The organism is Rhodoferax sp. EU05-FHT12H12 (assembly GCF_058791215.1).
This window is the reverse complement of sequence record NZ_JBYTDI010000003.1, coordinates 1-57,671: the sequence shown is the minus strand read 5'-3', so window position 1 is coordinate 57,671 and position 57,671 is coordinate 1. Positions and strand designations below refer to the sequence as shown.

At 58.4% G+C, this 57,671-nt stretch carries 51 protein-coding genes and 2 tRNA genes (1 of these 53 running past the window's edge); 16 read left to right on the top strand and 37 right to left on the bottom strand.

Translation table 11 applies throughout. The features are described 5' to 3' along the window. Nucleotides 1-13 carry the start of a creatininase family protein gene (locus AC3WS7_RS09720; protein ID WP_492656221.1) on the bottom strand. Its footprint begins 818 nt before the window's first position, so 13 of the gene's 831 nt are visible here — the first part of the coding sequence; it begins with the start codon at nucleotides 11-13; the stop codon falls past the left edge of the window. Between the two features lie 19 nt (nucleotides 14-32). Then, nucleotides 33-2,051, bottom strand: coding sequence for an ATP-binding protein (locus AC3WS7_RS09715; protein WP_296471905.1), 2,019 nt, complete (start codon nucleotides 2,049-2,051; stop codon nucleotides 33-35). Between the two features lie 115 nt (nucleotides 2,052-2,166). Between AC3WS7_RS09715 and AC3WS7_RS09710 the strand changes: the two genes are divergently transcribed. The 5 genes from AC3WS7_RS09710 (at nucleotide 2,167) to priA (ending at nucleotide 8,904) form a co-directional block, all read left to right on the top strand. Continuing rightward, nucleotides 2,167-2,496, top strand: coding sequence for a DUF167 domain-containing protein (locus AC3WS7_RS09710; protein ID WP_296471903.1), 330 nt, complete (start codon nucleotides 2,167-2,169; stop codon nucleotides 2,494-2,496). A 43-nt stretch (nucleotides 2,497-2,539) separates the two neighbouring features. Beyond that, the gene (locus AC3WS7_RS09705; protein WP_492656220.1) at nucleotides 2,540-4,783 is read left to right on the top strand and encodes a protein-disulfide reductase DsbD family protein; all 2,244 of its coding nucleotides are present in this window, start codon (nucleotides 2,540-2,542) and stop codon (nucleotides 4,781-4,783) included. A gap of 9 nt (nucleotides 4,784-4,792) precedes the next feature. Beyond that, nucleotides 4,793-5,203, top strand: a complete 411-nt coding sequence (locus tag AC3WS7_RS09700; RefSeq protein ID WP_492656219.1) for a CoA-binding protein — start codon at nucleotides 4,793-4,795, stop codon at nucleotides 5,201-5,203. Nucleotides 5,204-5,273: 70 nt separating this feature from the next. Then, complete coding sequence (hemE, locus tag AC3WS7_RS09695) at nucleotides 5,274-6,392, top strand: uroporphyrinogen decarboxylase (RefSeq protein ID WP_492656533.1); 1,119 nt, start codon at nucleotides 5,274-5,276, stop codon at nucleotides 6,390-6,392. A gap of 373 nt (nucleotides 6,393-6,765) precedes the next feature. Next, nucleotides 6,766-8,904 (top strand): replication restart helicase PriA, encoded by a 2,139-nt coding sequence (gene priA / locus AC3WS7_RS09690; RefSeq protein WP_492656218.1) that lies wholly within the window; start codon nucleotides 6,766-6,768, stop codon nucleotides 8,902-8,904. A 233-nt stretch (nucleotides 8,905-9,137) separates the two neighbouring features. Here priA and AC3WS7_RS09685 read toward each other — a convergent pair whose 3' ends face one another. The 4 genes from AC3WS7_RS09685 to AC3WS7_RS09670 all read right to left on the bottom strand — a co-directional run bounded on the left by AC3WS7_RS09685 (nucleotide 9,138) and on the right by AC3WS7_RS09670 (nucleotide 12,898). Next, a complete protein-coding gene (locus tag AC3WS7_RS09685) occupies nucleotides 9,138-9,491 on the bottom strand; it encodes a hypothetical protein (protein WP_492656217.1) in 354 nt (117 codons plus the stop codon). A 120-nt stretch (nucleotides 9,492-9,611) separates the two neighbouring features. Then, the gene (locus AC3WS7_RS09680; protein WP_492656216.1) at nucleotides 9,612-10,583 is read right to left on the bottom strand and encodes an AEC family transporter; all 972 of its coding nucleotides are present in this window, start codon (nucleotides 10,581-10,583) and stop codon (nucleotides 9,612-9,614) included. A gap of 22 nt (nucleotides 10,584-10,605) precedes the next feature. Next, on the bottom strand, nucleotides 10,606-11,313 hold the full coding sequence (locus tag AC3WS7_RS09675) for a response regulator (RefSeq protein WP_492656215.1): 708 nt from the start codon (nucleotides 11,311-11,313) through the stop codon (nucleotides 10,606-10,608). Further along, nucleotides 11,303-12,898 (bottom strand): ATP-binding protein, encoded by a 1,596-nt coding sequence (locus AC3WS7_RS09670; RefSeq protein ID WP_492656214.1) that lies wholly within the window; start codon nucleotides 12,896-12,898, stop codon nucleotides 11,303-11,305. The genes AC3WS7_RS09675 and AC3WS7_RS09670 overlap by 11 nt, the downstream gene beginning before the upstream one ends. 135 nt (nucleotides 12,899-13,033) lie before the next feature. Here AC3WS7_RS09670 and AC3WS7_RS09665 point away from each other — a divergent pair, with 135 nt between their 5' ends. The 7 genes from AC3WS7_RS09665 (at nucleotide 13,034) to AC3WS7_RS09635 (ending at nucleotide 21,223) form a co-directional block, all read left to right on the top strand. Then, entirely contained in the window at nucleotides 13,034-13,522 is a 489-nt protein-coding gene (locus AC3WS7_RS09665; RefSeq protein WP_492656213.1) for a type IV pilin protein, read from the top strand. Beyond that, nucleotides 13,489-14,121 carry a GspH/FimT family pseudopilin gene (locus AC3WS7_RS09660; RefSeq protein WP_492656212.1) on the top strand — a complete coding sequence of 211 codons (633 nt, stop codon included), beginning with the start codon at nucleotides 13,489-13,491 and terminating at the stop codon, nucleotides 14,119-14,121. Before AC3WS7_RS09665 ends, AC3WS7_RS09660 begins: the two co-directional genes overlap by 34 nt. Beyond that, nucleotides 14,118-14,558 (top strand): type IV pilus modification protein PilV, encoded by a 441-nt coding sequence (pilV, locus tag AC3WS7_RS09655; protein ID WP_492656211.1) that lies wholly within the window; start codon nucleotides 14,118-14,120, stop codon nucleotides 14,556-14,558. Before AC3WS7_RS09660 ends, pilV begins: the two co-directional genes overlap by 4 nt. Then, nucleotides 14,555-15,865, top strand: a complete 1,311-nt coding sequence (locus AC3WS7_RS09650; RefSeq protein ID WP_492656210.1) for a PilW family protein — start codon at nucleotides 14,555-14,557, stop codon at nucleotides 15,863-15,865. Before pilV ends, AC3WS7_RS09650 begins: the two co-directional genes overlap by 4 nt. Beyond that, nucleotides 15,862-16,485, top strand: a complete 624-nt coding sequence (locus AC3WS7_RS09645; RefSeq protein WP_492656209.1) for a hypothetical protein — start codon at nucleotides 15,862-15,864, stop codon at nucleotides 16,483-16,485. Before AC3WS7_RS09650 ends, AC3WS7_RS09645 begins: the two co-directional genes overlap by 4 nt. 32 nt (nucleotides 16,486-16,517) lie before the next feature. Then, complete coding sequence (locus AC3WS7_RS09640) at nucleotides 16,518-20,636, top strand: pilus assembly protein (protein WP_492656208.1); 4,119 nt, start codon at nucleotides 16,518-16,520, stop codon at nucleotides 20,634-20,636. A gap of 161 nt (nucleotides 20,637-20,797) precedes the next feature. After that, the gene (locus tag AC3WS7_RS09635) at nucleotides 20,798-21,223 is read left to right on the top strand and encodes a hypothetical protein (protein WP_492656207.1); all 426 of its coding nucleotides are present in this window, start codon (nucleotides 20,798-20,800) and stop codon (nucleotides 21,221-21,223) included. A 17-nt stretch (nucleotides 21,224-21,240) separates the two neighbouring features. Here the strand turns inward: AC3WS7_RS09635 and AC3WS7_RS09630 are convergent, their stop codons facing one another. Then, on the bottom strand, nucleotides 21,241-22,056 hold the full coding sequence (locus tag AC3WS7_RS09630) for a dioxygenase family protein (protein ID WP_492656206.1): 816 nt from the start codon (nucleotides 22,054-22,056) through the stop codon (nucleotides 21,241-21,243). Nucleotides 22,057-22,200: 144 nt separating this feature from the next. Here AC3WS7_RS09630 and AC3WS7_RS09625 point away from each other — a divergent pair, with 144 nt between their 5' ends. Both AC3WS7_RS09625 and AC3WS7_RS09620 read left to right on the top strand, forming a co-directional pair. Further along, on the top strand, nucleotides 22,201-24,312 hold the full coding sequence (locus AC3WS7_RS09625; protein ID WP_492656205.1) for an ATP-dependent helicase: 2,112 nt from the start codon (nucleotides 22,201-22,203) through the stop codon (nucleotides 24,310-24,312). A 95-nt stretch (nucleotides 24,313-24,407) separates the two neighbouring features. Continuing rightward, nucleotides 24,408-25,328, top strand: a complete 921-nt coding sequence (locus AC3WS7_RS09620) for a phospholipase A (RefSeq protein ID WP_492656204.1) — start codon at nucleotides 24,408-24,410, stop codon at nucleotides 25,326-25,328. 27 nt (nucleotides 25,329-25,355) lie between these two features. Here AC3WS7_RS09620 and AC3WS7_RS09615 read toward each other — a convergent pair whose 3' ends face one another. After that, nucleotides 25,356-25,928: a hypothetical protein gene (locus AC3WS7_RS09615; protein WP_296471887.1), complete on the bottom strand. Its 573-nt coding sequence runs from the start codon at nucleotides 25,926-25,928 to the stop codon at nucleotides 25,356-25,358. A gap of 567 nt (nucleotides 25,929-26,495) precedes the next feature. Between AC3WS7_RS09615 and AC3WS7_RS09610 the strand changes: the two genes are divergently transcribed. Continuing rightward, entirely contained in the window at nucleotides 26,496-27,068 is a 573-nt protein-coding gene (locus AC3WS7_RS09610) for a group I intron-associated PD-(D/E)XK endonuclease (RefSeq protein ID WP_492656203.1), read from the top strand. Nucleotides 27,069-27,197: 129 nt separating this feature from the next. Here the strand turns inward: AC3WS7_RS09610 and AC3WS7_RS09605 are convergent, their stop codons facing one another. The 8 genes from AC3WS7_RS09605 to AC3WS7_RS09570 form a co-directional block, all read right to left on the bottom strand. After that, a complete protein-coding gene (locus tag AC3WS7_RS09605) occupies nucleotides 27,198-28,610 on the bottom strand; it encodes a hypothetical protein (RefSeq protein ID WP_492656202.1) in 1,413 nt (470 codons plus the stop codon). Between the two features lie 177 nt (nucleotides 28,611-28,787). Further along, nucleotides 28,788-29,975, bottom strand: coding sequence for a site-specific integrase (locus tag AC3WS7_RS09600; protein ID WP_492656201.1), 1,188 nt, complete (start codon nucleotides 29,973-29,975; stop codon nucleotides 28,788-28,790). A 13-nt stretch (nucleotides 29,976-29,988) separates the two neighbouring features. After that, nucleotides 29,989-30,333, bottom strand: coding sequence for a hypothetical protein (locus AC3WS7_RS09595; RefSeq protein WP_492656200.1), 345 nt, complete (start codon nucleotides 30,331-30,333; stop codon nucleotides 29,989-29,991). A gap of 467 nt (nucleotides 30,334-30,800) precedes the next feature. Continuing rightward, nucleotides 30,801-32,144: a virulence-associated E family protein gene (locus AC3WS7_RS09590; protein WP_492656199.1), complete on the bottom strand. Its 1,344-nt coding sequence runs from the start codon at nucleotides 32,142-32,144 to the stop codon at nucleotides 30,801-30,803. A 307-nt stretch (nucleotides 32,145-32,451) separates the two neighbouring features. Further along, nucleotides 32,452-32,733, bottom strand: coding sequence for a hypothetical protein (locus AC3WS7_RS09585; RefSeq protein WP_492656198.1), 282 nt, complete (start codon nucleotides 32,731-32,733; stop codon nucleotides 32,452-32,454). A 67-nt stretch (nucleotides 32,734-32,800) separates the two neighbouring features. Continuing rightward, entirely contained in the window at nucleotides 32,801-33,259 is a 459-nt protein-coding gene (locus AC3WS7_RS09580) for a hypothetical protein (RefSeq protein ID WP_492656197.1), read from the bottom strand. Between the two features lie 140 nt (nucleotides 33,260-33,399). Further along, the gene (locus tag AC3WS7_RS09575; protein WP_492656196.1) at nucleotides 33,400-33,807 is read right to left on the bottom strand and encodes a hypothetical protein; all 408 of its coding nucleotides are present in this window, start codon (nucleotides 33,805-33,807) and stop codon (nucleotides 33,400-33,402) included. 514 nt (nucleotides 33,808-34,321) lie between these two features. Continuing rightward, on the bottom strand, nucleotides 34,322-35,014 hold the full coding sequence (locus tag AC3WS7_RS09570; RefSeq protein WP_492656195.1) for a hypothetical protein: 693 nt from the start codon (nucleotides 35,012-35,014) through the stop codon (nucleotides 34,322-34,324). A gap of 129 nt (nucleotides 35,015-35,143) precedes the next feature. Here AC3WS7_RS09570 and AC3WS7_RS09565 point away from each other — a divergent pair, with 129 nt between their 5' ends. Then, nucleotides 35,144-35,425 carry a helix-turn-helix transcriptional regulator gene (locus tag AC3WS7_RS09565; protein ID WP_492656194.1) on the top strand — a complete coding sequence of 94 codons (282 nt, stop codon included), beginning with the start codon at nucleotides 35,144-35,146 and terminating at the stop codon, nucleotides 35,423-35,425. Between the two features lie 5 nt (nucleotides 35,426-35,430). Here the strand turns inward: AC3WS7_RS09565 and AC3WS7_RS09560 are convergent, their stop codons facing one another. From AC3WS7_RS09560 to AC3WS7_RS09460, 21 genes are all read right to left on the bottom strand, one after another. Continuing rightward, nucleotides 35,431-36,030, bottom strand: a complete 600-nt coding sequence (locus AC3WS7_RS09560; RefSeq protein WP_492656193.1) for a hypothetical protein — start codon at nucleotides 36,028-36,030, stop codon at nucleotides 35,431-35,433. 37 nt (nucleotides 36,031-36,067) lie between these two features. Beyond that, complete coding sequence (locus tag AC3WS7_RS09555) at nucleotides 36,068-36,358, bottom strand: DUF5710 domain-containing protein (RefSeq protein ID WP_492656192.1); 291 nt, start codon at nucleotides 36,356-36,358, stop codon at nucleotides 36,068-36,070. Between the two features lie 506 nt (nucleotides 36,359-36,864). After that, complete coding sequence (locus AC3WS7_RS09550) at nucleotides 36,865-37,455, bottom strand: hypothetical protein (RefSeq protein ID WP_492656191.1); 591 nt, start codon at nucleotides 37,453-37,455, stop codon at nucleotides 36,865-36,867. 145 nt (nucleotides 37,456-37,600) lie between these two features. Beyond that, nucleotides 37,601-37,987: a hypothetical protein gene (locus AC3WS7_RS09545; RefSeq protein WP_492656190.1), complete on the bottom strand. Its 387-nt coding sequence runs from the start codon at nucleotides 37,985-37,987 to the stop codon at nucleotides 37,601-37,603. Between the two features lie 338 nt (nucleotides 37,988-38,325). After that, nucleotides 38,326-39,630, bottom strand: a complete 1,305-nt coding sequence (locus AC3WS7_RS09540) for a hypothetical protein (protein WP_492656189.1) — start codon at nucleotides 39,628-39,630, stop codon at nucleotides 38,326-38,328. A gap of 125 nt (nucleotides 39,631-39,755) precedes the next feature. Then, nucleotides 39,756-39,831, bottom strand: a tRNA-Phe gene (locus AC3WS7_RS09535). Between the two features lie 24 nt (nucleotides 39,832-39,855). Further along, nucleotides 39,856-40,527: a response regulator gene (locus tag AC3WS7_RS09530; RefSeq protein WP_296471885.1), complete on the bottom strand. Its 672-nt coding sequence runs from the start codon at nucleotides 40,525-40,527 to the stop codon at nucleotides 39,856-39,858. A 35-nt stretch (nucleotides 40,528-40,562) separates the two neighbouring features. After that, nucleotides 40,563-42,836, bottom strand: a complete 2,274-nt coding sequence (locus AC3WS7_RS09525; RefSeq protein WP_492656188.1) for a sensor histidine kinase — start codon at nucleotides 42,834-42,836, stop codon at nucleotides 40,563-40,565. Further along, nucleotides 42,833-43,471, bottom strand: a complete 639-nt coding sequence (locus tag AC3WS7_RS09520; protein WP_492656187.1) for a DUF4390 domain-containing protein — start codon at nucleotides 43,469-43,471, stop codon at nucleotides 42,833-42,835. Before AC3WS7_RS09520 ends, AC3WS7_RS09525 begins: the two co-directional genes overlap by 4 nt. Next, entirely contained in the window at nucleotides 43,422-44,747 is a 1,326-nt protein-coding gene (rsmB, locus tag AC3WS7_RS09515) for a 16S rRNA (cytosine(967)-C(5))-methyltransferase RsmB (RefSeq protein WP_492656186.1), read from the bottom strand. The genes AC3WS7_RS09520 and rsmB overlap by 50 nt, the downstream gene beginning before the upstream one ends. 3 nt (nucleotides 44,748-44,750) lie before the next feature. After that, the gene (locus AC3WS7_RS09510) at nucleotides 44,751-45,287 is read right to left on the bottom strand and encodes a hypothetical protein (RefSeq protein WP_492656185.1); all 537 of its coding nucleotides are present in this window, start codon (nucleotides 45,285-45,287) and stop codon (nucleotides 44,751-44,753) included. A 76-nt stretch (nucleotides 45,288-45,363) separates the two neighbouring features. After that, on the bottom strand, nucleotides 45,364-49,590 hold the full coding sequence (gene rpoC, locus AC3WS7_RS09505) for a DNA-directed RNA polymerase subunit beta' (protein WP_296471873.1): 4,227 nt from the start codon (nucleotides 49,588-49,590) through the stop codon (nucleotides 45,364-45,366). A 19-nt stretch (nucleotides 49,591-49,609) separates the two neighbouring features. Then, a complete protein-coding gene (rpoB, locus tag AC3WS7_RS09500; RefSeq protein WP_296471871.1) occupies nucleotides 49,610-53,722 on the bottom strand; it encodes a DNA-directed RNA polymerase subunit beta in 4,113 nt (1,370 codons plus the stop codon). Nucleotides 53,723-53,997: 275 nt separating this feature from the next. Then, nucleotides 53,998-54,372 (bottom strand): 50S ribosomal protein L7/L12, encoded by a 375-nt coding sequence (gene rplL / locus AC3WS7_RS09495; RefSeq protein ID WP_296471869.1) that lies wholly within the window; start codon nucleotides 54,370-54,372, stop codon nucleotides 53,998-54,000. 42 nt (nucleotides 54,373-54,414) lie between these two features. After that, a complete protein-coding gene (gene rplJ, locus AC3WS7_RS09490) occupies nucleotides 54,415-54,942 on the bottom strand; it encodes a 50S ribosomal protein L10 (protein WP_296471867.1) in 528 nt (175 codons plus the stop codon). Between the two features lie 231 nt (nucleotides 54,943-55,173). Next, on the bottom strand, nucleotides 55,174-55,869 hold the full coding sequence (gene rplA / locus AC3WS7_RS09485; RefSeq protein ID WP_296471866.1) for a 50S ribosomal protein L1: 696 nt from the start codon (nucleotides 55,867-55,869) through the stop codon (nucleotides 55,174-55,176). Continuing rightward, complete coding sequence (gene rplK, locus AC3WS7_RS09480) at nucleotides 55,870-56,301, bottom strand: 50S ribosomal protein L11 (protein ID WP_057674553.1); 432 nt, start codon at nucleotides 56,299-56,301, stop codon at nucleotides 55,870-55,872. It abuts the gene before it with no gap. Between the two features lie 138 nt (nucleotides 56,302-56,439). Beyond that, nucleotides 56,440-57,030: a transcription termination/antitermination protein NusG gene (gene nusG, locus AC3WS7_RS09475; protein ID WP_296471864.1), complete on the bottom strand. Its 591-nt coding sequence runs from the start codon at nucleotides 57,028-57,030 to the stop codon at nucleotides 56,440-56,442. Beyond that, nucleotides 57,030-57,413, bottom strand: a complete 384-nt coding sequence (gene secE / locus AC3WS7_RS09470; protein ID WP_296471862.1) for a preprotein translocase subunit SecE — start codon at nucleotides 57,411-57,413, stop codon at nucleotides 57,030-57,032. The genes nusG and secE overlap by 1 nt, the downstream gene beginning before the upstream one ends. 97 nt (nucleotides 57,414-57,510) lie before the next feature. Then, nucleotides 57,511-57,586: transfer RNA gene (locus AC3WS7_RS09465), tRNA-Trp, on the bottom strand. Between the two features lie 8 nt (nucleotides 57,587-57,594). Next, the coding region (locus AC3WS7_RS09460) for an EF-Tu C-terminal domain-related protein (RefSeq protein ID WP_198556962.1) at nucleotides 57,595-57,671 on the bottom strand (77 nt) is incomplete at its 5' end.

Here is a 57,671-nt window from a genome sequence, read left to right as displayed (position 1 = left end):
AGGGGTTTTGCATGCGCCTATCTTAGGCCACGCTAATGCGCCAGGGTTTCGGGCTCGGACTGGTCAAACGCGACCGCCGGAGCGCTGCGTGGCAGCACCATGCTGAAGGTGGCGCCCTGGCCGGGGTTGCTGGCCACATGCACGGTGCCCCCCAGCGACTTGGTCACCAGGTTGTAGACGATGTTGAGGCCCAGGCCGCTGCCGCCCTGGCCCAGCTTGGTGGTGAAGAAGGGGTCGAACACACGCGGCAAGTGCGCGGGGGGAATGCCCGCCCCGTTGTCACGCACCAGCAGGCGCACGGTGCCCTCATTCGTCAGGGCAGCGCTGACCTGCACCGTTCCACGCTCCATCCCCTCGAAGGCGTGCAGCAGGGCGTTGTTGATCAGGTTGGTGAGCACCTGGCCCAATGGGCCGGGGTAGCTGTCCATGACGATGCCGTCGGCAATGTCGCACTCCACCAGGTGGCTGGACTTGCGGATGGTGGGCCCCAGGGTGAGCAGAATTTCGCTGACCGTGGCCTGCAGGTCGAAGGTGCGGCGGTTCAGGCTGGTCTGGTCCACCGCCACCTGCTTGAAACTGGACACCAGCTCGGCGGCGTGTTGCAGGCCGCGCATCAGAATGCTGGCCCCCTGCCGGGTGTTGCCCACAAACTCCTCCAGGCGGCTGCGCGTGAGGCCCTGGGCCATGCTGTTGCCAAAAGCGTTGGCGTGGTCCTGCAGGGTGCTGGCCACGGTCAGGCTGTTGCCGATGGGGGTGTTGAGTTCGTGCGCGATGCCGGCCACCAGCGAACCCAGGGCCGACATTTTTTCGGCCCGCACCAGCTCGCCTTGCGCCGCGGTGAGCTGGGCGAGCGTGCTGGACAGCTCCTGCGTGCGCTCCTGCACCCGGTGCTCCAGCGTGGCGTTGAGCTGCAGGATGTTTTCCTCGTAGCGGTGTTTGGCGGTGATGTCGTCAAAGGCCATGATGAGCACCCGCTCACCGCCCAGCACCACCATGCGGCCCGACAACTCGCACAGCATCTCGGCCCGCGTCACGCCGTGCAGCATCCAGGCGCGGTAGCCCGTCAGCTCGCCGCGCTCGCGCAGGATGCGGTTGCCCTCCTCGCGCTGGGCCGCGTCTTTCCAGATGCCGGTGCGCGCACCGTTGGAACCGATGGCCACGTCGCGCTCCAGGCCGAACACCCGCACCCAGGCGCTGTTCACGTCCATGGTCTGGGTGTCATGGCCCTCCACGCGCGATACCGACATGGACACCGGCGAGGCATCAAAAATGGCCTTGAACTTGGTCTGGCTCACGCGCAGCGCCTCCTCCGTGCGCTCACGCTCGGCCAGCTCCAGCTGCAGGGCCAGGGTCTTTTGCTCACGCTCAGTCATGAGCGCCGCCAGGTCGGTACGCATGGTGTCCAGCGCATGGGCCAGCTCACCCATTTCGTCCTTGCGCTGGGACGACAGGGGCAGCGCCAGTTCGCCGCGCGCCAACCGCAGGGCGTCGCCGCGCAGTTCCAGCAGGGGTTTGAGCACACGGCGGTTGAACAGCGGCCAGATCACCAGAAAGGCCAGTGCCATCTGCAGCACCAGGGCCAGCGCAAAACGCAGCAGGTCCTGGCGCATCTCTCGCTCGATGCGCTGGGCCGTCATCTCCACCGTGAGCCGGCCGACACGGGTGCCGTTGTAGATGATGTCGCGCTGGTCGCTCAGCGTGGTGCCGGGCGGCAGGGCCTCGTTGTGTTTGCGCACAAATACGTCCTGGAACTCGTCGGTCACGGTCACGCTCACCACATCGGGGTTGCGCATCACCGCGTCCACCAGCTCGCTGGCCACACCGCGGTCCAGGTTCCACACCGCCACCGCCATGCCGCGCGAGAGCACCTCGGCATACTGCCGCATGGGCGCCTCTACACGCAGGGCCACCTCGGTCTTGAGCTTGGCGGTGACCTGAAAATAGGCCAAAAACAACGCCGGCAACAGAATGCCCAGCGCCACCCCCAGCATCAGCGTCTGGCGCAAGGACAGGACGGGGAAACGCGCTGCAAAACCGGCTGACTGGGGCAAAACTGCTCACTCCCTGAAGGTGATGGCGATGGGGCTCTGGCGCAAAGTATCCATGCGCACCTTGGCCGTGGTCAAGCAAAAAGCATGCAGGGTACACGCCCTCTATGATGCGCGCATGTCTTCCCCGCGCCCCCGTAACGCCACCGGCGATTCCTTTTTTGCCTGGGATGGCGACACCCTGATCGTCAATATTCTGGGCAAACCCGCCGCCAGCAAAGATGCCATTGGCAAGCCCAAGGGCCCCCAACTCAAGGTGAGCGTGACCGCAGCACCGCAAAACGGAAAAGCCACGGACCATATGGTGCGCTTTCTGGCCCCCTTGTTTGGCGTTGCCGTGGCCGACATCACCGTGGTGTTTGGCCAGGAGAATGTGAACAAGCAACTGCGCATCCGCGCGCCCAAGAAACTCCCCGCCGTCTTCACCGCCACGGCCCCACCTCCGTGACGCCCCCCGGAACTATTCGACTCGCCGCGGCTCCCACCCTGCAATGAACTTGTTGTCCCTCCGATTCCTGCGCCCAGCCCTTTGGCGCGCCCAGATTGCTCTTGTTTTTATAGCTGCTTGCGCAGCATCCACGGGCGCTAGAGCCCAATTTGATACAAAAACCGGCGCTACCACTGCGGTCGTACAGACCGAACAGGTACGCGCCGAACTGCTGGCCTACGCGCCCCAAGGCGTGGCGCCGGGTGCCCAGGTGTGGCTGGGGCTGCAGTTGCAGCACCAACCGCAGTGGCACACCTACTGGAAGAACCCCGGCGACTCCGGACTGCCCACCACACTGGCCTGGACGCTGCCCGCCGGCGTGACGGCGGGCGAGATCGCCTGGCCCACGCCCCACAAGATTGCCATTGGCAGCCTGGCCAACCTGGGCTTTGAGGGAACGGTGCTGCTGCCGGTGCCGCTGACCATTGCGCCCGACTTCCGCCCCGGCGGGCTGTCGCAGGATCTGGAGCTGCGCCTCTCGGCCAGCTGGCTGGTGTGCCGCCAGGAATGCATCCCGCAAGACGGCGTGTTTGCGCTGCACCTGCCGCTGCGCGGCTCCACCGCGCTGCACCGGGCCAGTTTTGAGGCCGCCTGGGCCGCCGCACCCAAGCCATTTGCCGGCGCGGCGCAAGCCACCGTGTCCGACACCGGCATGGCGCTGCGTGTCAGCGGCCTGCCCGCCAGCTGGCGCGGCAAGGCGGTCAATGCCTTCCCCGAAACCCACGAGTTGCTGCACACCCCCGCCCTGCCAGGCGACGGCGATGGGGTGACGTCCGGCACGGCCACCCAAGCTGGCACCCAGGGCTGGCAAGACGGCGTGTGGAGCGCCCAGGTGCCGCACTCGGCCCAGCGCACCACCGGCCCCACCACCGTGGCCTGGGTGCTGGTGCAGGGCGACGAGCGCCTGCGTGCCGAGGCTGCGGTGCAAGGCAGCTGGCCCGCCACGGCAGCCCGCGCCGAGGTGCCCGCCGCGCTGCAAGCCGCGCTGGCCGCCAATGCCCAACAAGCCCAGCCCCCCGCTGCTGCCGTGCCGGGCAGCCTGCTGTGGGTGCTGGCCACGGCCTTGCTGGGCGGTCTGATCCTCAACCTCATGCCCTGCGTGTTCCCGGTGCTGGCCATCAAAGTGCTGGGATTTGCCGCGCAGAGTGGCCAGTCCCGCGCTGCCCAACGCGCCCAAGGCTTGGCGTACACCGCGGGGGTGGTGGTGTCGTTTCTGGCGCTGGGCGGCCTGCTGCTGGCGCTGCGCGCCGGGGGCGAGCAGTTGGGCTGGGGGTTTCAGTTGCAAACCCCCGGTGTGGTGGTGGCGCTGGCGCTGCTGTTCACCCTCATTGCGCTAAACCTGGCGGGCTGGCTCCATATAGGTAGCGTGCTGCCGCAGCGCCTGGCCACGCTGCAGCTGCGCCACCCGGTGGCCGAGGCCTTTTTGTCCGGCGTGCTGGCGGTGGCGGTGGCTTCGCCTTGCACCGCACCGTTCATGGGTGCGTCGCTGGGTTACGCCATCACCCTGCCGGGCGCGCAGGCGCTGGCCATTTTTGCAGCGCTGGGCCTGGGCTTGGCCCTGCCCTACCTGCTGGCCAGCTGGGTACCCGCCGTGGCCCGTTGGTTGCCCAAGCCCGGCGCCTGGATGGACACGCTGCGCCACTTCCTGGCCTTCCCCATGGCGGCCACGGTGGTCTGGCTGGTGTGGGTGCTGGGGCATTTGAGCGGGGTGGACGGTGCGGGCAGCCTGCTGCTGCTGATCCTGGGCGTGTGCATGCTGGTCTGGTCGCTGAATCTGAAAGGTCGCGCCCGCGCCTTGCTTGCTAGCATTTCGATAGCTGCTTGCGCACTATTCGCCTGGGCCAGTGGCCCCTACCTCTTGGGTTTTGCAGATGCCAAGGTAGAAGCCAGCGCCTCCACGACCAGCGCCGACAGCTGGCGCCCCTGGGCCCCAAACAGCGTGCAGGCCGCACTGGCGCAAGGCCAGCCGGTGTTTGTGGACTTCACCGCGGCCTGGTGCATCACGTGCCAGGTGAACAAGAAAACCACGCTCAACAACACCGACGTGCAAGCCGACTTTGCCGCCAAGCGGGTCACGCTGCTGCGCGCCGACTGGACACGGCGCGACCCCGCCATCACCCAGGCCCTGCAGGCCCTGGGCCGCAGCGGTGTGCCGGTGTATGTGCTCTACGCCCCCGGCAAAACGCCGGTGGTGCTGTCTGAAATATTGACGCCCGGCGAGCTGCGCCGCGCGATTGCCACTTTGTAGGACGCCGCCATGACCGAAGCCCAGACCATTGCCCAACTGGTCCGCAAACCCCTGACCGTGGCCGTGGTGGGCCTCTCGCCCAAGCCGCACCGCGACAGTTTCAAGGTGGCGCAGTACCTGCAACGCCAGGGCTGGCGCGTCGTGCCCATCAACCCCAATGCCACCGAGATCCTGGGAGAAAAGGTCTACCGCAACCTGACCGAGGCCGCCGCGCACACAACGATCGACCTGGTGGATGTGTTCCGCAACAGCGAGGACGTGCCGCCCGTGGTGGACGAGGCGATTGCCATTGGCGCACCGGCCCTCTGGCTGCAACTGGGCATACGCCACGACGCCGCACTGGCCCACGCCCGGGCCGCAGGCCTGTTGTGTGTGCAGGACAAGTGCCTGCTGGTGGAGCACGCCCGCCTGTCGCCTTGACTTGAGGCAAGACAAAGGCCGGGTGGGGCCAAACTGCGACAATCGGTCCATGACCGACACCAACGCCTCCCTGTCTTTTGACGCCCTGCACAACCCCACATTTCTTCAGGCCTGCATGCGCCAGGCCACACCACACACCCCCGTGTGGCTGATGCGCCAAGCCGGGCGCTACCTGCCTGAGTACGTGGCTACGCGGGCGACCGCGGGCAGCTTCATGGGCCTGGCCACCAACACCCAGTACGCCACCGAAGTCACCCTGCAACCGCTGGAGCGTTACCCGCTGGACGCGGCGATCTTGTTCAGCGACATCCTCACCGTGCCCGACGCCATGGGCCTGGGCCTGAGTTTTGCCCAGGGCGAAGGCCCGCGCTTTGCCAGCCCCATCAAGACCGAAGCCGATGTGGCCAAGCTGGAAGTGCCCGACATGGCCAAGCTGCAGTACGTGTTTGACGCGGTCAGCAGCATCCGCAAAGCACTGACGCAAGATGGCAAAGGCCGCGTGCCGCTGATTGGTTTTAGCGGCAGCCCCTGGACGCTGGCCTGCTACATGGTGGAGGGCAAGGGCTCGGACGACTACCGCCTGGTCAAAACCATGCTCTACAGCCGCCCAGACTTGATGCACACCATGCTGGCCATCAATGCAGACTCGGTGGCGGCCTACCTGAACGCACAAATCGACGCGGGTGCCCAGGCGGTGATGATTTTTGACAGCTGGGGCGGCGTGCTGGCCGATGGCGCGTTCCAGAGCTTCAGCCTGGCCTACACCGCCCGCGTGCTCAAGCAACTCAAGCGCCATGGCAGCGACGGCAAGGTGGTGCCGCGCATTGTGTTCACCAAGGGCGGTGGCCTGTGGCTCAAGGACATGCAAGCACTGGACTGCGAGGTGCTCGGCCTGGACTGGACCGTGAACCTGGCCCAGGCGCGCGCACTGGTGGGCGGCACCGAGAACGGTCCGGGCAAAGCCCTGCAAGGCAATATCGACCCCAACGTCCTGTTTGCGCCACCCGCTGCTATCCAAACCGAAGTGGCCAAGGTGCTGGACAGTTTTGGCACGCCCTACCAAGGTGCAGGCACCGGCCCCTCGCACATCTTTAACCTGGGCCACGGCATCAGCCAGTACACACCGCCCGAGCATGTGGCGGCGCTGGTGGAGGCGGTGCACAACCACTCCAAACGCCTGCGCGGCTAATTCCATTACCACGATTCATGCACCAAACCCAAGTTCCGCAAACTTACTTATGCACAAAAATGGGCGGGCTAGGGTTATCCCTTCCCCTGCTTGGGGGATGGCCGCTACAAAAGAAATAGCGCCCGCAAGTGCTTGATTCATAAGGAATTTAAAGTTTGCTTTTTTTCTGGGCATTGCAAGCAAACCCTTGATTTACAAGGCTTCGGCAGGGGCGAAGCACAGATATCAACAAAGTTATCCACAGAAAACGTGAACGAACTGTAAAGCGCTTTGAAATCAAGTACTTAGACATTGTTTCGCCAGTTCACATCAATAAATTAGTCCAAGTGCCGAACTATCGCTACCCCACCTTTGCCGGACGGGTGACCACCCCATGAGCTGCTGGTTGCCCGTGCTGGTGAACACACCTGCGCATGCCGCACTGGGGCCGGTGCTGACCTACCAAAGTGAGCAACCGCTACCGGCCGGCACGCTGGTGCGTGTGCCCCTGGGGAGCCGCGAGACCCTGGGCGTGGTGTGGGACAGCGGCGGCGGCGAGGCCACCGGCGAGTTCGATCCGGGCAAGGTGCGGGCGATTGCCGGGGCGCTGGAGGGCGTTGCACCGCTCTCGGCCCAATGGCAACAATTGCTTACATTCACTGCCAGCTATTACCAGCGCTCGGCGGGCGAAGTGGCGCTGGCCGCCCTGCCGCCCCAACTGCGCGAACTGAGCCCCGAACAGATGGCACGCCGCCTCAAGCGCAAAAAACCGGCCGAAGGTGCCAGCGGCGCCGTGCTGGCCGTGCCAGCCCTGACGCACGAGCAAGCCACGGTGGTGGGCCAGATTGCCACACACCCGGGGCCGTTTTTGCTGTTTGGCGCCACCGGCAGCGGCAAGACCGAGGTCTATTTGCACTGCGTGCACAAGCTGCTGGCGGCCGACCCGGACGCCCAGGCGCTGATCATGGTGCCCGAAATCAACCTCACGCCGCAGCTCGAAGAACGCTTCAAGGCCCGGTTTGCGCCGCTGTATGGCGAACATGCGGTGGTGAGCCTGCACAGCGGCATGACCAACCCCCAGCGCCTGAAAAGCTGGCTGACCGCCCACGGTGGCGCGGCGCGCATCGTGCTGGGCACGCGCATGGCGGTGTTTGCCAGCCTGCCCAAACTGCGCCTGATCGTGGTGGACGAGGAGCACGACCCCAGCTACAAAAGCAGTGAGGGCGCGCGCTACTCGGCACGCGACCTGGCGGTGTACCGCGGCAAGCTCGAAGGCGCCAAGGTCATCCTCGGCTCGGCCACGCCCTCGCTGGAGAGCTGGCACCACAGCCGCCCGGCTGAGGACGGAGGACGCTACTTGCGCCTGCACATGCCCAGCCGCGTGGGCGAAGCCAGCAAGCTGCCGCTGGTGCGTCGGGTGGACATGAACCACCAGCCGCGCAAGGCGGTGTTTTCGCTGCCACTGGTCGACGCCATCAAGGAACGCGTGGCGCGCGGCGAGCAGTGCATGGTGTTTTTGAACCGGCGCGGCTACGCCCCGGTGCTGGCCTGCGACGACTGCGGCTGGAAAAGCGAATGCCCGCACTGCAGCGCCTTCCGGGTGTTCCACAAGATTGACCGCACGCTGCGCTGCCACCACTGCGGCTTTACCGAGCGCGTGCCACGCGCCTGCCCGGACTGCGGCAATGTGGACATCGCGCCCCTGGGCCGCGGCACCGAGCAGCTGGAAGAACACCTGGCCGAACTGCTGGTGGACGTGCGCCGCGCGGGCTCGGTGACGCCACAAAACCCGAAGGGCGAGCACCTGCGCATTGCCCGCATCGATGCCGACTCGACCCGCCTCAAGGGCGCGCTGGAAGAACAACTGGCCGCTGTGCACGCGGGCGATGTGGACATCCTGGTGGGCACACAGATGATTGCCAAGGGCCACGACTTTCGCCGCATCACGCTGGTGGCCGCCGTCAACCCCGACAACGCGCTGTTCAGCAGCGACTTCCGTGCGCCCGAGCGCCTGTTCAGCCTCTTGATGCAGGCCGCGGGCCGCGCCGGGCGTGATGCGTCCTTAGGCGCACAAAGCGAGGTGTGGATTCAGACCTTCCAGCCCACGCACCCGCTGTACGCCGCACTCAAGCGCCACGACTACCCGGCCTTTGCCGAGCAGCAGCTCAAGGAACGCGAGCAGGCCGCCATGCCGCCCTTCAGCGCCCAGGCTTTGGTGCGCGCGGACGCCAAAACACAGGAAGCCGCACAGGCCTTTCTGAACGCCGCACGCACATTTGCGCAAACCGAGATGTTGGCGTGGGACGGCTGGGCTCCGGTGCTGGACCAGCTCACGCTGTACCCCGCCGTACCCATGACCATCCAGCGCGTAGCCAATGTGGAGCGCGCCCAGATGCTGATTGAGAGCCCCTCGCGCGCGGCGCTGCAGCAGTTTTTGAATGGCTGGCAAAACGTGCTGCACGCCACCCGCAGCCAGCCCGAATGCAAGGGCCTGATCCGCTGGGCAATTGATGTGGATCCGCTGGCGATTTAGAGTCTTTTAGGGCTCTGGCCCGCTTACTACTTGCGCAAGAAGCTATTGTATTGATAGCAAACTTAACTCGCCCTGGGCCTGTCGAGAGGGATGAAAATGCCGCGTTGCAAGCCAAGGGGTGGGCAGGGACGGTGAACCGGGTATCCGTCCCTGCGTTACGACTTTGGCTGAGTGCCGAGTACGCACCTACGTCACGCGCTCACACCCGTGGCCAAAAACCCAGCCCCAAAAACTCAGGATTTGTCGGACGAAGCCCCGTAAGGCAGCGCCTGGTCGTTGCGCACTTCGTGGGCCTGCACATCCACCACATCGGCAGCCGGGGCCTTGTGTGCGAAGCCTCCTGCCGCAGTCGTGCCAGCAGCGCCAAAACCACCACGCCTGAACTGCTGGCGGGCTTGGTTGAAGTGCTGGAAGGTGGTCACAAACGCGGGCTTGCGGCCGGTGAGCAAGGCTTTGAGCAGCACAAACGCCAGACTCAGCAAGGCCACGCACAGCAGGCTCAAGGCAAAGATGAGGGCCGCCGCCAATAGCACCAGCTTGAGGGCGAGGCGGCTAATGGAGGAAATGAGATGGGTAAGAACGTCCATCGCCCTATTGTGCAGCGCCGGGCAAAGCCACCACCAAACCTGGGGGCAGTGCCATTTTTAAGCCAAACAAGGCTCTAGCGCCCGTGGAATATGCGCAAAAAGCTATCAAAACAATAGCAATCAAATACCAACCATCAGGGCCACAGCCCCGGAGAAGGTAAAAAACGCGGCCGCGGTGGACACCAGAATGATGCGGGCAATGCGCCCGTTGTCCGCGCCAAAGCGCTCGGCCAGCAGCGACACATTGCTGGCGCTGGGCAGCGCGGACAGCAGCACCAGCACGGTCAAGGCAAACTTGTCGATCGGCACGCCCAGGCTCACGGCCGACACGCCGACCAGCAGCACCAGCAGCGGGTGCAAAAACAGCTTGATCAACGCCACGGGCACGTACTCCTGCCAATGCACTTCGTGGGTTTTGTCGTCCTTGGCCAGCATTTGGGAGCGGGCCAGCACCGCGCCAATCGTGAACAGCGCCACCGGCGAGGCCGCATCGGCGAGTAGGCCCACGGTGGTCACCACCGGTTTGGGAAGCTCCAGTTGCAGGGCCGACACCAGGGCCCCCAACAAAATGGACCAGGGCATGGGATTCGCGGCCACGCCCTTGAGCGCGTTTTTGGCGGCCTGGGTGGCCGACACCCCATCGGTACCGCCCAGGCGCGAGAGGGCAATACACAGGGAGGATGTGATCACCATGTCCACCAGGATGGTGACGATGGCCGGGCCCGCGGCCTGTGTGCCCATCAGCGCCACGAGCAGGGGCACGCCCATGAAGCCGGTGTTGGGAAAAGCGCCCACCAGGGCGCCAAAAGCGGCGTCGTTCCAGCCGATGCGGCCGTGCAGCGTGACGGCCACCACAAACCCCACCATGATGAGGGCACACAGCAGGTAGGTGAGCGCCACATGCACGTCCAGCAACTGGGCGATGGGGGTGCTGGCGCCAAAGCGGTACAGCATGCAGGGCAGCGCAAAAAACAGCACAAAGCCGTTGAGCCCGGGAATGGCCGCCAGCGGCAGCATGCCCCGGCGGGCGGCGAGGTAGCCGCAGAGCACCAGGGCGAAGAAGGGGAAAGTAACGGTCAGGATTTGCAGCATGTTCAGAGGTCGGTCTGCGGCCTCAATCGGGCGCAAAGGGGTCTTCCAACGCAAAGCCCACACCATATACGGAGCGGAACCATTCGTGTCGGGCGTCGACCAAGGCAAACTTGCGGCGCAAGTTCTTCACGTGGCTGTCCACCGCGCGTTCATTGGCGTCCAGTTCACCGGCGTACGCCAGTTCCAGCAGTTGGGTGCGGGAGTAGACCCGGCCAGGACTGGAGTGCAAGGTTTTCAGGATATCGAATTCCTTGCCGGTCAATTGCAGGGGCTTGCCGTAGAGGCTGGCCCGACGACGATTGCTATCCAGTAGCAACGGGGCGGCCACCGCCGCCGTACCCTCGGGGGCGGCCGCAGTGCGCCGCAGGACGGCACGCACGCGGGACACCACTTCGCGCGGTGAGAAGGGTTTGCAGATGTAGTCGTCGGCGCCGCAGTCCAGCCCGAGCAGGCGATCCACCTCCTCTACCCGGGCCGTCAGCATGATGGTGGGCAAGGGGGTGAAGCGCCGTATCGCCTGGAGCACAGCAAACCCGTCGCAGCCGGGCAGCATGACGTCCAACAACAGCAGATCGGGCGGGTGCTGGGCAATGTGGTTGATGGCAGCCAGGCCGTCGCTCAGGCGCTCGGCCGCGTAGCCGTTGAAGCGCAGGTAGTCCAACACAACAGAGGCGATGTCCTCCTCGTCCTCTACCACCAGCACGGTCTGTTGCGGGCTGTTAGCGGGCATGGCCAGCCTCCCGGGTGCCGTGCTGCAAGGGCAGCACCAGTTCGATGCACAAGCCCCCCAGCGTGGAAACGCTGGCCGCGATGCTGCCACCATGGGCCTGAACGAGGGTCTGGCAAATGGCCAGCCCCAGACCAGAGCCGCCGGTGCTACGGCCGCGCGAGGTGTCGCCGCGGTAGAGGCGCTCAAACAGGTGGGGCATGTCCGCCGACGCCGGTGCGGGCGCGGAGTCCTCCAGCCGGATGCGGAGCTGCCCCAGCGGCAGCAGACTGGCACTGATTTGCACCACGCCGGGCTGGCGGGTGTACTGCAAGGCGTTTTCCAGAAGGTTGATGAATACCTGCTGCAATTGCGCGGTGTCGGCGACCATGCTCACCATGGGTTGCTTCGCCAGCACAGGCAGCTCGCCCGTCTCGACCCGCATGCCGGCGCGCTGGAAACGCTCGGTCATAAACCCCAGCGCCTCCAGCAGCACGTCCAGCGGGTTGACCCCAGCCACCCGTCGCGTCGGGACATCCCGCTGCCCCATGCTGGCGCGCAGGTCTTCCACCAGCTGCCCCAGGCGCACCACTTGCCGGTGCAACCGCTCGGCCGTGGCGGGCGTGTACGCGCGCACACCGTCCTGGGTGGCCTCAATCTCTGCCCGCATGGCTGCCAGCGGCGTGCGCAGCTCATGCGCAACATCGGCCAGCCAGCGGCGGTGCTGGGCCTGCGTTTCGTGCAATTGCCGGGTCATGCCATTGAAGGTTTCGCACAGGTGCGACAGTTCGTCATGGCCCCGCACCGGCACCACCGTTTCCAGCGCCCCGTGCGCCACCGCATCGGCCCCCTGGATGAGCTCCCGGATCGGACGGAGCCAACGACCTGACAGCCACCAGGACAAGGACAGCGCCAACACCCCCCCCACGCACCCGGTGGTCACGATGAAGAACGACTGTCCTGCCAGAAACGCGCGCCCGGCGTCCGTCGCCATGCTGTGCATGGGGGCAATGGCCAGGTAGCCGATGCGCTGCTTCTGGAAATACAGCGGCCGCCGAGCAGCCGCTGCAATGGCCTGTACGTTGCCAGCAATGCGCGAATTTCCATCCGTCGCCAGAAGTGCTGTGCGCTGGTACACCGAGTCCGGTGGCCCCATGCCGCCCGGCCGGGGCGGAGGCAGGGGGCGCGACGAAAACATATCCTGCGCCCCCCCCATCGGGCCCGGTCCACGGTCGGGCGGCCCTCCCCCGCCGCCATCGGGTGGTGGTGGGGGAGGGCCGCCCTGGAAATCAGGCTCCGCCCCAGGTGGTCCGATGAACTGGAGCCGGAACCAAGCCCCCTCGTCACCGTCCAAAAATTGCCAGCTACTGCCACGCTCCGCATAGGCCCGCTCCAGCTTCAGCGCAAACCAATCCATGCGCGAGAGCTCGACTTCAGCCACGTAGTCACCCAGGCTGCGCTGCAGCCCCCAACGGGACAGCCCAATGAACAGGACCAGCAAGCTCAGGGTAAGCACGACCAAGGCGAGAAATACCTTGCGTTGGAAGGTCAGGTACCGCGCCCATGCTTCCGGCAGCCTGAAAAAACGAAAGATCCTAGATTGAGCCATGTCCTGCAATGGTAATGCGCCCGGCAGGCAGGGCGACCAACGGCGGGACCCCAGAGATGGCCGGCAAGCCCCCTCCCAAATGCATCCCAAGTTGGCAGGCAAATTTGCTCCCTAACGTCGTTTGGAGAGCTCCCTGTGTCCCTACCCATCTTTGCGCACGCACGCAAAAAGCCCCCCCCTGCCAGCGTTTCGCGCGGTTTCACCCTGATTGAATTGATGATCACGGTCGCCGTGATCGGCATTCTGGCGGCCGTCGCGCTCCCGTCCTACCGCGACTACGTACTGCGCGGACACCTGGTCACCATGACCAACGAGCTGCAAGGCCTGCGCGCCAAGATGGAGCAGCACTACCAGGACAACCGAACCTACGCGACCACCAGCACGGCCACCGCTCCTTGCACGGCCACCGCGGTCAGCTACACCAAGCCCACCCCGTTCACGGTGGCATGCAGCAGCACGGACAGCTTCGCCACCACCTTCACGGCCACGGCCACCGGCTCCGGCGTGGTCAGCGGCTTTTCCTACACCCTAACGCAGAGCGACAGCAAAACCAGCACGCTGTCCAGTGCCTGGGGCGGCAGCACGGCGGCATGCTGGGTCATGCGCAAGGGGGACACATGCTAAGAGTTTGGCAGCAAGGATTCAGCTTGATTGAACTGATGGTGACGCTGACCATCTTGTCCCTGTTGCTGCTGATTGCGGCCCCCATGTTCAGCACCTGGATTGCCAACGCCCGCGTACGCAGTGTGGCCGAAGACATAGCCAATGGCCTGCGCATGGCCCAGTCCGAAGCCATGCGGCGCAACCGCCCCACGGTGTTTGTGGTGACCAACAGCACACCGGCCAAAAGCGCGACACCCGCGACCGGCGGGCGCAACTGGTATGTGCAGGCGCTCCCCCTGGCCAGTGGTGCCACCAGTGAAACAGCCACGACGTCCGACTATGTACAAGGCGGCAACTACGCCAGCCAAAGCGATGTCAGCGTCACCAGCACTTCCACGGTGCTGTGTTTTGGCTCCATGGGCAGCGTGGTGGCCATTGCCGCGTCCGATGCGGTCAACGTCCTGGGCGTTGCATGCACCGCCGGAACCAAGACCTACACCATCTCCCGCACGGGGGCAGACCGTGCACTCAAGGTGTATGTGGGCGTGGGCGGCCAGGTACGGATGTGCGACCCAGCCAGAACACTGGGCACCAGCACACCCGATGGGTGCCCGGCATGACCGCCTGCCACCGCCCACTCACCCATCGTCCGGGCGCACGCACCGCGGTGCACCGGCAATCCGGCGCCACCCTGATCGAAGCCCTAGTGTCCCTGCTGATTTTCTCCCTCGGTGTGCTGGGCATGCTGGCCATGCAGGCCAAGGCCATCAGCTATTCCGTTGATGCAGAAGACCGCTCCCGGGCCGCGATGTTTGCCAACGAAATCATTGCAGCCATGTGGGCGGAAGGAACGGCCTCACCGTCCACCGAAACGGTATGGAAGGCGCGCTTGGCCAACGCCACAGTCGCAGGGCTGCCCAATGCGTTGGGAAGCCTGCAAACCACCACCGACTCGATAACCGGTATCAAGACCACCCAGGTCACGATTACCTGGCATGCACCGTCCAAGTCATCGGGCGTAAGCAACACCTACTTCACCCAGGTGGTGATTCCATGAGGCGCACATCATTGCGCAGGCACGCGCGGGGCGTCACCTTGATTGAGTTGATGGTGGCGCTGTTGATAGGGATGATTCTGACCTTGGCCATGTTTGTCGTCATGAGCAGCGCTGAAGGTCGCAAGCGCACCATCACCTCCACCAGCGATGCCAACCAGGCAGGCAACTACGTAGCCTACCTTTTGGACCAATGGGTACGCAACGCAGGCAACGGCTTTACCAAGTCTGCTGCCTACTCCTTTGGGTGCCCACTCAAGGCCTACTACGGCAACACACAAATCCTGCCCTCCGGCAGTGCCCTACCCAGCCCATTTGCCAGCGTGAACGCTGGCACGGTGGGGAAGTTCCGCCTCGCGCCACTCCTGATCCTCCCCAATCAGACCACCCCCAGCGTCAGCGGACGCAGCTCGGACGTGCTAGTGGTCATGGGAGGCGCTGCGGGGACGGGCGGAGTTCCCGTCATGTTCTCGGGGTTTCCATCTGCCGCACAGCTGACGCTGGGCAACACCACGGCCTTCAGCGCCAATGATGTGCTGCTCATCGCCCAGGCGGAGCCAAGCACCACACCCAACTATGACTCGACCGGCACCACCATCACGTCGGTCAATACCGCCGATTGCACCATCGAGCAAGCGGATTCCGGCTTTGTGACTGGCGCTACTCCCATGACCCTGAGCGGCAACTACCACAACACCAACAACGGCTTGTCCGCGCTGTCCGACAACAGCGCAGCCATGGTGCTGGGCAACGTCACCAGCGGGCGCCCACCGCAGTTCCAGGTCATCGGCGTGGGCGACAACAACACCCTGTTCAGCTACGACCTGCTCAATACGGCGGGCGACACCACCCGGGCAGCGGTCGCGCGTGCAGACGGGGTATTCGAGCTGCATGCTCTCTACGGAATCGACAAGAATTGCGACGGCACGATCAGCGTCACCGAATGGGTGAGCCCCACCGACACCACCTACAGCGTGGCAGCACTGATGGCCGGTTCCATGCAGGAGACCGTGAGCCGGCCGGTGGATGCCACTGCACGGCTGACCTCCTGTGCCACGCTGACCACGGCCAATGACTACCTGCAAAAAATCCTGGCCGTGCGGATTGGCCTGATATTACGCACCAGCTTATCGGAGCGGGAGGTGGTCACGACCAACGTGATCACCTTGTTCTCCGACCTGGGAAGCGCACTGACCTACACCCGCCCCCTAAAAACAGACACGGAAGACCCCATCCGGTTGGAGCGCCACTACCGCTACCGTGCCCTGGAGCTCACCATCCCCCTGCGCAACCCCCTGATGCTGCCATGACGCTTGCAAGCCGCCCCCGTTGCCAACAGGCGTCCCTCTCGTGCCGCAAACAGTCAGGCTTCATCATGGTCATCACGCTGGTGTGCCTGGTATTGATGCTGATCGCAGCGGTAGCTCTCACCCGCTCGTCGACCAATACACTGCTGCAGGCCGGCAACTTTGCCTTCAAACGCGACCTGCTGAACCAGGCCGAACGCGGACTGTCCAAGGCGGTTTACGAACTGAACAGCGGGGCCTTGCTGGCATCCGAAGTCAACCGCCGAACGGATCAACTCACCGCCAATTACAGCGCCACCCAGCTGGCATCCAACGCGCAAGGTATTCCCAAGGTATTGATCAATGACAGTGCCTACACCGCATCAGGCATGTCACTTACCGACTTCACGGACAGCACGGCAGGCATCACCATCCGGACCGTGATTGACAGGCAGTGCAGCAGCTCAGGTGCGTTCAGCACCACCCATTGCGTGTCGATTGCAGAAGAGTCCAACGCAGCCCAGAGTGGCACCGCTCGGCTCAAGCGGATCAAGGCGGACGCCCGCCCCACTTATCGCATCACGGTGCGCATCACCGGCCCGCGCAACACCCAAGCCTTTCAACAAATGATCATCGCGCTGTAGCGCCTGCCCGATTACCTGCACCAGGACGTTCTATGCCCCGTTTGCTCCCCCTCCATGCCATCTGCCGCCACTGGATCCACGTTTTTTGGTCTGCCGTGGCCTTGGCATTGGGCTTGAGTAGTCCATTGCCTGCACAGGCGATTGATTTGGCGGACTACCCGTTGTTCTCCACCGTCAAGGTGCCAGGCAACCTGGCGCTGGCGTTGTCGGTCGAGTGGCCCACCGCCACCACCGCGGCCTACCTCAGTACGACCACCTACGCAACGGCATCCACCTACATCGGCTACTTCAACCCTGAGAAGTGCTACCAGTACGTCTACAACAGCAGCACACCTGCCAACAGCTACTTCAAACCCGTCAGCGCCGCCAGTAGCCATGCATGTAGCGGCCTGTGGAGCGGGAACTACCTCAACTACGTGTCCATGCAAACCCTGGATGAGTTCCGCTGGATCATGACCGGCGGGTACCGCAGTACCGACACCAACACGGCAACCAGCACCAGCAGTACCAATATCGACACCATCCTGACGAAAACATGGTCGGCAACTGGTCGTGCCACGGCATCCAATGTCCCCAACAAGACCACCGCCCTCGTAGCAGGAGCGACACCGTTTGCATGGGCTTCGGCCACCACCCGCATCTGGGCCCTGGGCTCACGCATGTGGATCACCGGCACGGGCACCACGATTGACTCCGCCTCGTCGGCCACGGCCTACGTGGCACAAAGTGGCACGGCCGGCGCCTCCAGCATCTACGAGGTGTACATCAACGTGGCGGCCTGCGTGTCCGCCACGCTGAAAGAAGACAACTGCGTGCTGTATGGAAACACCTACAAGCCCGAAGGCCTGATGCAGCAATACGCCATGCAACTGCGCTACTCCGCCTTCGGCTATCTGCGCCATGACGGCGATACCAGCCAGCAACGCGATGGTGGCGTGATGCGTGCGCGCATGAACTACATCGGCCCCTACAAGCCTGTGCCAGGATCCTCCGATGTGGTGAACGATGGCTTCCCGGAGTGGAGTGCGACCACCGGCATCATGACCACCAACCCCGCTGCGTCTGATACAACGGACACCAACAACACCTTCAGCCTGTCCATCACCAACAGCGGCGCGATGAACTACCTCAACAAGTTCGGCTACAGCGCCCAAAACTACAAGTCCAAAGACCCGGTGAGTGAGCTTTACAACACCGTCTTGCGCTACTTCAAGGGCTTGAGCAACGTCAGCAGCTACACCACGGGTTCCACTGCGGCGTATGCCGACGGTTTCCCGGTCATTACCAAGTGGCGCAAGGCAGACAGCTCCACCATGGGGGCCGACCCTATCGTGTACTCCTGCCAAAAGAACTTCATCCTGGGTATCGGTGACGTGAACACCCACCGCGATGCCAACCTGTATGGAAGCACCTTGCGCGCAGGCTCTACCCTGGAGTCCACCTTGCCCAGCGAAATCAGCTCGGACACCTCGGTCAACGTAGCCACAGCCACCGACATGGTGGGCACCCTGGAGGGGAAATCCGGATTGGGCAGCCTCTACGGAGACACGGGAGGCGCAAGCTGCGCAGGGACCGGCTCGCAGTGCAACACCTACTACATCGCAGGTCTGGCGTATGACGCCCATACGGGGGACATCCGGTCCACGCTAACGGACACCAGTTTGACAACAGACAACAACATGTCCGGCAAACAGACCATCAATACCTACTGGTTGGACGTCATGGAGAACCAAGCCTACAAACACAAGAACCAGTACTGGCTGGCCTCCAAGTACGGGGGCTTCACGGTTCCCAACGGCTTCTCGCCTTACGCCAGCAGCAACAGCAGCAGCACGCTGCCGACCACCAGTTGGTACACCAACACGGACACCTCGTCCGGCCTCACGACCTCGTCCGGCCTCACGTACTCCACAGACTCCAGCTCAGGTGTGGACAACCGCCCAGACAACTACTACTTTGGCAATAACCCGCTGGCCATGAAAACCGGGTTGACGGCCGCGTTCAACAAGATCTCCAGCGAATTGAACGCCGCCAACAGCACGGCATACGCCATGGCCTCACCCAATGTGATCTCCGGGGACGCTGCCTACTCCGCGACCTACGACCCGAGCAACTGGACCTCCAGCCTGGTGGGCGCAGCCGTTACTTACGACGTCTACGGCAACGCCACGGCCAGTGCCAAATGGAACGCTAGGGACAAGCTGGAAGCACTCGGCACTCCGGCCAGCACCCGCAAGATCGTGACCTTCTGCGACAACGCCAGCAGCCCGGCAGGCATTGCGTTCACCGCCACGGCCTTGGCTGCCTGCCCGACCACGGGTCGGCTCAATTACGCCTCGTTTGCCAGCATCACCAGCGCGACGTCCTCCTCCAGCACGGCCGCGGCGGACTACCTGAATTACCTGCGTGGCAGTCGTACCAATGAGTTGAGCACCACCACCACATCCAGCACCCGCATCTACCGCCGGCGCGACTATTTGCTCGGCGACATCGTGAGCTCCAAAGCCACGGCCGTAGGAGCCCCCATTGCGGCCTACCACGATCTGTACAACGCTGGCTACAGCACCTTCAAACGCACCTACGCCAATCGCCGCACCGTGGTCTATGCAGGAGCCAATGACGGCATGCTGCATGCTTTTGACGGCACCTTGCCCGGCACGGTGTCCACGATCAGCGGTGACGTCACCACCACAACCACCTCCGACTGCAGCTTCTGCGGGCAGGAGTTATTTGCCTACATTCCCAGCTTTGTCTACGGCAGCTCCTCCACCGCGGCCACATCGGGGTTGGCGTCCTTCGGCAGCCCGACACGATCGCACTACTACCAGGTCGATGCCACCCCGCTGGAGTTTGATGTGGACATCAACAAGGTTTGTACGACAGGAACCAGCAGCACCTTGGCCGAGTGCGACAAAGTAAGCACCACACCGGATTGGCGCACTCTGCTGATCGGTGGACTGGGCAAAGGCGGAAAAGGGTTTTATGCCCTGGATGTGACCAACCCCGGCACGCTGACAAGCACCAGCACATCTGCCGCCTCGGTCACCACCGTAACCAAAACCGTGACGGAGGGGGACTGGACTAGCGAGTCAGCCCTGGCGGCCAAAGTGTTGTGGGAATTCCCCAAGACGGGCGACACCACCACCATTGCCCGCATTGGTTACAGCTACGGCGCGCCCACCGTCATCAAAACCAAAAAATATGGCTGGGTCGTAATTTTTACCTCCGGCTACAACAACAGCGATGGCAAAGGCTACTTCTTCCTCGTCAACCCGCGCACAGGCGCGCTACTAGAAACTGTCGCCACCACCACCGGCACCACGGCTGCTCCCCTCAACCTGGCCCATGCGGATGCCTACATCCCCAACCATACCGACTTCACGGCCGACGCTGTCTATGGCGGCGACCTGCAGGGCAATCTGTGGCGCCTGGATCTGAGCACCACCACCAGCGCCTACCCAAGTCCCACCGCGCTGGCATCGCTTTACAAGACGGCAGGCACCCCTCAGCCGGTGACCACCCGCCCGTTGATAGAGGTAGACCCCACCACCTCCAAACGCTATGTTTTGGTGGGAACAGGACGTCTACTAGCCGACAGCGACATCTCCAGCACCGCGATCCAGAGCATTCACTCCATCTACGACGGCACTAGTGGATTCGGAGGCTTTCAGGCGGCAACAACCTACTCGCCGGTACTTACACGGAGTACGTTGGTGAACAACACGGACCTGCTCACGGGTATTGGCAGCAATCCATCCACCTCTGCCGGCTGGTACTTTGACCTCTCGCTCTCCAGCAGCAGCCCCTATTTGGCAGAGCGCGTCAACGTTAACCCGGTCGCCTACAGCGGCGTAGCCCTGTTCGGCGTCAATTTACCCAACGGATCGATTTGCAGCCCCTCCGGGACGGGCTACATCCTCGGCTTCAATATCGGCACCGGCAAAAGTGTTTTGCAGGACAGCACCGGGACTTTCATTGCCAAGTCCACCACGATGGCCGGGGTGATCACCGACCTGGCTATCCAAAACGTCAATGGCAAGGTGCGCATCATTGCCGGAGACAGTGGCGGCAACACCGTCACCACGCCCTCCTCGCTAGTAACAACCAGTGGCGTGAAACGCATGAACTGGCGGGAGGTACCCACGCAGTGAGCCGCCAAGGCATGCTTGGCCGTGGCAGGCCCCGGTCTCTTCTGCTCGCTTTGGGGTTCTCCATCGCAGCCCATGGCATGGGTTGGCTTGCATGGAGTAGGCTCCACCCTAGCAGTAGCATGAATGAGTGGGCGGCCACTAACCAACAGAGGCCACCCGTTGTGAGCGTTTACCTGCGCGCCACCAAAACCGCATGGCTACCCGGGACGGGCGAAGCGATGCATGCACTCCGAAGGGCACCTCGAGACCAGATCGGTGCGGTACGGAGCGCCGACATAGCCCCAAACACCACCGTGTTTGTGCCCTCCAGCGAGCTGGATGCGCCTGTAGTTCCCATGTCGGCGCCAGACACCAGTCGTCTGGACGGATTGAGCTTCTCCGGGCAAAGTATCCAACTCAGGCTTTTCATTGACACTGGTGGTCGCGTGCTGGATGTCCAAACACTCCAGAGTGCTCCCGAAGACGCGCGGGCCATTGCTCAGATCAAGGCGATGCTACAAGACACCACCTATATTCCTGGGCGCCTACGCGGCGACAAAGTACCTGCACAGCTGGATTTGGAGCTACTACTCTCCAGCATTGAATAGCTGCACAGTCGACAGCGCTACACCGAAATGCCGACATTGAGCGTCGCCACATAGCCACTACCGACATCCCCCGTCATAGCAGCCAACTGACTGGCGTATCCATCGCTGAAAACATTGTCGGTTGCAAACGACATCGCGGCCAAATTCGAGACGCTGGCGCTGTAACCCGAAGTGGCATACACCGCATTGCACGTGGCAATAGGGAATGCGATCTGCGATGTCTTGATGCCGTCACCGGCAGGCGTAGATGTCGCCAACGTCTCGCTGGCGTACACCTCAAAATGCATGTGCGGCATGCGTCCTGAATAACACCCCGGAAAAACGGTCTGAAAGGTGACGCTGCCACTGCTGTCGGTTACCTGCACACCACGCAAATAGTTTTCGCCAGTAACCCCTGCGGAATACATGGAGTACAACCCATCCTGATCGCAATGCCACAGATAAATGGCATAACCCGCCAGCGGTGCACAGCTTGCCTGGGTATTCACCAAAGTTAAGGTTACGTGCAAGGAGATGCCTGCTGCAACCGTGCTGGATCCGATAGTGCTGGTGATGTCGCTGCGCACGATGCCCGACAGCAGCAACGCGTTTACCAGAGTTCCATTCAAGGAGTTTGTTCCATCTCCAGGGTAGGGCCCATTGGTTTCCGACGGTATGACAGCGCAAGCGCTGCCGGATGTACTACTCTCGCCGCCGCATGCAGTCAAGGCCAGCGGCGCCACAACGCCCGTACCCAGCCAGCGCAAAGCCTGCCGACGACTTGCCATGTTTTCAGCCAGCACTCTCATATCTTGAAAAAGTTGCCCATCTAAGGAATGTGCTTCAAGCGCCATAAATCACTTTCTGTGAAACATAGCCTCCAATATGACAACCAATCCAGGAGAAATTAGGCAGGCCCGTGTAAATACACAGCAAAAAATCGGCAGTGGTGCAACCCACTATCATGAGCAGCTTTTGCATACAGAACACGCGTACCAATGGCCGCTAACATGAACCCCGCCCAACAAGAAGCGGTCAATTACCTGCACGGCCCCTGCCTGGTGCTGGCCGGGGCGGGTTCGGGCAAAACGCGGGTGATCACGCACAAGATCGGGCGCCTGATCCAGATGGGCCTGCCGGCCAACCGCATTGCCGCCATCACCTTCACCAACAAGGCTGCCGCCGAAATGCGCGAGCGCGCCAAGCAGCTGATTGGCCGCCCCGCCAAAGACGTGCTGGTGTGTACCTTCCACGCCTTGGGCGTGCGCATGCTGCGCGAAGACGGCGCGGTGCTGGGGCTCAAGCCCCAGTTCAGCATTCTGGACAGCGACGATGTGACCAGCATCCTGAAAGATGCGGGTGGCACGGTGGATGCGGCCACGGCGCGCCAGTGGCAGTGGACCATCAGCGCCTGGAAAAGCGCAGGGCTCACATCCACCGAAGCTCTGGCGCAGGCGGCGGACGACAACGAACGCATCATCGCCACGGTGATGGGCCGCTACGAAGAGCGACTGACGGCCTACCAGAGCGTGGACTTTGACGACCTGATCAGCCTGCCCCTGAAACTGCTGCGCGACTACCCCGAGGTGCGCGAACGCTGGCAGGCCAAGCTGGGCCATGTGCTGGTGGACGAGTACCAGGACACCAACGCCACGCAGTACGAAGTCTTGAAGCTGCTGGTGGGCGAGAAGGCACGCTTCACCGCGGTGGGTGACGATGACCAGTCCATCTATGGCTGGCGCGGCGCCACGCTGGACAACCTGAAAAAGCTGCCGGTGGACTTCCCCACGCTCAAGGTCATCAAGCTGGAGCAAAACTACCGCTCCACCAGTGCCATCCTGCGCGCGGCCAACAACGTGATCGGCCCCAACCCCAAGCTGTTTCCCAAGACGCTGTTCAGCGAGCTGGGCGAGGGCGAACCGGTGCGTGTGGTGGACGCCGACAACGAAGAACACGAGGCCGAACGCGCCGTGGCCCGTATCCAGAGCCTGCGTGCCGAAGGCTTGGCGGACATGCAGGGCAAGCAGTACAAGGAGTTCCGCGACTTTGCCGTGCTGTACCGTGCCAACCACCAAGCCAAGCCGTTCGAAAAAGCGCTGCGCCGGGCCGGCATCCCCTACAAGGTGTCGGGTGGGCAGAGCTTTTTTGACCGCGCCGAGATCCGCGACCTGTGCGCCTGGTTTCGCCTGTGGAGCAACAACGATGACGACCCGGCGTTTCTGCGCGCGGTGACCACGCCCAAGCGTGGCATTGGCCACACCACACTGGGCACGCTGGGCGTGTACGCCAGCCAGTACAAGCTGAGTCTGTTTGAGGCGCTGTTTTCCTCGTCCCTGGCCGCAGCCCTGAGCGCCAAGGCGCTGGGCAGCCTGCATGAGTTTGGCCGCTATATCAACGACCTGGAGTTCCGCGCACGCCACACCGAAGGTGCCGAAGCAGCCACGGCCTTCATGGCGGAATGGCTCAAGGAAATTGGCTACGAAAAACACCTGTACGACGGCGAGGAGAGTGAGAAGGTCGCCGCCGCCAAGTGGACCAACGTGCTGGAGTTTTGCGACTGGATGGCGCAGCGCTGCGGCGGGCAGATTGAAGACGCAGCGGGTGTGACCGCGCGCGAGGTCAAAAGCCTGCTGGAAGTGGCGCAGACCATCGCCCTGCTCTCCACCATCAGCGAGCGCGAGAAGGACCAGGACGTGGTGACCCTGTCCACCCTGCACGCCTCCAAGGGGCTGGAGTGGCCGCATGTGCTGCTGGTGGGCGTGACCGAGGGCATGCTGCCCTTCAAGCTGGGCGACGGCGCCGACACCCTGGGCGGCTCCAGCATGGCCGACGAGTCGGCGAACGAAGACATGGCCACGCGCCTGCAGGAAGAGCGCCGCCTCATGTATGTGGGCATCACCCGCGCCCAGCGCAGCCTGGCCGTGAGCTGGACGCGCCGCCGCAAAAAAGGCCGCGAGATGGTGGCCGCCCTGCCCAGCCGCTTTATTGCCGAGATGGGCCTGGACCAAGCCACCGTACGCGAAGACCCGCGCGAAAAGCTGCGTGCCCTGCGCGCCGAGTTTGCCGCCAAAGCCCAAGCCAACGCGGCCAACGCCGCTGCACACAAATGACTTCACGCACCATAAATGCTCTTATTTTTATAGCTGCTTGCGCACTATCCACGGGGGCTGCAGCACAAAATGGCACTGAAGCCATGGCCAGCAACATGCCAGAGCCCCGAGTCGCCGCCAGCGTGAGCACCTCGGTGCCGGTGGAGGTGGTGAGCTGCAAAAACCCGGCGGCCACGCCCCTGTCGCGCTTTTGGGAGCTGGAGCCAGCCAGCGACTGCGGCACCTTTGGTATTCGCGGCTACCGGCCCATCAGCCTGTCGGTCATCGGCTCGGACAGTGTGAATACGGCACCCAGCTCCCCCGCGGCGGGACATACGGCCAGTTTTCAGCCCTACACCACCACCGAGACGCGCATCCAGCTCTCGGTACGCACCAAGGTGGCCCAGGGCCTGCTGACTGGCGGCGACCCGAACCGCCTCGACTCCCTGTGGTTCGCCTACAGCCAGCAGTCCTACTGGCAGCTGTTCAATGCCGACCTGTCACGCCCCTTTCGCGCCACCGACCACGAGCCCGAACTCACCTACATCTTCCCGCTGGAGTCGGCCTTGCCCTCGGGCTGGCGCCTGCGCTACGGTGGCGTGAGCTTGAACCACCAGAGCAACGGCCAGAGCCTGCCACTCTCACGCAGCTGGAACCGGGTGATTGCCCGCGCCGGACTGGAGCTGGGCAATACAGTCGCCATCAACGCCAGCCTCTGGCAACGGCTGCCCGAAGATGCCTCGAGCGACGACAACCCCGACATCGAAGACATGGTGGGCCGCGCCGAGGTGGCCGCGGCCTGGAATCTGAACCCCTACAACACCCTGGCGCTGACGCTGCGCCACTCCCTCAAGGGCGAAGGCAACGGCTCGGTCCGGCTGGGCTGGCTGTACAAGATTGGCAGCGCCGGTAACCGTAGCGACCGCAGCAGCTTGCGCTTCCATACCGAGCTGTTCAGCGGCTACGGGGATTCTTTGATGGACTACAACCGCCGCCGCACCGTGCTGAGTGTGGGGCTGACGTTGCTGGACTGGTAAGCCCGCAGCCTCTGCGGGTGCTACGGCCTAGCGGTGGCCGTTGTACCCGGTTTGGAAGGAGGAGTCGGCAAAGCCCAATGCACCAGCACCCTTGGCCGAACCAAATTCGGCGTCGTGCAAGTCGGCCAACACCATCATGGCGTCAGCTGCTTCCTGGTTGAACCCAATGCGGGCATTGCCCATGCCGTCACCACCGTTCATGATCAGCTTGTTGATGTACACACTGCATTCTTTATAGCCCCACAGGGTGCGAATGGTGTTGGCGATGCGATGGTGGTGCAACTCCACAACGTCCAACGCAGCCTTCATGCGCTGGGCCGGGCTGGCGTCCTCCAGGCTCAGCGGCTGGGTGGGGATTTCGAGGTCAGGGTACGCCTCGGCAGCCTTGGCCAGGCTGCGGGCACTGGGCTCAGGGGCCAAAGGCACGGCACGGGTAATGGGCGGCAGATCCAGAAACCGCGAGTCTTGCTCTGCCAGCGCACTGTCCCACAGGCTCCACGCCGTGTCGGGGTCGTCCTCTTTCACCTCCAGACCACGCGAATCCGGCGCATCCTTGGCGGGATCTGGCGTAACACCTTTGCCCCGAAACATGCTGAACATGAGACCCCCTCGTGTTGTCGGCTGCATGTTACTCCAGCCCATTTTGTTTTGCCAACCTGCTTTGCCCTGCGCGCAACGAGGTGCTTGGAAAGGAAGCGTACCCTCCGGCATACAGCCCGGCAATAGCCCATGTGGACTACTGGGCAACCCACGCAAAAAGCGGAGGCAAAAAAAAATGGCTTCCATTGCTGGAAGCCATTTTTAGGTTTGGTGGCCTGGGGCGGAATCGAACCACCGACACAAGGATTTTCAATCCAACCGACGTTTGCCGGAGATCGCTTGTAAGTTTAAGAAAGTTAACGACTTTCCCTCTGGCACCACTCTGTCAATTCGACTTTCCGAACCGTTTACCGAACATACCCAGTCCGGTCAGTCTCATGACCATAGGTTTTTACTATGTGAATCAACGCTATCGGGAGGTCGTGCGCCGAACCTGTTTGGCCGAACCACGTGAGAATTTTTTGCACTGACCGACACCTGCCCCTCAAACGGCCCCAAGTTGACCCTATGTGACCAGATCGGTACACTGATCGCCATCGCACCGTTGCGGCCCATACGGGTCTGAGAGTGGAATTCACACCGAATCAATCTGACTTGATAGGTGGGGTTGGCAGCCCTTTTCATTCGTTGTCTGCATATCTGCAGCAAGGCAGCGTTAACCGGGAGGTCGGCCTACGCCGCCTCGGACCGTATACAGGAAGCCCCCCAAGGCTGTCATATGGCAAAACCTTTATCGGTATTGCTATGCCTGTCAGAAACGCTGAAATCAAACAAACTACTCTCGCAGCTCACAAACAGCTGTCTTTCGAAAGCCTATTGGCTGGTTGGCTCGTGGGCGATGGATGGGAGGTCCTAGTCCCCGTGATTGACCATGGGATGAAAACAGACCTAGTCATCGCAGATAACAACCGCTTCTACAGAATCCAGGTCAAGAGCCTTCAAAGCAACCACGAAGACGTGATCGTTGAGAACAAATGGCAAGGCGTGCGAATTGACTATGTCGTGTATTTTTCGATCGAAGGAGAGTGGGGCTACATCACCCCAGCTTTTTTAGAAAAACGCAAAGCCCTCAAGTCGCCAGGGCACATCCGCTTTCATAAACACCCGACGAATTTTCTCAAAGCCTTTGGGAAAATCTAGACAACATGGCTCCGTCCAGCGATGTACAAGAAGGTTGCCAAGTAGTGTCACTATCTGAGTGAATCAAGGATGCACAACGACTTTTGCCGACCCATTGTGATTTACACCAGTGAACCCTCAAATCCATTGTTACTTGTCGGCGATAACCGTGCCTGAAATAACCAGTCGATGAATGGCTATTTCGCGATCATTTATTCGAACGGAAAAATGATTTTCATCCGATTCGTTACACAAAAGATAAGAAAAAAGTGTCTTTAATTCACCTTCTTTGAAACCAGATACCAATCTTTGCTGGAAAATTGTTTTAGAAAACACTTCCCCAAGAGATATTTTTCTACCAGTAACTTTATGTATGAACAACAAAGCTCTTGATTGTTTAGCAAGTGCATCTACATAGCCAGTTATGTCTCGAACAACAATCTTTGGCTTCTTAGCAAGAACATTTGCATATCCGGCTAAGTCTTCAGTCGAAGATAACACCTCACATATAGCTACTTTACAATTCAAAACCCGAACTTGGGGTCGTGCCTTCATCGATACTGATTGTGAAGGCTTTGATGATGAGGACTCGGTAGTACCCTCATCCTGCTTCAGTGACAAATTACTATGTAAATTTGTGGCTAATAACCTTAGTTGATCTTCATTCGGTAACGTCGCTCGCACGGTCAGTCCATTAGTTCTAATCTTGCATAGGAATTCATCAAAAGACCAAGCGGGCAGCCCTAAACTTTTCATTCCTTCGGCTTGAGTCAGTTTAAAGATTACACCTAACTTTCCCTCTGGGAAATACAAAACAGGAACGCACCTGCTTCCATACTGAGCAAACGCATAATAAACAGTATAGTGCCCACATCCCTCATCTCCAATAGGATATGCAACTGGCGAATCAAACCCATCAATCTCCAATTTGGATGATTCAGAACCTACATACTCTCCATATCGGAAATGCTGATTGTCTGTCACCAATAGGATTGGAAATCCACCCACCATATTTGAAACTCTAGCGTCTATTACAGCCTTCATAGATTTCAATAAAGTTGAGATCACACTACCTTCATTCCCAGCCAATTGATCTGCAACCTGTAAATCCATTATCAAATACTCATCATCCGATCTATCAACATTAATAACTTCAGCTTTATTGGCAAATTTTTGAAATGCAAAGAAAGCTTTCCAATCTCCTATCCAAGCTGTATCTACATCCATCAGCACCTGTCCTTCTTTGATGCACACAAGCATTGAAGGCTGAAGGAAAGCCACAATGAAATCAGCAGCCTGATTCGAATCGATGTGGTGCTGAAAAATATTGTTAATGATTTCTTCACGAGGCAGGTTTAGCCATTTTTCAGAAAAATCATGTATTACTTTTGCTGCAGTAGGAACATGGCCTGAGAAACTCACGGAAATTGTTAACGAAAGTATTACGCACTTAACAACAGCGCCGCGAATATGCTCGACACTCTGCTGGCTATCATGAGTAATTCGAGTATCGCTAACAATCGTTATTTCATCTTCTCTACGCCGAGCAACTACAAGAGTCATTTTTTTGTTTGAATGAATAAACAAGAGGCCAACTGAAACCTGTAAGTTGGCATATGAGCCCCCATTCTGTCGGCATAGGAGCATGTCTGGCTATCACCCAAACGGGTGATTCTGCGAAGACTCGACAGAACGTGTACTAGGGAGCCAAGCAGTCGCAACAACCACTTGGCCCTACGTTTAGGCTGCTTGCGCCTCCGCTCTGGGCACGATCACTGAGCCAGCATTTGCAGCCTCCTGCAAGGTCTTGGATGACAAATGGGTATAACGCATAGTCAGCTTCGGATCGCTGTGTCCCAGAATTTGCTGCACCTCATACAAGCTGCGGCCACCCGAAACCAGCATGGAGGCAAAGCCATGGCGCAAGTCGTGAATACGAATTTTCACACCGGCCTTCTTGCGCAAGCGATACCACGGACGCGTGATGGCAAGGAAGGGCTTGCCGCTCACAGGTGACGGGAACAAAAAATCTGACTTACCTTGCGTATCCAGCTGGTCCAGCACCCACAGCGCCGAATCATTCAATGGGATTGAACGCGTGCGCTTGGACTTGGAGCGGATGGCATCCACCTTCCACACCTTGTTCTCAATGCTGATGTTTTTCCAAGTGGCAGTCAGGGCCTCATTCGCGCGGGCCCCCGTGGACAGCAAAAACATCAAAATAAAACAGACCATGCGGTTCTTGTCCGTACGCAATACCGCTAGAAGATGCTGCAACTGCTCCTCGTTGAGGTAGTTTTCCACTTGGTTGTCCACCATAAAAAGCTGAAAGTTCTTGAGCGGGTTCTTCTCCAGATAGTCCCATTGCACCGCCAGATTCAAAGCACGACGCATGAACTTGATAGCATGGTCAGCTGAGGCAGGGCTCAGTTTTTTGTTTTCCATCAGGCCGACATGAAAGGACTGCACATCACGACGAGTGATTTGACTCAGTGGCAAATGGCCAAAGCGAGGGCTTACATACAGACGTTGCAGTTGGTCGTACTTTTTGGCGCTGCGAATATGTGCTTCGCAATAGGGCGCAAAGTGGTCCTTGATGAAGACATCCCACACCATTTCTGCAGGTGTTGTGAAGAGGGCCTCAGCGGCTGACACCTTGGACACAGTCAAGTTCGCAGCACGCATTTGCTTGACCAACTTGCGCGCTTGAGCAAGATTGACATCATTCACAGTGCCCAGCTTGCTGTACACATTGGTACCCTTGGAGCCTTTCTGGCGCAAGTACCAGGTGGGTTGCGCCTTTTTGGAAGCACGGCACTCCACGAACAAGCCTGGCTCATCAGCCACACTAAACTCGATCTTTTTCTTGTCAGACGGACAGACCAACCCGTGGGCCATGAAGGCCTGAAAATTCTGAATTACTGGCATCTTTTCTCCCCTCTTAGCTCTGGATGACATGGGGCTTGGATGCGCGGTAGCGCTTCGTTCCCTTCCCCGACGGGGTTCTGTGGGCGGTGAACGGCACCAAGTCGTAGCGAACGAAGAACGACAGGCACATACCTGCCACATGGCGTTCAGCTCGGGCCCACGCATGCCACAACAATGGGCCACACACCTTCTCCGCCGTGTACAGACGGCCCTCGGCCAGGGTGAGTTCAGTTTGCAGAAGTGCATCAAGCACTGATTCGAAGATTTTCTTAGTGGTGAGTTCATGGGTCCGCATCAGGCTTGAAGCACGTTTGCCTGCAGCTGTGAACTCAAAATATGGAAACAATTCAATAGTCATAAATAAACTTTCTGAAATTTAGGAAAGCCTCCGGCCAACGCCTCAAGAAACAGAGAGGCGCTTAGCCAAAGACGGGAGTAACAAGTTCGCGCAGGAACTACCTGCTGGAAGTGACGGACAAATCACTTCCGTTGTTTCACAACATGGGCATGCCTTTTGGCCCATGCATTCATGCTGCTTTGAACTGCAGCTCGGAGCGCCTGTGCCTCATGGCACTCACCAACCTACTTAGCCACGACACCAGGTTCATCTGAATCAGCCAGGCACCGCAGCCGATCAGTGGAGGGAGGGGGGCGCAAAGTCGACAACAGTCAACTTTGATAATCCCAGAGAAAGTAGGAATACCGCCCCCCCCTCCTCCCCCCTTCACGCAAGTCATTGATATCAAAGTGAAACCCAGTCCCACCCTGGGGGAGGGCGGAGGGATGCACGGGGGAGGACTCAAATCAGCATGTGCCCACTAGCGCTTACAGGCGATGGCCGTCGTGCTCAGTTTTGCGCAGCGGGATGCGCCACTTTTGTGTGCCGTTAACCTTGCTGGACGGCCCCAGGATTTCGCGCAGTACACCCGTCAACTCCTTGGAATCACCATTCTTGGGGGATTTGAAATTCAACATGACAAACAGCTCTGTCGTAGACATGTACGGGTTGCCAGTTGCACCCTTCTTGTCCAGATCAAGGATCTCCAGCAGCATGTCACGAATCACACTGTGAGAGCGATGTTCAGAGTTGCAAGACTCCAGCTGCGCTTCTTCTTCCTTGTTGAGCCACCATTCATGGTCGCTCTCAAAATCCACCGCCAACTGCGCAAACACCTGCTGCATGTCGATGCTGTGGGTGTGATTAATCGCCACTACCGGCACTGTCCAGAAACGCGTGTTGCCCGTGCTGTCCACCAGAAAATTTTCATCGTTCACGGTGGCAAAGAAAACGGTGCGGCGCGAGTACTCCGACTCCGCACGTGCGTAAGGGCGACGCAGCTTGTCGGCGTCGCTGGTCAAAAAGCCCTTCAGGCGAGCAACATCTTTCTTAAACGTGCTGTCCAGCTCACCGATCTCCACAAGCCAGTTGCCAACAGCACTCAAAATGGCATCTTTATTGTTGGCGTCCAGGTGGTGGTCAACCTTGATGACGTCATCACGCAATTGCACATCCGGAACAAGCGACTTCAGCCAGCTGGTTTTGCCGATGCCTTGCGGACCTTGGAAGACCAGCACGCCACGACCTTTAAAACCTTTGGGCTTCATCGCAGCGGCGACTGCACTCAGCAGCCACTTGCGCACCAACAACTCTTTGAGAAATTCGGGATAGCCCTCACGCGCAGTCAGCGTGTCATACACCGACTGCAAGCGGTCTGTGCCATCCCATGGCGTTTTCATAATCCACTCTTGCACGGGGTTGTACGGGCTGCGATCACCTAGCAGTTCAACGATTGCAGGCACCGCAGCGATAGAAATGCCATTGAGGGTGGCCAGGCTCAGGATCGAAGTCATGGCCGTGTTGTCAGCATTGTCCGAAGTACCAGTCTCGCCCGGCAAGCTGATTTGGAGCTTCTTTTTGATGATGTTGTAGCGAACGTTCACCTTGTAGTGAGCCAGCAGATGCTTGATGTTGGCGATAGTCGCGGGCGGGTCGAAATGGCGACCTGCGGGTTTATCGGGGAAGCTCGAAACATTCAACGATTTGGCGTTGTCGATGGAGTCGAGCACGGCGCAAGAATGGGTGGCGTGTGCAGACGCGGGAGCACTGGTAGCAGCGAAATTTTCTGGGGTATTGAGCATAGGAATCAAACAAATGGAAAAGGAAGACACTCGGCTAACAGCCGAATACTTTTAGATCCATGCAGCGCTGCTTTTCAGCATGACTACATGGCCTAGCGCCCTCCGCATTGCACGGCGGCACTTATTTCCCATCTGGGTTTTCAAGAGCATGACCTCACAGGTGTCAAACTCTCTTTTGATGCAACCTCAGAACTGAGTTGCACCTGCCCAGCCGCAATTGACTGGTTGCCGCTATCTTACACCACCTCCCCGCCCCCCCCCCAAAGGCACGCAGGCTCAAGCGGCAACCAGATCGTGCCAAGGCCTGGCCGTTGCACCCGGGGTATGCCCAGGGGCATCAGTCCCAGCCCCCGGCGCCCATGCGGTCACTATCGAAGCCCGCCAGCGTCGCGGCTCCATTGGTGATGATTAGCGGCAACAAGTGCAATGGAATTTCCAGATCCAAGGCTTGGTGAGCCGCTACCGAAATGCAGTCCATATAAATCATGATGTTCTCTTTTTTAACGTTGTTTGCGTATGCGAAACGTGTAGAAGGCTGCAGCCGATCCTGTGAGGACCAGCACAACCAGCCACGGGTAAATGAAGGCCAGAACGGCCACAGCAGCGATGGAGATGCCACGGGTCGAGGAAAACCACAGCCCTAACACTGCCGCCGCGATCAGTGCAGCAGTAATACTTAGAACCAATCAGCCCTCCCTCCCCTTCTTGCGCGCACCCTTGGGCTCATTGGCCTTTGCTCGCTCCATATGTGCCGCAATGACCTGCTCAAAGGTGCTCGTTGGCACATGCTCATGCTGTCGGCTGTTCTCGGCATTTGCTCTGATCAGACCCAGCTCCTTCAATGCAGCCAGGTAGAACCCGCCGGTGTTGATGGACTTACCCGGATGCAACGTTTGAAATGACGCAGAGGTAAGCCCCGTTGCCCCAATCACTACATCCTGAATGGCCTGCGCAGAAGCCCATTCTTTGCACCACATACCGCCACCACTGTTGGAAACAATGGCCAGGTGCAGCGAACCACCTTCCTCATGGCGCCCCACCGCGAACTCCAGTATTGACCGTCCAGAGACTGACTGACATTCGGCTTGGTAGATGACATGAATCGGGTCCGTTTTAGCGGGCTCATTACTCTCAATTTCTGACATAAAAACTCTCCTAGTTGATGGTTGAAGTTGTTGAAGTCCTTGTTGGTCTTCATATAAGGTGGCGGGTTTTCCGCAAGCAGAGCCACCAAAAACAAAGCCACCGCAATGGGTGGCAATTTGGACTGGCGGGCATACCGGCTTCAGGGAGGGCCCTCGTCCTCAGATGGAAACGCATGGTCCCTGCACATGCTGAGCAGTTCAATGGATACACCCTGCTCTACGGGCACAAATACTTCGATGCCGTTGCCGTCATCGCCGAGAACAATCACCATGTCGTAGCAAGCGGGAAACGCCTCGACGAACTCAAACGATGGTGTGAACCCTGCTTGGTCGTAGCGGATGCCCGTGTACCTGTTGCAAACAATGTCAAAGCCAATTTGCGCCTGGATGTCCTCAAGGCTGTCCCCAGCCTCAATCACCAAAAAGTAGCCCAGGGCTGCGAAGTCGAAGCCATCACCGCCAAGATCATCAATACGGCGCTGTACCAATGACCTGATGGACGGGCTGCTGATTTGAGAGATGGTGGATGTGTCACGAACGACGATCACGGGGGACCTCCAAACAGGGTTTTTGCTTTGGGAACTGACGGTAGGTGGGCTGGTGGTAGGTGTCACGGGGCATGAATCCAGCTGTGACGGTGTGAATGAACGACATAAATTTCTCCTTCAAGGGTTGTGGAACAGACAAAGAAAAAGCCCCGAGGATTTCTCCAGGGGGCTTGGGGGTGAGGGAAAAAAATCAGACGACAGCGACTAACCTATCTGCGTCTATTTGAGGGTTAACAGACGCATCTTTTGCCGCTGCCTAGCCTTGTTGTGATTCCAGAACATGCGACCAGTTACGGTAGCAATCGCGGCGACTACAAACACTGCCAACAGCTTGACCACCATCAGTAGTACGGTGACCCAGACTGACAGGGCACCCAACTGAACAAAAACGAGTGCGAGTGAAAACAAAAACAGTGCTACCCAGAACATTGATACCTTTCATGAATAAAAAAAACCCCGGAGCTACCGGGGCTGAGTGAGGTGCAATTGGTGTTGCCACCATGAGTTGATTTTTCTAGTTTGAGCTCGACTTCAGCGCTGCATCTACCTGCTTCACACGTGACCGGAGAACCCAAGACACGATTGCAAAGACAAGCGGTATTGCAGCCTGAATCAAGCGTGTACTCAATGGAGCTGACGATGTGAAGTCCAAGAGCGTGAAGAGAGTCATGATGACAAAGGCAATGCTGTTGAGCAAGTACAGCCGCTTTATTGCAATACTCCCAGGACCAGGCATGAAAGCCAACCCAAAGACTGCAGCAATTACCAACAGAACCAACCATTCCAAGACGAAGACGCCTGGAAGAAACAGACAAATACTCACAAAGATTCCGGCCCGCCATCTTGCGGCGGTCATGTCCTTATCTGCATTGAAATATCCAGCCACATAGGACTGCGTAGCCCTGGAAGCAGCATCTGCTTTTTGAACGGCGCCCTTCTGCATTTCTGCAAATTGTTCCCTCTTACGCCGGCTCTCCGCTTCGATCAGTTTTTCGTCATCCTTAGACAGCTTCAACTTGAACACTGCGTAGAGGACGATTCCCCCAAGAAATAGCATTCCACCAATGGTGATTGCCATTCTTCTCTCTTCCATTAAGTGGATGTTGACAATGGGCGCTCCTGGTAGCGAAACGGGCATGTTCAATGCATAGAGCATCAATGCCACGCCCAAGGCGATCAGTATTTTTCCAATTGTTCCGACCTTCATATTTCCTCCCGTTAGATTTGGTTTGGCTTAGTTTGTAACGAATTACGTGACGACAATTATCACGCGTGTCACGAGACTCGTTACATGCCTCGTGATGAATCTCGCGCCACCTCAATCGTCGGAAGACGAATGAAAGAGCTGCGCGAAGAATTGGGGTTGTCTCAGGAAAAGATCGGCGTTGCGATCGGTATAGACGAGTCCAGCAGCCGGGCTCGGATCAGTCGGTATGAGCTTGGTGTGCATGAGCCACCGGTACCGACTGCCAGATTGATTGCCCATGCAATGAACGCGCCGCTGTCCTACCTGTACTGTGAAGATGACAAGGTGGCTGTGCTATTGTTGGCATTGCACCAAATGAAGCCTGCTGCCAGGGACAGGAAGGTGGCGGAGTTGTTGGGACTGCTTGCCTAGTGGGCTCAACCGGCCCGCGATTGCATAACCAAGAAAATTCCAACTGCGCCAGCAAAGAACAGTCCGAAAGACAGGAATCCTATGGCTGCAGCAATATTCCTGAACACGCCCCCGAATCTGTTCCACTTGCCATCAGCACGCTCTCCTAAGCTAAGTGAATTGCCGTAGAAGGCTTGGGATAGGTAGCGAAATGCTGTGGCACTACCTGCGCACCCTAAGCCGAGCATGAACATCAACCATGCAGCCCCCAATGGGGACAACAAAGAACCCCACTGTCCCGCCCCATTCGCCTTCAGGCCCTCTGCAAGCAACGCAAGCAAGGCTGCGGCAGCGCCACCGTTTATAACAATGGACGATTTCAATGCAGTTTGACCCGCTTCAATCACCGCCTTGAACATTTCGATAGAGGCGGCCGAGGATGACGCCAATTGAGCTTTCCACTGCTCCAACTGCCTTGTGTGCTGCACCTCGGTTTGCGTCTGAGTCGCTGTTGCTGATTTTTCCCAATTGTCCAAATACTTGTTCAATGCTTCTACTTGAACAGTTGGCTGGGTAACGCCCTTCAACGCATCACGTAAATCGGCTATTAGCTCTTTGGCGTCCATATATCTCCCGAAACAGTTGTGGATTAATTATGTGGATTCATCGCTCAGCAGCGCTGTGCTCGCAATCGTCCCATGGGAAAACATTGCATCCACAGTGGGGAACTACGACTGTTGACTTCGTGATAACACCCGACGATTGTTTGGCAGCGGCCTTAACAGCACCGCCAGAGGGCTCGCTTGCCGCTTCCAGATTAGGAATCCATCGCATGAACGGCGAGAGGTCGGCAACATCAGTGATGTACCAGAGCTTCTTGGTACCGTCCCAACGGGCTCCAAGCGCCTTTACGGCATCCTTCTCTGCGAAGGGTGTGACTAGATTAATTCTCATGCTTTGAATTATCACCACGCAATGCGAACTACATCCAGCGCCAAATCGCCACAAGAATCTGACGTCCAGGCAGGGTGTCAGGGAGGCGCCAATGCAATTTGGCGTCAGGTCTCTGGCAGTAGGTGTGCTTCATGGCTCGCTCCCCACAGGCACAGGAATACCTTGGCTTAACCATTCAACGACAGCCACCTCAGGTTCACTGAGCTGCCACCGCTGGTCATTCCAAAGATCTCTAGCCACCTCATCTCGCTGTTCACGTTGAAGGCGGGGCCATTGCGCATGTAGGCGTGCGGAACACCTTGCTACCCATTCATTTGCTTCCATTGCTGCTTCTCCAAATTACATTTACTGTTTATTTGTACAGTATATGCAACTCAGAGAAAAACACAAATCAAACAGCTAGGTGGTCAGCCTTGTGAGTCAGTTCTGGTTAGGTTCGCGCCACTGATAGAGCTTTTCAGCATCAATTGCCTTTGCATCCAAATCGCAAGCTCGGCGTACCCAGGCTAATGCGCATTGGTCGGTAATGTTGCGGCAACCAGATTGATCTTGAGATCTTCGCATTCGCCTTTGATCTTCAAGAGGCAGGATTTAAATCGCTCCACATCTGCAGATGTGATGGTTACCAGCATGTCCTTTTTGACTCCAATTTCGGTGAGCACTTGTTTTGCAAAGGCTAGTTGTTTCTGAATGTTCCACAGATTCTTAACGCTGGGGACGGTCGGCATACGGCTGAGAGGAAGATTTGAGAACTCTGCAACCAAGGCATCACATCGTTGGGTCAGTGTGTGGCTAGCGTTAAATCCACCCTCGAAGTACGGTGCGACCAATTCCGACAACATATCGGACATTTCCTCTACGGCGATTTGAGCAACTGCCAAGGGGGGCGCATAAAGCTCGGCATATCTCTGGGCGTGTTGTTCCAATTGAATCTCATCACTTCGTTTAGCGTGGGCTTCTGCAAGCTGTCGGCTGACCTGCGCCTGATGTCGGCCAATAAGAATTGCAGCAATGATGGCAATGATGCTGCCGATTGCCTGCACCCACGCTGCCCACTGTTCGCTTGTGACATTCGTTAAAAAACAAAGCTCGTTCATTTAGTGTTATCCGTAGGAAGCAGCAGAATCCAAATGAAAGTCCGAGGGTACATCAACGTGTGAGGGGAAATGGGTATGTAAGCGGACGCGAAAACTGTGCGGCGCGATTACCGGACCGTCCCGGCACACTTGGTGGCACCCAGCCCTAATCTGGCTCACGCCACGAAGTGACCTTGTCGCGAATGAATGTGACCTCCCCGCCGTTCGTGTAATACCAAAACGCCACATCACCACCCTTGACCCGAGCGGGCTCCCCCAACACAGCTCGTACATCGCTAGGTGACATTCCACTTTTTAATAACCGCCAGTTTGTTAACGCCATCCAACCGTCGCCGGACTGCATGGACATAGGATTCGCACTTGATTTGCCTTGTGCTGCTTCCAGCTTGGATAACCGAAGTTTTATCTCCTGAATCTCTTTTTCCAGTTGTTCAGTTCGGTCTCCGCTTTGGGCGTACGAACTAAAAGCAACAGTAAGTGGAAGGCAGGCGATTGCAACTGTCTTGAGCGTCAGGCGTATGAATTGGCTCATCTTGGGTCTCCCGAGGCTGAAACATTCAGCAGCTGGCGCAATTCTTCCATAGAGCTCAGTAGCAGTGAGCCTGTGGCCATAGTCGCCGCACCGAACCTACCGAACTGCCTCACCAGCTATCGCCAATACCTTCCCGCGCCAGAAAGCAAAAAGCCCATCGCAATGGACGGGCTTGGTGCATAAAGAACCAAATGGAGCGGAAAAAGAGGCTCGAACTTTCGATCTATACCTTGGCAAGACAACCTGGCGCACTCACAGAAGCTGCCAGAACACAAAATTCGGGGAATGACTGAGCGCTATGCCAAGGCTTTAATGGGGAAACGGTTAAAGCCGCTTCGTTAGGTATTTTCAAGCGGGTTTTGGATGGACTCCAAAATCTCACTAGCGTCTGCATTCCGAATAAAGAAATAGAAGGTCGAGTCGACCACTTGTAAAATTCGTTGCTGGGCGTCATAGGCAAAAATTGGAGGTGATATTGCCTTAACCGATTGCAAATTTGCCAAGCCGCCCAAAAGATTCGTCATATCGTTACTGCGTACATCGTCAGACCGATGGTGAACAACCCTGATCCAGTCCCAAATTGTGCTTTTCCGGGCACCATTGGATATACCATCAAACCCGTGCTCCATGATCGTCCTGACCAAATAGTAGGGGAGAAATAGAGGTGGCCTGTCGCCTTTAGCACCGCCAGATGTGTGTCCGGCTGCAATTGCCTCTAACGCTCTTTGGTGGCGTGAAGCGTAATCATTGGTTTTGGTAGAAATCGCTGCTGCCAAGTACTGAGCGTCATCCAAATTAACCAAATTATCGCCAGTTTCTCTTACTCCACCGTTGAGACAAATATGTTTCAGGAGCTCTTGAAACACTCCAATACTGGAAAAGGAAGCGGTAATGGTATCTGTCAGAACTTGATTTGAAATACTCACATTAAGGGCTGCACAACCCACGGTCGCAACTCGTCGGAAGTCATCATGCTTCCATGGTTCCACGGGCACCTCAATAGTCCTATCAAGCAGGTCTCCATTGAATTGGGCCATGCGGTTTTTCTCCCGCCAAACACCAAGAATTACGAATAAAACATTCAATTCTTGAAAAGCCCTTAAATCAAAAGCGAACTGCTGCTGGACCTCGTCAGTCAAATAGTGGAAATTCTCAAGGATGATCCATTTCTTGGAGCCCACGCGCGTCAGGAGATCAGCAACACTTTGAGGCAATTCAAGATTAAGCGGAACCTCCTCCCACTTGGTTTCTTTGCCGGAATTAGCTTTTGTGGAGCCAACCGTTTCTGCCTCTGCACCGCCAAAGAGCGGAATCATTGCCTTAAATTTCGCGCCAAAGGATAGGCTTGACTCAGTACCGGACTTTTCAGTTGTTGAAGAAGAAATTCGCACCCCTGCTTGCGCAAGAACCGTCTGATAGATGTCAATTAATTGGGTTTTGGGCGTGAGGCTGACAAGAATATTCTCACCATATGGCAGGTGCTTAGACACCAATGCCGTCTTCCCTTGCTTGGAAGAACCATACACAATAATTTGCTTGTGCGCCTTCAGAGCTTCCTGAAAGCTGTTGTCAACGTCATCCCGCTCCACGTAAGAGAGCACTCCATGAGACGTTACGCCAAATACTTCTTCTACTTTCGCCATTCCCCTGTCTCCCGTCAAAACATACATTTTGTAGAAATACAGACTCGATTGTAGAAAGGCCCCATGCAGAGAACGAGGGAGGGCCAAAAAAAATGGCTTCCATTGCTGGAAGCCATTTTTAGGTTTGGTGGCCTGGGGCGGAATCGAACCACCGACACAAGGATTTTCAATCCTCTGCTCTACCGACTGAGCTACCGGGCCTGAGCCTTGAATTATAGCATTAGTTTAGGGGCCATTCCGCTTGCCGCGGGTCAGATCCACACCCAATTGTTTGAGCTTGCGGTACAGGTGGGTACGCTCCAGGCCGGTTTTCTCCGCAACCCGCGTCATCGACCCATTTTCTTTGGCCAAGTGGTACTCAAAATATGCCTTCTCAAACTCGTCCCGCGCTTCACGCAGGGGCTTGTCCAACATGAAGCGCTGCTCGGACACCGGACCAGCATCCACAGCGACCACGGCATGTGCCGCGGGTGAAGCGACAGGCTCTGCGGCCAGGAAACTGCTTGCTGGCAGTGGCACGGTTTTGCGCAAGTTGTTGCGCGCCAACCCCTGTTCCACCGCCTTGAGCAGTTTTTGCAGGGTGACCGGTTTTTCCAGGAACGCAAGAGCACCGATTTTGGTGGCTTCCACAGCGGTATCGATGGTGGCGTGGCCACTCATCATGATGACGGGCATGGTGAGGGCCCCCGTAGACGACCATTCCTTGAGCAAGGTCACGCCATCGGTGTCTGGCATCCAGATATCCAGCAGGACCAAGTCCGGGCGCTCACGCTGGCGCGCGGCACGGGCTTGTGCGGCATTCTCAGCAAGCTCGACGGTGTGGCCTTCGTCATTGAGAATTTCCCAGAGCAATTCCCGAATGCCGTGCTCGTCGTCTACTACCAGTATGTTTGCCATTGTTAGCGCAGTCCCTTTGATGCCCTTGTCCGCACTCAACCTTGTGCGCTGTGGTCTATAGCCAATGATAACGACACTTGCGCACCTGTTACCTTGCCTTCAGTGGTGCGGTTGGTGATATCCACACGCGTGCCATGCTCGTCAGCAATTTTTTTCACTACCGCCAGACCGAGCCCCGTGCCCTTGGTTTTGGTGGTGACGTAGGGCTCAAAGGCGCGCTTGAGGATGTGCTCCGGGAACCCCGTGCCTTGGTCTTGAACCGATAGCCGCACACGGTCTGCAACAGCCAGGTGCTGGGTGCGCAAAACGACACGGCCAGGCCCCGACAAAGTCGCAGACTCTGTCGCGTCCTGCGCGTTTTGCACCAGGTTGTGGATCACTTGCCGCAGTTGCTGCGCGTCACCCCGCACAGGGGGACAGGCTTCGTCCAGATCAGCGACCAGGACCACCTTGCTGACATCGGATTCATAGAGTTGAAGAACATCACGCACCAGTGCATTCAAATCCACCGGCTTGAGTTCTGCGGAGGGCAAGCGCGCGTAATCACGAAACTCATTAACCAGCCGCTTCATGGCGTCGACCTGGTCGACAATGGTTTTCACAGACTTGGTCAGAATGCCCAGTTCGACGCCCTCCAGCTTGCCGGCCAGCTTCATTTCCATGCGCTCCGCAGAAAGCTGAATCGGGGTTAGCGGATTCTTGATTTCGTGGGCCAACCGGCGCGCGACTTCGCCCCATGCCTGGGCTCTCTGCGCGGAGACGATTTCGGAGATGTCGTCGAACACCAACAGGCGCTGGGCACTGGGCAACTCCGCACCCCGTGCCACCAGCGTGACTGCGCGTTCAAAAGGACTTTGGATCGCAGTGTTTCCACCCAGTTCGAAAGACTGCTGCCAGTGATCCAGCCCATGCTCGGCGCGGTTGGTCAGATACTGGGCAAATTGGTTTTGCACCGCATCACCAAAAGTCTGCAGGCCCGGCACCTCGGAGAGAGGCTGGCCTTCGTATGCGGTCAGCGGCAACTGCAGTATGCGGGTAGCCCCGGGATTGGAAGAAACGATACGGCCATCGGGCGCCAACACGACAACCCCCGAGGTCAGGTTGTCCAGAATCGTCTGCAAATTCGCACGGGCAGCGTCTACCTGTGACATGCTGGCTTCCACCGAGAGGCGGGCATCCGCCAATTGCTGCGTCATCGACGCAAAGGCGCGTGTCAGCCCGCCCAGTTCATCGCGCCCCTGCATGGCAAGCTTGGGGGTCAAGTCCCCTGCCGCCACCTGACTCACGCCCTCCGTGAGCAATAGCAGGGGTTTGGCGATCTGATTACCCAGGACGACAGCGAGCAGCACGGCACCAAAAACGGCCAAAAAAAGGCTGAGCGTCAGCGTGCCGATGTACATGCGCTTGAGGCCCTCACGGGCCAGGGCTCGTTCCTGGTATTCACGGTTGGCAGCCTCCACCGCCAAGGCGTTGGCCACCAAGCCCGTTGGCAGCGTACGCGAGACCAGCATGTAGCGAGTTTCTGCGGACAAGCCCAACACCGAACTCGAGACCGGCACCAGGGCCTTGATCTGCGCATTGGCCAGGGCCCCGGGAACCGCGTCTTCAAGCCCCTCGACCCAAGCCAGAGCGCGCTCTTGCCGCGCGGCCCGAAACTGGCTGGAACTCGGCTTGTCCGGGCTCAGTTGAAACCGAGACAGCCCCACACTGGAAATCAGCTTGCCAGAGCCGGACCAGACCGTGATGTCAGTCGCCCCCAATTGGTCCAGCAAGCGCTCGGCGACCTCGCCTGTCGCGGAGTCACTGGTTTCCACCAACTGGCTGGCGGCCGCACGCGATTTGGTTGCGAGGTCGCTGGACAAGGTTTCCAGGGTCACACGCCCCAAGCTCAGCCCTGCCTCCAACGCACCCTCGACCTTTACATCGAACCAGGTTTCGATGGAACGAGACACGAATTGGTAGGACACCACGTAGATCAACAGTCCGGGCATGACCCCAACCAGCGCAAAGATGGTGGCCAACTTGACCAGTAGACGGCTGCCAAAACGCCCTTGTCGTAGGCGTGCCATCAGCCGATAGCCAACCCACGCGATGGCCACGCCCAACAGGGTTGCCACCACCACATTCACCACAAATAAGCGCGCGTAATTCTGTTCGTAGAGTTCGCGGTTGTTGGTTGCTTGGGTCAGCAGGTACAGCAACAACAGGCCAATCAGCACCATGGCGGCGGCCCCCAGTGCCACTGCTCGCCGTACGGCGCGCGAGGTCTGGTGCCCAGGATTGGTCACCAGATTCTGCGCAGGCTTCATTTCACGACCTCTGGTGGAAGAAGCTCTGAACGCACGACGGAGATATCCCATTCCGACTGGCCAATCGCACCAATCTGGAAGGGCCGCGGCAACTGCCCCAGATCCAGACGGAAACGAAACTCGAAACGGTGGCGCACCGTGGGATCCAGTTCATTGGCGCCCGCAACACGCCAACGCGAAATCCGCTTGATGGTGACAAGAGCTTGCTGCAGAGTGTCAAAACTCTGGTTCAAGGCGAGGCCTTGGCCGGTTGCGCTCGCGGCCCCCGAACTGATATTGAGTCGCCAGCGGCGTGTGAGCGGCTGAAACGCCAAACGAAAGTGGCGGGCAGATGAGGCAACGGACTTGTCGTACCAGTACCACCGTTCGCGCAAAAGCTCCGTTTCGGCCACGAACACCATAGGAATGCCTTTGAGCAAGGCCTCCTCCACGGTAGCGGACAGCTCAAATTGCAGTTGGGCCGAGAAGCTCAGCTCTTCGCTGCTGCGCTCCAGCTCGAAAGACGCGATTTCTGCAGCCCCTTGGGCTCTACCCAACAGGCAGAAGCTCAAAAAGCAGGCGGTCAAGAGCCAGCGCACCGCCCACTCAGGCCGCACGCTTCTCAAAAAGTGCATAGAAAAAACCGTCGTGGTCACCCAAGGGATTGTCAGCCACAACCGGGTGATCATGGCTGCCACGCGGCAGCAAATGCCCCGGGGATGGCAGCAAAGTGGCATCAGTGTTGTGTGCAAGAAACGCTTGCACTTGATCATCCCCCTCCGCCCGAAAGATGGAGCAAGTGCAAAACAGCAGCCGCCCACCAGGCATCACCAAGGGCCACAAAGTCTGCAAAAGACGACGCTGAGTGGCTGCCAGTTGGGCTACATCGCTTTCCCGACGCAACCAGCGTATATCGGGGTGACGGCGCACAATGCCCGACGCAGTACACGGTGCGTCCAGCAAGATCAAATGGAAAGGACGACCATCCCACCAGCTAGGCACGGCACTGGCATCCGCCACAATCACCTGCGGGCAAAGGCCCAGCCGCTGCACATTGCTGTTAATACGCTGTGCGCGGTGCGCATCAACCTCCAGCGCCACCACCTCGGCGTCGGTGAGCTCCAGCAAATGGCCAGTCTTTCCGCCTGGAGCGGCGCAGGCATCCAAAATTCGCCACGCTCCTGCGGCTGCGTAGCCCTCGACCAACAAGGGTGCGGCAACCTGGGCGGCAGCGTCCTGCACCGATACCCATCCGTCACCAAACCCCGGTAATGCCTGCACAGGCGCGGGTTGCAGGAGCTCAATGGCGCTGGCCGACAAGTGTTTCCCACTCAGACCTGCGGCCTGCAGCAATGACAGATAGGTCTGTGGCTGCACACGACGCTGGTTGACGCGCAAGGTCATGGGTGCATGCCGGTTGGCTGCTTCCAAAATCTGCATCCACTGCTGGGGGTGGTCTTGCTGCAGGCGCGCAATCCACCAGCGTGGGTGATTCCACAAGGCCACAGGGTCCGCATCTGTGGCGGCCAGCAGGGTTTCGCGCTCACGCAAAAACCGCCGCAAGCACGCATTGATAAAGTTGGCCTGCGCCTTGGTTTCAGGCTGCCGCTTGGCGGCCTCTACCGACTGGTTGACGAGAGTGAACGCATCGTAAGCACTGTCGTCGGCGTTCCAGGCCAAGGCCAGCGCCGAGCACAACAGCGCATCGGCCATGGGCGGTGGTGCCTTGCGAACCAGTTGAGCCCGCAGTGCCTGCGCACGCCCCCAATGCCGCCAGACATGGAAACACAAGGCCTGAACGCCTCCGCGCAACGCGGCGTCCACCGCCTCCAGTGCCGTGGTGCCTGATGTGCCCGACATCACGGCTTGGTTTACCCGCGCAACGTGCTGCAATTGGCGCCACAAAGGAGGCGCATTTACCGATTGAGTCATAAGTCAAAGTTGTCCGGCCACATGGAAGCCCATTAAGGCCGCCACCCAGCGGGCCGGGTATTGTTGAATCGCTTCGTTGTAACGCGCAATGATCTGGTTGAAGCCCCCACTGGCACTTTGCACTTTGAGACTGGCGGCCGCCCAAGCTGCCTGCATTTCCTCGGGCATCACCGGCCCCGCCAAGTCGATGGCCCCGTCACTGGCATCCCCCCATGCTGCGTACAGTGCGGTCCACGCCGCGGCGAATGCAGCCACGACATCTGGCTGCAAGGATGCCGACCGGGGCTGTGCCAGCACCTGCTCCAAACGAGTTGCTGCTGCGTGCACTTCAGTCCATGGGGTTGCTGCCAGCGCCACCCCACGCCCCTGATAGGCCTCTGCATATTGCTCAACCAAACGCACGCAAGTACCTGCATGCTTTTCCACCACCCCCAACACCTCCAGCGCACGTGCGCGCAAGCGCATCAGGCGGTTGTAGAGGCCTACGCCCCAAAACAGGAGAAGGGCCAGAGCCAACCACATCAGCAATGACAGATCCATCATGACGCCCTCAAAAGAAATGCCCCAAGCTGCAGACACATGCTTGGGGCATTTGCACTAACGCAAGACCAACGGATTATTCAGCCGAAGAGCCCTCATTGGCTTCAAGTTCGCCAGCAACATCGGCACCACCGGCCAGCTCAGCAGCTTCGGCCTCAGCAATGGCGCGGCGCTCGGCGTCGTCCATCGTTTCGCGCACCTTGCGGGCCTCATGGTAGGCCAGACCGGTACCGGCGGGAATCAGACGACCCACGATGACGTTTTCCTTCAGACCGCGCAACTCGTCACGCTTGCCCATGATGGCTGCCTCGGTCAGAACACGGGTCGTTTCCTGGAAAGACGCCGCAGAGATGAAGCTGTCGGTGGACAACGACGCCTTGGTGATACCCAACAACAGGTTGGTATAGGTCGCCGGGATCTTGCCGTCTGCACGTAAGGCGTCATTGGTGTTGAGCATTTCAGAACGCTCCACCTGCTCACCATTGATGTAGCCAGAATCTCCCGCGGCTTCAACCACCACGCGACGCAACATCTGGCGAACGATCACTTCAATGTGCTTGTCGTTGATCTTCACGCCTTGCAAGCGGTACACGTCCTGGACTTCGTCCACGATGTAGCGGGCCAGCTCTTCGGAACCCAGCAGGCGCAGGATGTCTTGCGGATCGGCAGGGCCGTCCACAACGCTTTCACCCTTGTTAACCACCTGGCCTTCGTGCACCAGGATGTTTTTCTCCTTGGGCACGAGCTCTTCCCAGACCTTACCTTCAGGGTCAGTGATCTGCAAACGGACCTTGCCCTTGGTTTCCTTACCGAAGGACACGGTGCCGGTCACTTCAGCCAAAACACCCTTATCCTTGGGCGAACGGGCTTCGAACAACTCGGCCACACGCGGCAGACCGCCGGTAATGTCACGGGTCTTCTGACCTTCGATCGGTATACGCGCCAGCACTTCGCCTGGACCCACGTCCTGACCGTCACGCACCTGCACCAGGGCGCCCACGGGGAAACCAATAGTCACCGAGTGGTCGGTACCAGGAATCTTCACTTCGTGGCCGGAGGCATCGATCAGCTTGACCTGAGGGCGAACGACCTTGGCTGCGCCGCGGCGCTTAGGGTCAATCACAACCAGAGTGGACAAGCCAGTAACTTCATCAACCTGCTTGGCGACCGTCAGGCCTTCTTCCACATTTTCGAAATGCGCCTTGCCGGCAAACTCGGTAATGATGGGGCGTGTCAGGGGATCCCAGTTCGCCAGAATCGCACCGGCCTTGACGGACTGATCGGCCTTGACCGTCAGGATCGCGCCATAGGGCACCTTGTGGCGTTCGCGCTCACGGCCATGCTCATCATGGATGATGATTTCGCCAGATCGAGCAATCACCACCAACTCACCCTTGCTGTTGGTGACATAGCGCATCGTGGCGTTAAAGCCGATTACGCCATTGGACTTGGCTTCCACACTGGAGGCGATGGCCGCACGCGAAGCAGCACCACCGATGTGGAAGGTACGCATGGTCAGCTGGGTACCAGGCTCGCCGATGGACTGGGCAGCAATCACACCAACGGCTTCACCGCCGTTGATCAGGCCGCCACGACCCAGGTCACGTCCATAACACTTGGCGCAGATACCAAAGCGTGTTTCGCAAGTCAACGCGGTACGCACCTTGACTTCATCCACGCCTGCAGCTTCGAGCTCTTCGATCAGGTCTTCGTCCAGCATGTCACCGGCCTTGGCCAACACCGAACGGTTCTCGGGATGCAGCACATCGTCGGCAGTGGTACGGCCCAGCACGCGGTCGCGCAGGGACTCAATCACTTCACCACCTTCGACAATGGCACGCATCAGGTAGCCATTGTGAGTGCCGCAATCCTGCTCGGTCACCACCAGATCCTGCGTCACGTCAACCAAGCGGCGGGTCAGGTAACCGGAGTTGGCAGTCTTCAACGCCGTATCGGCCAGACCCTTACGGGCACCGTGGGTGGAGATGAAGTACTCCAACACGTTCAGACCCTCGCGGAAGTTCGCCGTGATGGGTGTCTCAATGATGGAGCCGTCTGGCTTGGCCATCAGACCACGCATACCTGCAACCTGACGGATCTGGGCTGCGGAACCACGGGCGCCAGAGTCAGCCATCATGTAGATGGAGTTGAAGGACTCTTGGGCGACTTCCTTGCCGTGACGATCAATCACCATCTCTTTGGAGAGCTTGGCCATCATCACCTTGGACACTTCGTCACCCGACTTGCCCCAGATGTCCACCACCTTGTTGTAACGCTCGCCAGAAGTCACCAGACCCGAGACGTATTGCTGTTCGATCTCTTTGACTTCCTTCTGCGCGCGGCCAATGATGTCATGCTTTTCAGCAGGCACCAACATGTCGTCGATACAGATGGAGATACCAGCTTTGGTTGCCAAGCGGAACCCGCTTTGCAGCAGCTTGTCAGCAAATACCACCGTTTCTTTCAATCCGCACTTGCGGAAAGAAACGTTAATGAGCTTGGAGATTTCCTTCTTCTTCAACGCCTTGTTGATGTTGGAGAAAGGCAGGCCTTTGGGGAGGATTTCAGACAGCAACGCACGGCCGGCCGTGGTTTCCCACAGTTTGGTCGAGGGTTCGAACTCACCGGTTTCCTTGTTCTTGGTCCACTCGGTCAAGCGTACGTTGATGCGCGCATTGAGTTCGACTGCACCACCGTCAAAGGCGCGCTGGACTTCACCGGTATCGGCAAAAATCAGGCCCTCACCCTTGCCGTTGATACGGTCACGGGTGGTGTAGTACAGACCCAGCACCACGTCTTGGGACGGGACGATGGATGGCTCGCCGTTGGCGGGGAACAGCACGTTGTTGGAAGCCAGCATCAAAGTGCGTGCTTCCATTTGTGCTTCTACCGACAAAGGCACGTGAACAGCCATTTGGTCACCGTCAAAGTCGGCGTTAAACGCCGCGCAAACGAGGGGGTGCAACTGGATGGCCTTGCCTTCGATCAGGATGGGCTCAAAAGCCTGGATACCCAAACGGTGCAGCGTAGGCGCACGGTTCAGCATCACGGGATGCTCTTTGATGACCTCTTCCAGAATATCCCACACGACTGGCGTGCCGGATTCGACTTCCTTCTTGGCGGCCTTGATGGTGGTGGCAATACCCATGGCTTCCAGGCGCGCGAAGATGAAGGGCTTGAACAACTCCAAAGCCATCAATTTCGGCAGACCACACTGGTGCAGCTTGAGTGTGGGGCCCACAGTAATCACGGAACGACCGGAGTAGTCCACGCGCTTGCCCAGCAAGTTCTGACGGAAACGACCGGATTTACCCTTGATCATGTCGGCCAAAGACTTGAGCGCGCGCTTGTTGGCACCTGTCATCGCCTTGCCACGACGGCCGTTGTCCAGCAAGCTGTCCACGGCTTCTTGCAACATGCGCTTTTCGTTGCGTGCAATGATTTCCGGCGCCTTGAGTTCCAGCAAACGGCGCAGACGGCTGTTGCGGTTGATCACGCGACGGTACAAGTCGTTCAGGTCGGAGGTCGCAAAGCGGCCACCGTCCAGCGGCACCAAGGGACGCAGGTCCGGTGGCAACACGGGCAGCACATCCAACACCATCCATTCAGGCTTGATACCGGATTTCTTGAACGCTTCCAGAACCTTCAAACGCTTGGCGTTTTTCTTGATCTTGAGCTCAGAACCAGTCAGGTCATTGCGCAACTTCTCGATTGAGCCGTCGATGTCAATGCTCTCCAACAGGTCTTTGATACCTTCGGCGCCCATCTTGGCAATGAACTCATCGCCATATTCTTGGAACTTGGCGTCGTAATCATCTTCCGACATGATGCTGTACTTCTTCAGCGGAGTCATGCCGGGGTCGGTGACCACATATGCTTCGAAATACAGCACACGCTCGATGTCACGCAGCGTCATGTCCAGCACCAAGCCCAAGCGGCTGGGCAAGGACTTCAGGAACCAGATGTGTGCGCACGGCGCAGCCAGGTCGATATGGCCCATGCGTTCGCGACGAACTTTGGTCTGCGTAACTTCAACGCCACACTTCTCGCAGATCACACCACGGTGCTTCAGGCGCTTGTACTTGCCGCACAAGCATTCGTAGTCCTTGATAGGTCCGAAAATCTTGGCGCAAAACAAGCCATCACGCTCGGGCTTGAAGGTGCGGTAGTTGATGGTTTCAGGCTTCTTGACTTCGCCGAAAGACCAAGAACGGATCTTCTCAGGAGAAGCCATGCCGATCTTGATGGCATCGAAATGCTCATCGGGCGTGAACTGCTTGAACAGGTCGAGTAAAGATTTCATGTGACTCTTTCCCTTGTCTTTAAGAACGATCCAGCTCAATGTCGATGCCCAAGGAACGGATTTCCTTGACCAACACATTGAACGATTCCGGCATGCCGGCTTCAATAGAGTGTTCGCCCTTGACGATGTTTTCGTACACCTTGGTACGACCTTGCACGTCATCGGACTTGACCGTCAGCATTTCCTGCAGCACGTAGGAAGCACCGTAGGCTTCCAACGCCCACACCTCCATTTCACCGAAGCGCTGACCACCGAACTGGGCCTTACCACCCAGAGGCTGCTGGGTCACCAAGCTGTAAGGACCGGTAGAACGGGCGTGCATCTTGTCGTCCACCAAGTGGTGCAACTTCAGGTAGTGCATATAGCCCACGGTGGTCGTGCGCTCGAAGGCATCACCACTGCGACCGTCATACAGCTGCGCTTGCGTACGTGTGGCGGTCAGCCCCTTGGCCTTGGCTACATCGTCCGGGTACGCCAGCTGCAACATGTCGCCGATTTCCTTTTCCGTCGCACCGTCAAACACGGGGGACGCAAATGGCACACCACTGGTGAGCTCTTGGGCCATTTCCTGCACTTCTGCATCAGACAGCTGTGCCAAGTCTTCCTTGCGACCAGCGCTGTTGTAGACCTGCTCCAAGAAACCTCGGATTTCTGTTGTCGCAGCTTCGCGCTGCAACATATCTCCGATACGTTGACCCAAGCCCTTGCCAGCCCAGCCCAAGTGCACTTCCAACACTTGGCCGATGTTCATACGCGATGGAACGCCCAACGGGTTCAACACGATGTCCACCGGGGTGCCGTCCGCCAGATAGGGCATATCTTCGACAGGCGTGATCTTGGAAACAACACCCTTGTTACCGTGGCGACCGGCCATCTTGTCACCAGGCTGCAGGCGACGCTTGACCGCGATGTAGACCTTAACCATCTTGAGCACGCCCGCAGGCAACTCATCTCCCTGGGTGAGCTTCTTGCGTTTTTCTTCAAATGCCAGGTCGAAACTGTGGCGGGTTTGTTCCAGCGAGTTCTTGATGCTTTCCAGCTGGCTTGCCACCTCTTCATCGGCAGGACGAATGTCAAACCAGTGGAACTTCTCGACAGAAGTCAAATAGGCCTTGTCCAGCTTGGTGCCCTTGGCCAGCTTCTGAGGTCCGCCATTGGCAACCTTGCCGGTCAACAACTTCTCAATACGGTCAAATGCATCAGCTTCAACAATACGCAACTGGTCGTTCAGATCAAGACGGAAGCGCTTGAGTTCGTCGTCAATAATCTGCTGTGCACGGCGGTCGCGCGTGATGCCTTCACGGGTAAAAACTTGCACGTCGATCACGGTACCGGAGCTGCCCTGATCCACACGCAAAGAAGTGTCTTTCACGTCGCTGGCTTTTTCGCCGAAGATGGCGCGCAGCAGCTTCTCTTCTGGAGTGAGCGTGGTTTCACCCTTGGGCGTAACCTTGCCGACCAACGTATCACCAGGCAGCACTTCTGCGCCGACGTAGATGATGCCGGACTCATCCAAACGGTTCAGTTGCTGCTCGCTCAGATTGGGAATGTCGCGGGTAATTTCCTCCGCACCCAACTTGGTGTCACGCGCCATCACCACGAGCTCTTCGATGTGGATGGAGGTGTAGCGGTCTTCGGCCACCACGCGCTCACTGATCAAAATCGAGTCTTCGAAGTTGTAGCCGTTCCAAGGCATAAACGCCACCAGCATGTTCTGACCGATGGCGATTTCGCCCAAATCGGTGGAAGCTCCATCGGCAATTACATCTCCCTTGGAGAGCTTATCGCCCTTCTTGACGATGGGGCGCTGATGGATGTTGGTGTTCTGGTTGGAACGTTGGTACTTGATGAGGTTGTAGATGTCCACGCCCACTTCCCCGGCTTGCGCTTCGGCGTCGTTCACGCGAATCACCACACGGGTCGCATCCACATAGTCCACGATGCCGCCACGGGTAGCGGTGACCACCGTGCCCGAATCGACTGCAGCAACGCGCTCAATACCGGTACCCACCATGGGTTTTTCAGGGCGCAGCACAGGCACAGCTTGGCGCGACATGTTGGCACCCATCAAAGCGCGGTTCGCATCATCGTGCTCCAGGAACGGCACCAGGGACGCCGCTACGGACACGATCTGCGCGGGCGACACGTCCATGTACTGCACGCGGTCCGCGCTCACCAGGATGGATTCACCCTTTTCACGGGCCGACACCAAGTCACCGATCAGCACGCCATCCTTGTTCAGGGTAGCGTTGGCCTGGGCAATCACGTACTTGCCTTCTTCGATGGCAGACAGGTAGTCGATATCGTTCGTCACCTTGCTGTCTACCACACGGCGGTACGGTGTCTCGATGAAACCGTATTCGTTCAAGCGGGCGTACAAAGCCAGCGAGTTGATCAGACCAATGTTTGGACCTTCAGGCGTTTCAATAGGGCAGACACGACCGTAGTGGGTCACGTGCACGTCACGCACTTCGAAGCCGGCACGTTCACGCGTCAAACCACCCGGGCCAAGGGCCGATACACGGCGCTTGTGGGTGATTTCGGCCAGCGGGTTGGTCTGGTCCATGAACTGGGACAGCTGCGAGGCACCGAAGAACTCTTTCAACGCGGCCGAGATAGGCTTGCTGTTGATCAGGTCGTGCGGCATCAGAGGCTCTTGCTCGGCTTGGCCCAGACGTTCCTTCACAGCCTTTTCGATACGTGCCAAACCGGTACGGTACTGGTTCTCCGCCAGTTCGCCCACGCAACGCACGCGGCGGTTGCCCAAGTGGTCGATATCGTCAACGTCGCCACGGCCGTTGCGCAGATCCACCAGGATCTTGACCACAGCCAAAATGTCTTCGTTGGTCAGCACCATAGGGCCGGTCGATTCCGAGCGGCCCATCTTGGCGTTGAACTTCATGCGACCCACGCGCGACAAATCGTAGGTGTCGGGGTTGTAGAACAGGCGCTGGAACAGCGCTTGCACTGCGTCTTCTGTCGGTGGCTCGCCAGGACGCATCATGCGGTAGATCGCAACACGCGCAGCAAACTCATCGACTGTTTCGTCGGTACGCAGAGTCTGCGAAATGTAGGCGCCTTGGTCCAGTTCGTTCGTGTAGATGCAGGCCAGATCCTGAATGCCTGCAGTACGCAGCTTTTTCAGCAAGGCCTCGGTCAGCTCTTCGTTGGCCTTGGCCACGATTTCACCAGTGTCACCGTCGACCACATTGCGGGCCACCACACGACCAATCAGGAAGTCTTCGGGTACGCTGATATGCGAGGTGCCAGATTGCTCCAGCTCACGCGTGTGACGAGCCGTCACGCGCTTGTCCTTTGCGACCACGACTTTGCCAGACTTGTCTGTGATGTCGAAACGGGCTACTTCGCCACGCAGACGTTCAGCCACAAATTCCATTTGCGCGCCGCTGTCCATCAAACGGAAGTTGTCGTTGACAAAGAAGTTTGCCAGGATGGATTCGTTGTTCAGGCCAATGGCCTTCAACAGAATCGTGACCGGCATCTTCCGGCGGCGGTCCACACGGAAGTACAGCAGGTCCTTGGGGTCGAATTCGAAGTCAAGCCAGGAACCGCGATAGGGGATGATGCGTGCGGAGAACAGCAACTTGCCCGAGCTGTGGGTCTTGCCCTTGTCGTGCTCAAAAAACACACCAGGCGAACGGTGCAACTGGGACACGATCACGCGTTCCGTGCCGTTGATGATGAAGGAGCCCTTGCCAGTCATCAGGGGCACTTCGCCCATGTAGACTTCTTGTTCCTTGACCTCCTTGACCACCTTGTTTTGACCGGTCGACGACTCGCGGTCATAAATGATCAGTTGGACTTTGGCACGCACAGCGGAGGCGAAGGTCAACCCACGGGTTTGGCATTCACGCACATCGAACGCAGGCTTGGCGAGGTTGTACTCCAGGTACTTCATCTCCACAAAACCGTTGTGAGAGACGATGGGGAAAGCAGCTTCAAACGCAGCCTGCAGACCTTCTGCAGTTCGTTTTTTGGGGGCAACATCGGCCTGCAGAAACGCGGTGTACGCGTCTTTTTGCATCTGTAGCAGGTAGGGAATCTCGAGCACGCTATCGCGACTACCGAAGTTTTTGCGAATCCGCTTGCGTTCTGTGTATGTGTAAGCCATTAGATCTCCGGGCAAAGGCTGAGGAATCCTGGGGGTCCTAGGCGACTGTCGTGTTGAGCACCACTCTCAACAGGCTTGGTGATTGGCCACTACCAATCATTGGCGGACGGTCGCGCATTGCACGCAACCCGAACCAAGGCATCTTCTGCAGTCGGATCAGAAGACACTCAAAAACAGTTTGAAAACCGTTTTTGAGTGCGCACTAATTTCAAAGCTCACAAGCAGCAAAGGCTGGAGGCCCTTTAAAGAACCTCCAGCCCAGGCAAAGCAGTCGATTACTTGAGTTCGACCTTTGCGCCAGCTTCTTCCAGCTTCTTCTTGGCAGCTTCAGCATCAGCCTTGGCAACACCTTCCTTGACAGCCTTGGGAGCGCCATCCACCAAGTCCTTGGCTTCTTTCAAGCCCAGACCTGTGATTTCGCGCACGGCCTTGATGACGGACACTTTGTTAGCGCCGGCTTCAGTCAACACCACGTTGAATTCAGTCTTTTCTTCAGCAGCGGCAGCGGCACCGCCACCAGCGGCAGCGGGTGCTGCCATAGCAGCAGCGCTCACACCAAACTTCTCTTCGATGGCTTTCACCAGGTCGTTGAGTTCCATGACCGTCATGCTATCCAGCGCGGTCAAAAATGCGTCTTTATCGAATGCCATTTTGATTTCCTAACAATATTGGTTTCTACAGGCAGTCCGCAATTAAGCGGCCACTGCCTCTGCGGGGGCAGCTTCTGCTGCACCTGCGCCACGTTGCTCCGCCAAAGCCGACAGCACGCGTGCGGTACGGGAAATGGGGGACTGCATCAAGCCCAACAACTGCGCCAACAACACTTCCTTGGAAGGGATGCTTGCCAATTGCTTCACGCCGTTCACGTCCAAGGCCTTGCCGCCATACGCACCAGCACGGATCACCAACTTGTCGTTGGTTTTCGCGAACTCGGCCACCACTTTTGCGGCGGCGACTGCGTCTTCGGAAAAGCCATAGATCAGAGGACCGGTCATCTGGCCGGACACGACGTCGAACTGGCTACCAGCAACAGCACGGCGGGCCAAGGTGTTTTTCAACACACTCAGGCTCACACCAGCGCTGCGCGCGGTATTGCGCAGTTTGGTCATGTCAGCGACCGTGATGCCGCGGTATTCCGCGATCACGAGCGTTTGAGCTTTAGCGGCGAGGCCGGTCACATCACTGATGACCGCTTCTTTCTCACTGCGATTAAGACTCAAGGTCTACTCCTTTAAATGCACCTTGCAACTTGCGTTACGCGGTGCTCCACATTGCAGCGACCAACTGTTAACAGAATTCACATTCCATCTGCAGCGGGATCGCCATCTGCGTTGGCTTCAAACTATTAAGTGCAGTTGCCTGCACACCAACGGTCTTGGATGGCTCGTTCAGCCAGCTGGCTGAACGACCCACCACCCTAAGCCGCCGTTTCCGGAGGCTTAAATTTGCGATTACGCCGAGATGGTTTGCAGGTCCACGCGGACACCAACGCCCATGGTCGACGAAACAGCGATCTTGCGCAAATACAAGCCCTTGCTGGAAGCAGGCTTAGCTTTGTTCAAAGCATCCACCAACGCAGCCAAGTTACCTTGCAGCTTTGCAGCATCGAAGGAGTTGCGACCAATGGTGCTGTGCACGATACCGGCCTTGTCGACACGGAACTGCACCTGACCAGCCTTGGCATTCTTCACGGCAGTAGCCACATCAGGAGTCACGGTACCGACTTTGGGGTTAGGCATCAAACCACGTGGTCCCAGAATCTGACCCAAGGTACCCACAATGCGCATGGCATCAGGGGCAGCAATCACGATGTCGAAAGGCATGTCACCGGCCTTGACCATGGCGGCCAAGTCGTCCATACCCACAACGTCCGCACCGGCGGCCTTGGCCTCTTCAGCCTTCGCACCTTGGGCGAACACAGCCACGCGCTTGGTCTTGCCAGTGCCGTTAGGCAGCACCACAGCACCACGCACCACCTGGTCAGACTTCTTGGCATCGATGCCGAGCTGCACAGCCACGTCGATGGATTCATCGAATTTGGCGTTGGCGAATTCCTTGACCAGGCCCAGGGCATCGGTCAGTGCATACAGCTTGTTGCTGTCGATCTTGCCAACTTGGGCTTTTTGCTTTTTAGTGAGCTTGGACATTTACACGCCCTCCACATTCACGCCCATGGAGCGGGCAGAACCAGCGATGGTACGAACGGCTGCATCCAGATCGGCGGCAGTCATGTCTTTCATCTTGGTCTTTGCAATTTCTTCGAGCTGAGCACGGGTGATCTTGCCAACCTTGTCCTTCAGAGGATTGGAGGATCCCTTGTCCAACTTGATGGCCTTCTTGATCAGCACGGTGGCTGGAGGCGTCTTGATGACAAACGTGAAGCTCTTGTCAGCAAATGCTGTGATCACCACAGGCAAAGGCAGACCGGGCTCGACACCTTGAGTCTGCGCATTGAATGCCTTGCAGAACTCCATGATGTTCAGACCACGTTGACCCAAAGCTGGGCCAATAGGGGGGGATGGATTGGCTTTACCAGCTGGCACTTGCAGCTTGATGAAACCAACGATTTTCTTCGCCATGATTTCTCCTTACGGGTAATAGCGCCTTGGTTCTGAACAACTCAGACCGTGGCTCCCCGGGGTTAACGACTCTTATCACCCATTCGCGCCGAGTCGGACAACGCAAATGCAATACCAGCCATCACTGGCTGGCAAATCTCAGGTTTTCTCGATCTGAGAAAACTCCAATTCAACCGGCGTGGAACGGCCAAAAATAGTGACCGACACGCGCACTTTGCTTTTTTCGTAATTGACGTCTTCCACCGAACCGTTGAAGTCGGTAAATGGACCTTCTTTGACGCGCACAAACTCCCCCACCACAAATTCAATCTTGTGGCGTGGCTTGTCAGTGCCTTCCTGCATCTGGTTGACGATCTTCATCACTTCGGCTTCAGAGATCGGTGCAGGGCGATTCTTGGCACCACCAACGAAGCCCGTCACCTTGTTGGTGTGCTTCACCAAATGCCAAGTGTCATCGTCCATGACCATTTCCACCAGCACATAGCCGGGGAAGAACTTCCGTTCGGTCGTTTTTTTCTGACCATTCTTGACTTCAACCACCTCTTCCATGGGAACGAGGATGCGGCCGAACTTGCTTTCCATGCCGGCACGGTTGATGCGCTCCAGAATATTGCGCTCCACAGCCTTCTCCATGCCAGAGTAGGCATGCACCACATACCAGCGCAAATCTGGATTCACGGGTGCGGACACAGGCTGCTCTGCAGCGGAAATCACCACATCATCAGTCATTATTTTTTCCACCCCAGAATCAGATCGTAAAAAAGCCACTCAAGCGTCTTGTCCGTCAGCCACAGGAACAAGGCCATGACAAGCACAAAACCAAAAACATAGGCCGTAATTTGAATCGCTTCCTTGCGTGCAGGCCACACAACTTTGCGCACTTCGCGCCAAGCATCCTTGCCGAACGCAATGAGTTGCCGACCCGCCTCAGAAGCAAAGAAAGTCGCAGCCGCCAAGCCCAAGCCCAACAAAAGGGCCGCCCACTGCGCCAAAGCTCCCTGCTTGCCCAACAAGTAGAAAGCAGCAAGGGCGCCAACCACCAGCAGTGCAGCAACCGCCAGTTTGGCTTTGTCTGCGCCGGTATTGACAGTTTGAACTTGTGTCGTGGCCATAGTCTTTATTCGCGTCTCACTTGTACTAAATTTCAGCATCCTCAAGACGCTGAAGCCCGCTACACCGTAGCGGGCTTGCTTGCCACCTATTCCCAGGTGGCAGGGGCAGTAGGAATCGAACCTACAACCTTCGGTTTTGGAGACCGACGCTCTGCCAATTGAGCTATACCCCTAGAGTCCCTTACGCGATGATTTTTGCAACCACGCCAGCGCCCACGGTACGGCCGCCTTCGCGGATCGCGAAACGCAGGCCTTCTT

What these genes read in the sequence shown, in the direction of transcription:
- AC3WS7_RS09680 (WP_492656216.1), bottom strand. Translation starts at nt 10,583, where the DNA reads ATGCTGCAAATCCTGACCGTTACTTTCCCCTTCTTCGCCCTGGTGCTC.
- rplL (WP_296471869.1), bottom strand. Translation starts at nt 54,372, where the DNA reads ATGGCATTCGATAAAGACGCATTTTTGACCGCGCTGGATAGCATGACG.
- rpoC (WP_296471873.1), bottom strand. Translation starts at nt 49,590, where the DNA reads ATGAAATCTTTACTCGACCTGTTCAAGCAGTTCACGCCCGATGAGCAT.
- AC3WS7_RS09560 (WP_492656193.1), bottom strand. Translation starts at nt 36,030, where the DNA reads ATGGACGCCAAAGAGCTAATAGCCGATTTACGTGATGCGTTGAAGGGC.
- AC3WS7_RS09625 (WP_492656205.1), top strand. Translation starts at nt 22,201, where the DNA reads ATGGCCGCTAACATGAACCCCGCCCAACAAGAAGCGGTCAATTACCTG.
- AC3WS7_RS09660 (WP_492656212.1), top strand. Translation starts at nt 13,489, where the DNA reads ATGCTGGGTCATGCGCAAGGGGGACACATGCTAAGAGTTTGGCAGCAA.
- AC3WS7_RS09595 (WP_492656200.1), bottom strand. Translation starts at nt 30,333, where the DNA reads ATGACTATTGAATTGTTTCCATATTTTGAGTTCACAGCTGCAGGCAAA.
- AC3WS7_RS09670 (WP_492656214.1), bottom strand. Translation starts at nt 12,898, where the DNA reads ATGGCTCAATCTAGGATCTTTCGTTTTTTCAGGCTGCCGGAAGCATGG.
- rplK (WP_057674553.1), bottom strand. Translation starts at nt 56,301, where the DNA reads ATGGCGAAGAAAATCGTTGGTTTCATCAAGCTGCAAGTGCCAGCTGGT.
- AC3WS7_RS09685 (WP_492656217.1), bottom strand. Translation starts at nt 9,491, where the DNA reads ATGGACGTTCTTACCCATCTCATTTCCTCCATTAGCCGCCTCGCCCTC.
- AC3WS7_RS09600 (WP_492656201.1), bottom strand. Translation starts at nt 29,975, where the DNA reads ATGCCAGTAATTCAGAATTTTCAGGCCTTCATGGCCCACGGGTTGGTC.
- pilV (WP_492656211.1), top strand. Translation starts at nt 14,118, where the DNA reads ATGACCGCCTGCCACCGCCCACTCACCCATCGTCCGGGCGCACGCACC.
- AC3WS7_RS09570 (WP_492656195.1), bottom strand. Translation starts at nt 35,014, where the DNA reads ATGAAGGTCGGAACAATTGGAAAAATACTGATCGCCTTGGGCGTGGCA.
- nusG (WP_296471864.1), bottom strand. Translation starts at nt 57,030, where the DNA reads ATGACTGATGATGTGGTGATTTCCGCTGCAGAGCAGCCTGTGTCCGCA.
- AC3WS7_RS09650 (WP_492656210.1), top strand. Translation starts at nt 14,555, where the DNA reads ATGAGGCGCACATCATTGCGCAGGCACGCGCGGGGCGTCACCTTGATT.
- priA (WP_492656218.1), top strand. Translation starts at nt 6,766, where the DNA reads ATGAGCTGCTGGTTGCCCGTGCTGGTGAACACACCTGCGCATGCCGCA.
- rpoB (WP_296471871.1), bottom strand. Translation starts at nt 53,722, where the DNA reads ATGGCTTACACATACACAGAACGCAAGCGGATTCGCAAAAACTTCGGT.
- AC3WS7_RS09525 (WP_492656188.1), bottom strand. Translation starts at nt 42,836, where the DNA reads ATGAAGCCTGCGCAGAATCTGGTGACCAATCCTGGGCACCAGACCTCG.
- secE (WP_296471862.1), bottom strand. Translation starts at nt 57,413, where the DNA reads ATGGCCACGACACAAGTTCAAACTGTCAATACCGGCGCAGACAAAGCC.
- AC3WS7_RS09620 (WP_492656204.1), top strand. Translation starts at nt 24,408, where the DNA reads ATGCCAGAGCCCCGAGTCGCCGCCAGCGTGAGCACCTCGGTGCCGGTG.
- rplA (WP_296471866.1), bottom strand. Translation starts at nt 55,869, where the DNA reads ATGTCCAAGCTCACTAAAAAGCAAAAAGCCCAAGTTGGCAAGATCGAC.
- AC3WS7_RS09545 (WP_492656190.1), bottom strand. Translation starts at nt 37,987, where the DNA reads ATGAGCCAATTCATACGCCTGACGCTCAAGACAGTTGCAATCGCCTGC.
- AC3WS7_RS09705 (WP_492656220.1), top strand. Translation starts at nt 2,540, where the DNA reads ATGAACTTGTTGTCCCTCCGATTCCTGCGCCCAGCCCTTTGGCGCGCC.
- AC3WS7_RS09700 (WP_492656219.1), top strand. Translation starts at nt 4,793, where the DNA reads ATGACCGAAGCCCAGACCATTGCCCAACTGGTCCGCAAACCCCTGACC.
- AC3WS7_RS09640 (WP_492656208.1), top strand. Translation starts at nt 16,518, where the DNA reads ATGCCCCGTTTGCTCCCCCTCCATGCCATCTGCCGCCACTGGATCCAC.
- AC3WS7_RS09710 (WP_296471903.1), top strand. Translation starts at nt 2,167, where the DNA reads ATGTCTTCCCCGCGCCCCCGTAACGCCACCGGCGATTCCTTTTTTGCC.
- rsmB (WP_492656186.1), bottom strand. Translation starts at nt 44,747, where the DNA reads ATGACTCAATCGGTAAATGCGCCTCCTTTGTGGCGCCAATTGCAGCAC.
- AC3WS7_RS09580 (WP_492656197.1), bottom strand. Translation starts at nt 33,259, where the DNA reads ATGTCAGAAATTGAGAGTAATGAGCCCGCTAAAACGGACCCGATTCAT.
- AC3WS7_RS09645 (WP_492656209.1), top strand. Translation starts at nt 15,862, where the DNA reads ATGACGCTTGCAAGCCGCCCCCGTTGCCAACAGGCGTCCCTCTCGTGC.
- AC3WS7_RS09555 (WP_492656192.1), bottom strand. Translation starts at nt 36,358, where the DNA reads ATGAGAATTAATCTAGTCACACCCTTCGCAGAGAAGGATGCCGTAAAG.
- AC3WS7_RS09675 (WP_492656215.1), bottom strand. Translation starts at nt 11,313, where the DNA reads ATGCCCGCTAACAGCCCGCAACAGACCGTGCTGGTGGTAGAGGACGAG.
- AC3WS7_RS09615 (WP_296471887.1), bottom strand. Translation starts at nt 25,928, where the DNA reads ATGTTCAGCATGTTTCGGGGCAAAGGTGTTACGCCAGATCCCGCCAAG.
- AC3WS7_RS09630 (WP_492656206.1), bottom strand. Translation starts at nt 22,056, where the DNA reads ATGGCGCTTGAAGCACATTCCTTAGATGGGCAACTTTTTCAAGATATG.
- AC3WS7_RS09565 (WP_492656194.1), top strand. Translation starts at nt 35,144, where the DNA reads ATGAAAGAGCTGCGCGAAGAATTGGGGTTGTCTCAGGAAAAGATCGGC.
- AC3WS7_RS09530 (WP_296471885.1), bottom strand. Translation starts at nt 40,527, where the DNA reads ATGGCAAACATACTGGTAGTAGACGACGAGCACGGCATTCGGGAATTG.
- AC3WS7_RS09540 (WP_492656189.1), bottom strand. Translation starts at nt 39,630, where the DNA reads ATGGCGAAAGTAGAAGAAGTATTTGGCGTAACGTCTCATGGAGTGCTC.
- AC3WS7_RS09605 (WP_492656202.1), bottom strand. Translation starts at nt 28,610, where the DNA reads ATGACTCTTGTAGTTGCTCGGCGTAGAGAAGATGAAATAACGATTGTT.
- AC3WS7_RS09510 (WP_492656185.1), bottom strand. Translation starts at nt 45,287, where the DNA reads ATGGATCTGTCATTGCTGATGTGGTTGGCTCTGGCCCTTCTCCTGTTT.
- AC3WS7_RS09550 (WP_492656191.1), bottom strand. Translation starts at nt 37,455, where the DNA reads ATGAACGAGCTTTGTTTTTTAACGAATGTCACAAGCGAACAGTGGGCA.